This is a genomic window from Achromobacter sp. SIMBA_011 (assembly GCF_046535435.1).
In the GTDB taxonomy this organism is placed as follows: Bacteria; Pseudomonadota; Gammaproteobacteria; order Burkholderiales; family Burkholderiaceae_B; genus Achromobacter; species Achromobacter dolens.
This window is the reverse complement of sequence record NZ_JAWRWN010000001.1, coordinates 1,476,507-1,531,383: the sequence shown is the minus strand read 5'-3', so window position 1 is coordinate 1,531,383 and position 54,877 is coordinate 1,476,507. Positions and strand designations below refer to the sequence as shown.

Below are 54,877 nucleotides of genomic sequence, written 5' to 3'. Positions count from 1 at the left end.
CAGCCGCACGATGGTGGCGCGGAACGCCTTCTTCACCGCGCGCTCGGGGTCCTCGGCCTCGCCCGCCGCCACCGCGATCATCTCCACGCTCAGGTAGCTGAAGATCGAGATGACCACCGCGATCCACATGCCCCACACGCCGTTGGGGAAGAAGCCGCCGTGCGCCGTGTACTGCGCCGCGCCGTATTGCGGACTGCCCCAGACCACATAGGCGCCCAGGATGATGAACGCCACGATGGCGCTGATCTTGATGGTCGAGAACCAGTATTCGATGGTGCCGAACGCCTTCACGCTCATGGCGTTGATGAAGATCAGCGCCGCCGAGAACAGGCAGACCCATTGCCAGCCGGGCACCGACGGGAACCAGAACTTCATGTACTCGGCCACCGCGGTGACCTCGGTGCCCACCGCCAGCACCACGCACGACCAGTACGCGTAGCGCACCAGGAAGCCGGCCAGCGGGCCGATGTAGTGCTCGGCGTAGGCGCCGAACGAGCCCGAGGTGGAATGCGCCACCGTCATCTCGGCCAGGCAGCCCATCAGCAGCAGCGTGATGAGTCCGCCGATGGCGTAGCTGATGATGACGCTGGGGCCGGCGAAACCGATCGCGAACTTGCTGCCCAGGAACAGGCCGGTGCCGATGGCCCCGCCGATCGCGATCATGCTCATCTGGCCGGACGTCAGGCGGCGCTTGAGCCCCTGCTCGCGTTCGGCGATCCTGCCGAATCCTTGTTGTTGTGTCATTGTCTCCTCCGGTACTGCGCTCTCTTGCTGGATGTCGCTCGGGCCGGTGCGCGGCAGGTCAGGTCACGGCCGAGCGCTGCTTGAACTCGGGCTTGTCCCAGGCCTTGCTGTCGAGCACGTCTTTCAGGATCTCGACCGCGTCCCACACGTCGGCGTAGCCGAAGTACAGCGGCGTCAGGCCGAAGCGCAGCACCTCGGGCTCGCGGTAGTCGCCGATCAGGCCGCGCGCGATCAGCGCCTGCATGACCTCGTAGCCGTTCGGGTGGCGCAGGCTCACGTGGCTGCCGCGCTCGGCATGGTCGCGCGGCGTCACCAGCGTCAGCGGATGGCCGGCGCAGCGTTCCTCGACCAGGGCGATGAACAGGTCGCCCAGCGCCAGCGACTTCCTGCGCACCTCGGCCATGTCGGCCTCGCGCGCCACGTCCAGGCCGCATTCGACCATGGCCAGCGACACGATCGGCTGGGTGCCGCACAGGTAGCGGCGGATGCCGCCGGCCGGCTCGTAGGCGACCGTCATGTCGAACGGCCGCTGGTGGCCCCACCAGCCCGACAGCGGCTGCCAGAAATCGGGAATGTGGCGCGGCGCCACCCAGATGAAGGCCGGCGAGCCCGGGCCGCCGTTCAGGTACTTATAGGTGCAGCCCACGGCGTAATCGGCGTCGGCGCCGTTCAGGTCCACCGGCACCGCGCCGGCGGCGTGCGCCAGGTCCCAGATGACCAGCGCGCCGCGCTCGTGCGCCTGGCGCGTGACCGCGGCCATGTCGTGCATCTGCCCGCTGCGGTAGTTGACGTGCGACAGCAGCACCACAGCCACGTCCTCGTCCAGCGCCCGCGCCAGCGGCAGGTCGTCGTCGATGAGGCGCATCTCGTAGCCCTGCTGCAGCAGGTCGATCATGCCCTGGATCATGTACAGGTCGGTGGGGAAGTTGTCGCGCTCGGACAGGATCACGCGGCGCCCGGGCTGGCGCTTCTGCTGGATGCGCAGGCTGGCCGCCAGCGCCTTGAAGATGTTCAGCGAGGTGGTGTCGGTGATGACCAGTTCGCCCGCTTTCGCGCCGAGCAGGCCGGCCAGCTTGTCCCCCAGCCGCGACGGCAGTTCGAACCAGCCGGCGGTGTTCCAACTGCGGATCAGGCCGGTGCCCCATTCCTGGGTGATGACCTCGGCGGCGCGCGCGGCGGCGGCGCGCGGCATCACGCCGAGCGAATTGCCATCCATATAGAGCACGCCGGGCGGCAGGTCGAAACGCGCTTTCAGCGGCGCCAGGGGGTCCTGCCGGTCGGCGGCGACACAGCTTTCGCGGGTATGCATTCACAGCTCCTTCGGGCAATATGCTGGCTACATACTATCAGCGCGAGTAAGCCGAATACTTGCAAAACGAGGCGTGGCTTACCCTATGATTTCGCATTAAATTGCGCCATAGACCATTTTTTCGAATTGGATTGCATCATGCAATTGGACGCCATCGACCACCGCATTCTCTACCGCCTGCAGGAGAACAGCCAGCTCAGCAACCAGGACTTGGCCGAGCAGGTGGCCCTGTCGCCGTCGGCCTGCCTGCGGCGGGTGCGGGCGCTGGAGGAAGGCGGCTTCGTGCGCGGCTACCGCGCCGTGCTGGACGCCGAGCGGCTGGGGTTCGAGCTGGAAGCCATCGTGCACGTGTCCCTGGATCAGTCGCGGCCCGGCTGGCACGAGGAGTTCCTGGCCGGCATCGCCCTGTATGACGAGATCACCGAGGCCAGCATCGTCACCGGCGCCTCCAACTACATCCTGACGGTGCGCACCCGCAACCTGGCGGCCTTCTCGCAGTTCGTGGAAGACAAGCTCAGCAAGATCGCAGGCGTGCGCGACCTGTGTTCGCATATCGTCATGCGCAAAGTGAAGAACCGCGGCGGCATGCTGCCGCTGGCGGCCTGGCGCTGACGGCCCCGCGTCAGGCGTGGCGCAGGAAACCGAACACCGTGACGAAGTGGCAGGCCGATCCGCCCATGACGAACAGATGCCAGATGCCGTGGGCATGGCGCCAGCGCTTGTCGTTGGCGTAGAACACCGTGCCCACCGTGTAGAGCGCGGCCCCGGCCAGCAGCCACGCCAGCCCGGCGCCCGACAGCGCGCCGGCGATGGGCGCGGCGCACATCACGCCCAACCAGCCCATCGCCAGATAGAGCGGCAAGGCTGGCGCGGCCCCGCGCGCCCACCATAGTTCGCGGCCGATGCCGTACAGCGCCAGCAGCCAGATCGCCACCGCCATGGCGGCGCCCCAGCCCAGTTCCGGCGGCACGAACGCCAGCGGCGTGTAGGTGCCCGCGATCAGCAGGTAGATGGCGCAATGGTCGGCCTTGGCCCACAGCGCCTTGCGGCGCCCGCGCGAGCAGTGATACAGCACCGAAGATGCATAGACGGCAATCATGGATGCCGCGAACACGGCGCAGGCCACGGTCTGGCGCCACTCGACCTTCAATTCCGCGGCCCGCGCGATCAGGGCCCCGGATGCAGCCACCGCCAAGGCCAGGCCGGCCAGGTGCGTGGCTCCGTTGAAGCGCTCTCCTTCGTACATGCCATCCCTCCCGCGCAGGCGGTGCGCCGACGCTTTCCATCATGCCGGCGCGATATGACAGCTTGGGGTCAGCACGAACACGGGGTGGCAGCAAATGGCGTTCCTGCCCGCAGGCGCGCCATTACCCGGAAGAAAGCGCCGCTCAGGCGATGAAATCCACCGCCGCCGGATAGCCTTCCAGCGCGCGCGCCGCCAGGATGGCGCGCTGCACCGCGATCGCCATCGCCTCGGCCGCCATCACGCCAAGCAGCATCATGTTGGCGGGCTTGTTGGAGACGCCCGTGCCCAGCGCGAACACGGTGTCGCCGTCGAGCATGGTGTGGATCGGGTTGATGGTGCGGGCCAGGCCGTCGTGCGCGGTCTGCGCCATCTTCTGCGCCTGCGCCTTGGTCAGCTTGACGTCGGTCGCCACCAGGCCGATGGTGGTGGCCGCGCCCTCGCGCATCGAGGTCGGCAGGTCGCCGGCCAGGATCGCCGCGCGCGTGTCCAGCAGCATCTTGCCGTCGGCGGTGCGGGCGCCGGCCAGCACGTGGCCGGTGGCCGGATCGACCACGTCGCCCACCGCATTGACCGCGACGATCGCGCCCACCGTGACGCCCGCCACGGTCAGCGAGGCGCTGCCCAGGCCGCCCTTCATGGCGCGCTTGGCGCCGTACAGCTTGCCGACCGTCGCCCCGGCGCCGGCGCCGACGTTGCCCTCCTGCGGCGGCTTGGCGCTGGCCGCCTTGCAGGCCTGGTAGCCGGCCGCGGCATCGGGCCGGATCGAGGCGTCGCCCACGCCCAGGTCGAACAGGATGGCGGCCGGCACGATCGGCACGTGCGCCACGCCCACGTCGAAGCCGATCTTGCGTTCTTCCAGGTAGCGCATGACGCCGGTGGCCGCCTCCAGGCCAAAGGCGCTGCCGCCGGCCAGCATCACCGCATGCACTTTTTCCACCATGTTGACGGGATTGAGCAGATCGGTCTCGCGCGTGCCCGGCGCCGCGCCGCGCACGTCCACGCCGCCGGTCGCGCCCGCTTCGGCGATGATGACCGTGCAGCCGGTCGGCCGCCGCGTGTCGGTGTAGTGCCCGACCTTGAGGCCGGCCACGTCGGTGATGCTGCCGCCGCCGGGCACCCGGCGCAGGCCGTTGGCGCCGTGCGCCGGCATGACACTTGCGGAAGCCGCGACACCCGCCGCCGCCATCATGAACGCCCGCCTGTTCCACTGTTGTTGCACGCCTGTCTCCATCTGGATACCACCTGGATGAACCCCGGGCCGGGCGGCCCGGGGCGCGAATACCGCATATGACTTGCCGCTATATTTTTACTATTCCTTATGCTTTGTGGAAAAATAGGCGCGTTGTTAGAGTGCGGCTACACCGGAAGGCGGCGCGATCCGCGCGGCCCTTTCGCAGTGATCCCTCATCCGTGGAGCATTGCCATGAAACTCTTGCGCTCGTTGTTCATCGCCGGCCTGGTCCAGGTCGCCGCCCTGTCCGCCGCCCACGCCCAGTCGGGGCTGGACCAGATCAAGTCCGCCGGCGTGTTCAAGATCGGCACCGAAGGCACCTACGCTCCCTTCACCTTCCACGACGCCTCCGGCCAGCTTACCGGTTTTGACGTCGACATTGGGCGCGCCATCGCCCAGCGCCTGGGCGTCAAGGCCGAATTCGTCGAAGGCAAGTGGGACGGCCTGATCGCCGGGCTCGACGCCAAGCGCTACGACGCCGTCATCAACCAGGTCGGCATCACCGACGCGCGCCGCGCCAAGTACGATTTCTCCGATCCCTACATCTCGTCGGCCGCGGTGCTGATCGTGCGCGACGACAACACCACCATCAAGTCGTTCGCCGACCTGAAGGGCAAAAAGTCCGCCAACACGCTCACCAGCAACTTCGGCAAGCTGGCGCAGAGCCATGGCGCGGAAGTGGTTGCCGTGCAAGGCTTTAACGAAGCCATCGACCTTCTGACCTCGGGCCGTGTCGAGGCCACCGTCAACGACAACCTGTCGTTCCTGGACTTCAAGAAGCAGAAGCCCAACGCCAAGGTCAAGATCGCCGCCACCGACAAGGCAGCCGAGTTCAGCAACTCCGGCGTGCTGCTGCGCAAGAACAATCCCGAACTTGTCGCCGCCATCAACAAGGCGCTGGCCGATATCAAGGCCGACGGCACCTACAAGGCCATCTCGGTCAAGTACTTCGGCACGGACCTGTCGGCGCAGCAATAAGCGGCCCGCTCCATGACGCTCCCCGCCTGGCTGCACAACGTCCTGCCCGACTGGATTCTGTCCCAGGTCGACACCCTGGCGGTGCCGGCCTGGGTGCAGTTGATGGCCGACTCGTTCTGGCCCTTGCTGCACGCCGGCCTGGTGTTCACCGTCCCGCTGACATTGATGTCGTTCGCGCTGGGGCTGGCGCTGGCCTTCGTGGTGGCGCTGATCCGGCTGTTCGGGCCGGCGCCGCTGGTGGCGCTGGTGCGCTTCTACGTCTGGCTGATCCGCGGCACGCCGCTGCTGGTGCAGCTATTCGTGATCTTCTACGGCCTGCCCAGCGTCGGCGTGGTGCTCGACCCGCTGCCGGCCGCGCTGATCGGCTTCACGCTGAACGTCGGCGCCTACAACTCCGAAGTGATCCGCGGCGCCATCGAGTCGATCTCCAAGGGCCAGTGGGAAGCCGCCTATTCATTGAGCATGACGCGCGGCCAGGCGCTGCGCCGCACCGTGCTGCCGCAGGCCGCCCGGGTGGCGGTGCCGCCGCTGTCCAATTCCTTCATCGCCCTGGTCAAGGACACCTCGCTGGCCGCCGTGCTGACGGTGCCCGAGATCTTCCAGGCGGCCCAGCGCATCGCCGCCGTCACGTACGAACCGCTGATCCTGTACACCGAGGCCGCGCTGATCTACCTGGTGTTCAGCTCGGTGCTGTCCGCCGCCCAGGTGCGCCTGGAACGGCGCTTCGGCCAGCACGCGGTGTTTTCCGAGAAGAACCGATGATCCGCCTGGAAAAGATCGAAAAGTCCTTTGGCGGCAACCTGGTGCTCAAACAGGTCGACGTGGCCATCGCCGAAGGCAGCGTCACCGCCCTGATCGGCCCGTCCGGCAGCGGCAAGAGCACCCTGCTGCGCTGCGTCAACCTGCTGGAAGTGCCCGACCGCGGCACGCTCGAGATCGGCCCCGAACGGGTCGAGTTCGAGCCCGGCGAAAAGCTCTCGCGCGATCAGGTGCAGCGGGTGCGCATGCAGACCGGCATGGTGTTCCAGAACTTCCAGTTGTTCCCGCACCAGACCGTGATCGGCAACGTGATGGAAGGGCTGGTGACGGTGCAGAAATGGCCGGCCGACCGCGCCCGCGCGCGGGCCGAGGAACTGCTGCGCAAGGTCAACATGCTGGACAAGGCCGAGGCCTGGCCCGCCAATCTGTCGGGCGGCCAGCAGCAGCGCGTGGCGATCGCCCGCGCCCTGGCGCCCGCCCCCCGCGTATTGCTGTGCGACGAGCCGACCTCGGCGCTCGATCCCGGCCTGGCGGCCGAAGTGGTGGACGTGCTGCGCCAGCTCGCCGGCGAAGGCATGACCATGCTGATGGCCACCCATGACCTGCGCCTGGCCGCCAGCGTGTCGCGCGAAGCGGTGTTCCTGCTCGAGGGCAAGGTGGTCGAATCGGGCGCCTCGCGCGACCTGTTCACCCGGCCGCGCGACCCGCGCACGGCGGCATTCATCTCGACCCTGACGCAGGACGCCGGGCATCCAGCCTGAGCGCCGGCGGCAGGCCGGGGCGGCGGATCCGCTAGAATTCGGCCCCTGCGGCCCGCGCGCCTACTTGCCCGGCAGCGAGCCGGCAGGATCGACCGCCTGGCCGTCGTAGCGCAGCTCGAAATACAAGCCGACCTGCTTGCTGTCGCTATTGCCCATTTCCGCGATCTTCTGGCCCTGGCTCACCCGCTGGCCTTCCTTGACCAGCAGCTTGCTGTTGTGGGCGTAAATGCTGAGGAAGCTGGCGTTATGCTTGACGATCACGAGATGCCCGTAGCCCCGCAGGCCGCTGCCCGAATAGGCCACGGTGCCGGCGGCGGCGGCCACCACCGGCGTGCCGGCGGAATTGGAGATCACGATGCCATTGGATCCCGAACCGTCATAGCCGCGGGTGACCTTGCCCTGCGCGGGCCACACCAGCGAAATCGCCCCCGGCGGCGCGGTGCGCCGCTTGCCCGTGGCGGACGCCGGCGCGCGGCTGCCCGACGAACTGGCGCGCGGCTTGGCGGGGGTGGAGGCGGCCTGGCCGGCGGGCGGCACGACGCGCAGCATCTGTCCCACCTCGATCGAGTTGGAGTTGGACAGGTTGTTCCAGCGCACCAGGTTCGATACGCTGGTGCCTTGTTTGCGCGCGATCTGCGTGAGCGTATCGCCCGACTGCACCCGGTAGTAGCCAGGCTGGACCTTGGTCGTGCCGCAGGCCGCCAGCAGCGCCAGCACCACGGCCAGCAACGCCAGCCGGACGAGCCGGATGGCGCCGCGGGACGGCGGACGAGCCGGAAGGCCGCCGGAAACGCCGGCAAAATCGGGAACAGGCAAGAGCTGGGCGGGCAAGGAGAGCACTGAATCCTGGAACGGAGTGAAGAATGACTGCGTCCAAGGGTACCAAGATTTTCGGACGCCGGTATGCCCCCGCAACTTTCGCGGACCATGCCGGGCCGTGTATAACCCGCTGATTGCCGCGAGCTACGGCTCGCCATGCATCACAGCGTCTGCAAGGAACAATATGGGAAAGCCCCAAGCGCCGAGAAAGAACCTGTACTGCCTGCTATGGGCCATCCCGTACCTGCTGTGCGGCGTCTTCTCGCGCCTGCTCAACGACCCGGTGAGCCATGCCGTGTTCGTCTGGCTGCCGCCCGGCGTGGCGGTGGGCGCCTATCTGTTGACGCAACGCCGCAACTGGTCGCTGCTGCTGGCCGCCTTTTTCTGTGCCCAACTGGCGCTCACCAGTTTCACCCGCGGCCAACCCGCCACGGCGCTGGTGTTCGCCATCACCGCCAGCCTGTCCAGCCTGCTGGCGGCCTGGACCGTGCAGCGCCTGAGTCCGCGCGAGGGTGGAGTGGGCCTGGTCGCGGCGTTGCTGGCCGGCGCGGTGGCTGGCGCCGGCCTGTCCGCCCTGCTGGGCGGCGGCTGGCTCTGGCTGACCCAGGAAGCCCATGCGCTGGTGCGGCTGCGCACCTGGGTGGCGGCCTATCTGGCGGGCATCCTGATCCTGGCGCCCGCGCTGACGGTCTGGGCCCATTTCCGCCCGCGCCGTTCGGGTGGTCCGCGCCGGCGCGACCTGGTGCTGGGCGTCTGCGCCTACGTCGGCCTGATCGTGACGACCTTCATGACCTTCGACGGCGACATGATCAAGAACCTCCCGTACGTCGTCACCTTCGAACTGACCTACCTGCCGCTGGTGTTCGCGGTGCTGACCGCGCTGGTGTGGGGCCCGCTGGGCGGCACCCTGGCCGTCATCACGCTGACCCTGATGGCGCTCTACCAGAGCGCCCAGGGCGAAGGCCCCTTCGTCGAGGCCAACGACCACTGGCACGTGCTGCTGGCCACCCAGGTCTACCTGGTGGTCACCGCGCTGCTGATCCTGCTGGTCAACACGCTGCGCGGCGCCCGCGCGCAGGAACTCGAGAACGCCCTGCAGTGGCGCGGCCGCTTCGACCTGGCGCTGGCGGGCAGCCACCAGTTGATGTACCGCTACAACCCGTTCGACGGCTCGCTCGAGCTGGCCGGCAACCTCCAGGGCGCCTTCGGCATGCCGGCCGACGCCATTCCCAACCTGGACGCATTGCTGGCGCTGGCCCATCCCGACGACCGCGCGCGCCTGACGCTGCACTGGGCCGCGCGCCGCGCCGGCGCCCAGGACCGCACCCCGCTGCTGTTCCGCGTGGCGCACGCCGACGGCGGCTGGCGCGTGGTCAGCGACCGCGGCTCGCCGCTGGAGGATTTCGACGGCAGCGTGGCCGTCGTGGCGGGCATGTGGCGCCTGGGTGAAGTCGAGCAGGCAGATGTCAACTAGCACCGGAGCCCTGCTCATCCACGGCTTGGGCGGCACCCAGTACGACCTGGGCTCGCTGCACAAGATCCTCAAGCGTGCCGGCATCGAAACGCACACGCTGACGCTGCCCGGCCACGGCACCACGCCCGAAGACCTGCTGCCGGTGCGCGCCGAGGACTGGATCGACGCCGTCACCGCCAAGTACCGCGAGGTGGCCGAGCGCCACGACACGCTGCACGTGGTCGGCATGTGCCTGGGCGCGCTGCTGGCGGTGGAGCTGTGCAAGCGCGTGCAGCACCGCAAGGGCAAGCTGGTGAGCCTGGCCGCGCCGGTCTTCATCGACGGCTGGAGCACGCCCTGGTACCGCGGCCTGCGCAAGCTGGTCTATCGCATCCCCGGCCTGGCCGCGCGCATGCGGGTCGAAGAGGAAGAGCCCTACGGCATCAAGAACGAGCTGGTGCGCTCCATCGTCAAGGCCAAGTTCGAGCGTGGCGAGAACTTCCACTACCGCTGGGTGCCGCTGGCCTGTGTGCGCGAAGTCGACCGCCTGCGCCGCCTGGTGCAGCGCGGCCTGAATGCCATCAGTTGCCCCAGCCTGATCATCCACGCCCACGAGGACGAGCTGACCTCGGTGCGTTCGGCGCACTTCCTGAACGACGCCATTCCCGACAGCCGGCTGGTGCTGCTGGACAACAGCTACCACATGATCTGCGTCGACAACGATCGCGACCGGGTCGCCTCCGACATCCTGCAGTTCATGGACAAGCGCCCGGCGATCGCGCGCCCCGGCCGCGCCGCCGCGATGAGCGGCGACGAAGTCGAGCGCATCCTGGACGACTACCGCGAGGCGATGCTATCGGGCCAGTTCGAAACCCTGTTCCCCCTGTTCGCCGAGGACGTCGTGTGGCACAAAGAGGGCGACAGCCCCCTGAGCGGCGTCTACCAGGGCCGCGGCGGCCTGATCGACCTGTTCTCGCGCGTGATGGACTATTCGCGCAACACCTTCACGGTCGACAGCGTCGGGCCGCCGGAACCGGCCGGGCGATCGATCGCGGTGCCGCTCACATTCCAGGTGCAGGACGGCCCCATCCGCTACCGTGGCGCGTCCACCCATATCCTGCGCCTGCGCAATAACGCCATCGCCAAGGTCACCTCGCGCGCCTCCGACCCGGCCACCGAGGACGCATTGTGGCGGCGGCTGGCCGTCGCCAGCGGCCTGGAGCCCGAGGGCGACGCGATGGATCCGGAAACGCTGGCGATCGCCGCCGACGACCTGGAGGACGCATTCGAGGCGGCCGCGATGGCGCTGCGCGCGCTGCCACAGGCGCCATCCACCAGCGTCGCCATCCGGCTGTATGCCTACGAGCAACAGGCCCGGCGCGGCGATGCGCCGCCACATGACGCGCCGGACGCCAGTGTGCGCGAACAGATGGAGCTGGCCGCCTGGCGCCTGCTGGCCGGCCTGCCCGCCGACCAGGCGCGGCGCCGCTATATCGCCCTGATCCGGCGCCTCGATCCCGACACCTGAAGCCGGCCGCGGCCGCTCGGCCTACAATCGGTCCATGTCCGCCCTGACCCATCCCTCGCGAACCACCGGCGCCCTGCGCGTCCGGGGCGTGCTGTGGCTGGCGTTCCTGGCGCTGCTGCTGCGCGCCCTGGTGCCGACGGGCTACATGCCCGATGCCCGCGCGCTGCACGACGGCCGGCTCGAAGTGACCTTCTGCTCGGCCGCCGGCGACCTGTCCACCCTCAAGATCGCGCTCTCGCCCGACGGCAAGCACGGCGGCGCCGGCAACTCCGGCGCCGACACCGGCGCGCAATGCCCGTTTGGCCTGCTGGCGCACGTCACCCCGGCGCCCGCCGCGCAGACCGCGCCGCTGGCGCTCGCCATCTCTCGCGCCGCCCCCTTCCCGCCGGCAAGCGTGGCGACGCCAGTGCAACCGGCCCAAGGGCCGCCGCTGGGCTCGCGCGCCCCGCCCCTCGCCGCCTGACTCCGCCTCTCCGCGCGGCCCCGCCGCGCCCTTGCGAACCGTCAACCGACGAGGCTTTCATGCACTCCCCCCTTTCGCGCGCCCCCGTGGGCGCCGCGCCGGCGCCCGACCGCCGCCGGCGCAGACTGCTCTCGGCCCTGGCGCTGCTGCCGCTGGCCGGCTGCGGCCCAGACGCCCCCAAGCTCAACGGCATGGATCTGACCAGCATGCCCACCGGCGATTTCCAGCTCCGGGACACCGAGGGCAGGCAGCGCCAGCTCGCCGACTACCGCGGCAAGACCGTGATGCTGTTCTTCGGCTTCACCCAATGCCCGGACATCTGCCCCACCGCGCTGACCCGCGCGCTGGAGATCAAGAACCTGCTGGGCGCCGACGCCAAGAAAGTGCAGGTGCTGTTCATCACCGTCGACCCCGAGCGCGACACGCCGGAGATCCTGCAGGCCTATATGCAGGCCTTCGACCCCGCGTTCGTCGGCCTGCGTGGCGATGCCGAACAGACCCGCGCCGCCGCGCAATCATTCAAGGTGTTCTACCAGAAGGTCCCGACCGGCTCGTCCTACACCATGGACCACACCGCGCTGACCTACGTCATCGACGCCGAGGGCAAGCTGCGCGTGGCCCTGCGCCACCAGCAGAGCGCCGAGGAATGCGCCGCCGACCTGCGCACGGTGATCTGAACCGCCCCCCCGATCAAAGGAACCCCCATGAAAATGACCGCCTTCAAATCCCTCGCCGCCGCCTTCGCGCTGGGCGCCCTGACCCTGCTCCAGGCCCCCTCCCTGGCGCAGGACGCCACCCTCAAGGTGGAGGACGCCTGGGTCCGCGCCACCGTGCCCAGCCAGCACGCCACCGGCGTCTTCATGCGCCTGACCTCGTCCGTCCCGGCGCGCCTGGTCGGCGTCGAGTCCGACGCCGCCAAGCACGTCGAGGTGCACGAAATGGCGATGCAGGACAACGTCATGAAAATGCGCCAGATCCCCGCCCTCGACCTGCCCGCCGGCCAGCCGGTGGAACTCAAGCCCGGCGGCTACCACGTCATGCTGATCGACCTGGCCAGGCAGGTGTCGGCGGGCGACCCGGTGGCGCTGACGCTGCTGGTGCAAGACGCCAACGGCCAGCAGCGCCGCGTGCCGGTGACGGCCACGGCGCGTCCGCTGGCGGGCGGCGCGGCCCCGGCCGCCAAGCATGGGCACTGATTAACAGGGACCGCGTCATTGCAAGCGCATTGACACCTGTATTTCAAGCTTGAAATAGCTGTTTGCCCCGCAAGCCGCGTTTTCTGCAACGCCAGGACGGCCACCCGGTCGAATCAAGAACACCGGGTGCGCCGTTTCTCCACGCATCCGCCGCATCCCAGGAAATCGCCCCCATGCCGCACCGGGGACGACGGCGCGGCCTGCCCCCAGGCCGTTTGCTTTGATTGCCAGGAGCGTTTCATGAAGACCTTGACAGCTACTTTGTTGCTCTGCGCCGGCCTCGCCGCCTCCGCAGCCGTGCAAGCCCAACCCGCCCAGGCCGTGGCTCCCGCCGCGCAATACAAGCGCGACCTCTACGGCGACTGGCGCGTCAGCTACCCCGCCCCCGCCGCCAAGACCGCCGACCAGGTGAGCGCCGAACTCGCCCAGTCCAAGGCCAACGGCCAGTACACCTTCGGCCAGGAAGACTACCCGCCCGCCATCGCCTCCAACGGCCCGGGGGAAAGCCGCGCCCAGGTCGAACAGGAGCTCCAGACCGCCGAGATGCAAGGGCAGATGGCATCCGACCAGGAAAGCTATCCGCCGGCGCCGATGGCGCATAGCGGTGCGTCCGCCATTCAATAAAAGGGACACACCGCAATCTGCGGCCCGTCCTGATTCCTCATACAATGCCAGCACACATCCGCCGCCGGCGGCCTCGCGGGGCCCGGCGGCAGCGCGGCGCCCCACGCCGCCCCGGATGCCAGCGTTCCGCGCAGCCGGGCGCCTGATCCGCCGGCGATAGACCGGCAACCCTGTGTCTGGATATGCCCGGTAGTTCCGCCTTTTCCTTCCTGCGTACCCTCTGCAGCCTGCGCTGGCTCGCCATCGCGGGCCAGGCCGCCACCATCCTGGTGGCCAGCGCCGTACTTGGCCTGGCCCTGCCGCTGGAGCCGCTGTGGATCGGCGTGGGCGTGCTGATCGGCTTCAACGTCTACGCCAGCCTGCGGCTGCGCCACAGCCGCGACCTGTCCCACGCCACCGCTTTCGGCCACTTGCTGGTGGACATGGCGGTGCTGGCCTGGATGGTGGGCTGGAGCGGCGGCCTGAGCAATCCGTTCGGCATGATGTTCCTGATCCTCACCGCCCTGGCGGCGCTGGCGCTGCCGCGCAACTGGGCGCTGGCGGCGGCGCTGGCGGGCATCTCCGGTTATTTCGCCGCCGCCATCTTCGGCCAGCCGCTGCGCGGCGACCTCAACACCCACACCCTGCTGCTATGGGGCCTGGCCGCCAACTTCCTGATTTCCGTGGTGGTGGTGCTGGTGTTCACCACCCGCCTGGCGGCCGACCTGCGGGCGCGCGAGCGCGAACTGGCGCGGCTGCGCGAGCGCTTCACCCGCAACGAGGGCATCGTCGCCCTGGCCACCCACGCCGCCGCCATGGCGCACGAACTGAACACCCCGCTGGCCACCATGACCCTGCTGGCCGACGAGATCGCCGCCGAGGTCAAGGAGCCCGACCTCAAGCAGGACGTCGCCACGCTCAGCCAACTGCTGGCCCTGTGCCGGGAACGGATTCGCAATCTGGCGGTCCCAACCGCCGTGGACCTGGTGCGCGTGGTGGGCCAATGGCGCCTGATCCGGCCGACCATCGACCTGCGCCGGTCGGGCACGCTGCCCGCCAGCCTGCGGGTCGATCCGGCCATCGCCCACCTGCTGCAGGCCCTGCTGAACAACGCGGCCGACGCCGGCGAAGCCGCCAACGAGCCGCGCGTGGACCTGCACCTGGAATACGGTTATGGCGCCCTGCGCGGCGAAGTGCGCGACTATGGCGGCGGCTTCGACCCCGACCACACGCTGCTGCCGGCCACCAGCCTGTTCAACAGTGGCAAGCCGGGCGGCCTGGGCGTCGGCCTGGCCCTGTCGCACGCCACCGTCGAGCAGTTGGGCGGCGAAATGACCATGACCGCCGCCGATGGCGGCGGCACCCGCATCCGTTTTTATTTGCCTCTCGGCACTCCCGGGACCTGATATGTTGAATCCCACCGATCTTGGCCTGCTGATCGACGACGACGAGCTCTACGTGCGCACCCTGCAGCGCAGCCTGTCGCGCCGCGGCCTGGAAACCCGAACCGCCACCGGCATCGCCGAGGCGCTGCGCGTGGCCGAAGAGATCCGCCCCGCCTTCGCGCTGGTCGATCTGCGCCTGGGCGAGGATTCCGGGCTGACCCTGATCCGTCCCCTTCGAGCCCTGCGCGCCGACATGCGCATCCTGCTGGTCACCGGCTACGCCAGCGTGGCCACCGCGGTCGAGGCCATCAAGCGCGGCGCCGACGATTACCTGCCCAAGCCGGCCACCGCGCCGATGATCCTGCGCACGCTGGGCCTGGTGAAGCCGGAAACCGTTACCATCGAAAGCACCATGACGCCGTTGCACCGCCTAGAATGGGAGCACATCCACCAGGCCCTGCACGAGACCGGCGGCAACGTCTCGGCCGCCGCCCGCCTGCTGGGCATGCACCGGCGCTCCCTGCAGCGCAAGTTGGCCAAGAAACCGGGGCCGGAACGCGAGGTGCTGGTCGACTGATTGGCGCGGATACGACACATCGCAACAATCCTGCTTTGTGCAGGTGCGACATATCGTCGCACCCCCACCTGCCCCGCGAAGCCCTCTCCCGCCTGGGAAAACCCTTAAGCAGGGGCCTTGGGGGCAAAAGCCGGCTGGGCAATGCGACCATTCGTCGCACGCTTGACCCAGGTCAAACCGATAGGATGGACGTTGCTGCCTAGCAGCATTCCAGTCTGCTGCTCCGCAGCATTTCCCACCTTCCATCCAAGGCTGTACGTGAAACACCCCCTCCTTGCGACCCTTACGCGCATTTTTGGCGTCGGCGCGGTCATGCTGCTTGGCGGCTGCAACATGGAAATCCTCTCCCCCAAGGGAGACATTGGCGCTCAGGAAAAGACCCTGCTGTTCACGGCAACCGGTCTGATGCTCCTGGTGGTGATCCCGGTCATCATCATGATCCTGACGTTTGCCTGGAAATACCGCGCATCCAATACCAAAGCCGACTACCAGCCCAAGTGGGCCCACTCCACGGCGATCGAAGTCGTGGTCTGGACCGTGCCATGTATCATCGTGGCGATCCTCGCCGTGATCACCTGGCGCTCCACGCACGCGCTCGATCCCTACAAGCCGCTCGTCTCCGAGCACAAGCCGGTCACCATCGAGGTGGTGTCGCTGGATTGGAAGTGGCTGTTCATCTACCCCGAGTACGACATCGCCACGGTCAACGAGATCGCTTTCCCGGTCGACGTCCCGGTCAATTTCCGGATCACCTCGGCCTCGGTCATGAACTCGTTCTTCATCCCCCAGCTGGGCAGCCAGATCTACTCGATGGCCGGCATGGAGACCAAGCTGCACCTGAACGCGCGCGAACCCGGCACCTACGCCGGCATCTCGGCCAACTACAGCGGCGCCGGCTTCTCCGGCATGCGCTTCAAGGCCATCGCCACGTCGCAGGAAGGCTTCGACAACTGGGTCAAGGAAGCCAAGGCTTCCGGCACCGCGCTGACTCCGGCGGTGTACCAGGAATTGACCAAGCGCAGCGAACACAACCCGGTCGCCAAGTACGCCTCGGTGCCGCCGTCCATGTTCGACTACATCCTGGGCAGCACCATGTCCAAGATGGCCGGCGTCGACGACGCCACGTGCACCCCCACGTCGAATAATCTTGTCGCAGGATTGACTCAATAATGCTCGGGAAACTCACCCTCGAGGCCATTCCGTACCATGAACCCATCGTCATGGTCACGCTGGCCGCCGTGTGCCTGGGAGGCCTAGCGGTCTTCGGCGCCATCACCTACTTCCGCAAGTGGAAGTACCTCTGGACGGAATGGCTCACCTCCGTCGACCACAAGCGCATCGGCGTGATGTACATCATCGTCGCGCTGATCATGCTGCTGCGCGGCTTCGCCGACGCCATCATGATGCGTACCCAGTTGGCCGTCGCCTCGGCCGACTCCGCCGGCTTCCTGCCGCCGCACCACTACGACCAGATCTTCACCGCCCACGGCGTCATCATGATTTTCTTCATGGCGATGCCCTTCATCACCGGGCTGATGAACATCGTGGTGCCGCTGCAGATCGGCGCCCGCGACGTGGCCTACCCGTTCCTGAACTCGCTGAGCTTCTGGCTGTTCGGCGCCGGCGTCGCGCTGATGATGATCTCGCTGTTCGTCGGTGAATTCGCCGCGACCGGCTGGCTCGCCTATCCGCCGCTGTCCGGGCTCGACTACAGCCCAAGCGTCGGGGTGGATTACTACATCTGGGCGCTGCAGATCTCCGGGCTGGGAACAACACTCAGCGGCATCAACTTCATCGTGACCATCCTGCGCATGCGCGCGCCGGGCATGACCCTGATGAAGATGCCGATCTTCACCTGGACCTCGCTGGTCACCAACGTCCTGATCGTGGCCGCCTTCCCGGTGCTGGCCGCCACGCTGGCGCTGCTGACGATGGACCGCTACCTGGGCACGCACTTCTTCACGAACGACATGGGCGGCAACGTCATGATGTACGTGAACCTGATCTGGATCTGGGGCCACCCCGAGGTCTACATCCTGGTGCTGCCGGCCTTCGGCGTGTACTCCGAAGTGGTCGCCACGTTCGCCCGCAAGACCCTGTTCGGCTACAAGTCCATGGTCTACGCCACGGCCGCCATCGGCGTGCTGTCGTTCCTGGTCTGGCTGCACCACTTCTTCACCATGGGCGCGGGGGCCAACGTCAACGCGTTCTTCGGCATCGCCACGATGATCATCTCGATCCCGACGGGCGCGAAGATCTTCAACTGGCTGTTCACCATCTACCGCGGCCGCCTGCGCATCACCACGCCGGTGCTGTGGACGCTGGGCTTCATGCTGGTGTTCGTCATCGGCGGCATGACCGGCGTGATGCTGGCCATCCCCGGCGTGTCGTTCGTGCTGCACAACAGCCTGTTCCTGATCGCCCACTTCCACAACACCATCATCGGTGGCGTGGTGTTCGGTTGCATCGCCGGCATGACCTACTGGTTCCCCAAGGCCTTCGGCTTCAAGCTGAACGAACGCCTGGGCCGCTACTCGTTCTACTGCTGGTTCGTCGGCTTCTTCCTGGCCTTCATGCCCCTGTACATCCTGGGCTTCAAGGGCATGACGCGTCGCCTGAACCACTACGACAACCCCGAATGGCAGCCGTACCTGCTGGTCGCCCTGGCCGGCGCCGCGCTGATCATGCTGGGCATCTGGTTCCTGCTGCAGCAAGTGTTCGTGTCCGTGCGCCAGCGCAAGCAGAACCAGGACATCACCGGCGATCCCTGGGATGGCCGCACCCTGGAATGGTCGATCTCGTCGCCCGCGCCTTTCTACAACTTCGCCCACGTTCCTCACGTCGATGAACTGGACCAGTTCTGGGAAGACAAGCAGAACGGCAAGGCCTACAAGCGCCCGGCCAAGTACGAAGACATCCACATGCCGAAGAACACCGCCGCCGGCGTCTTCATCGGCGCGTTCGGCCTGGTCATGTGCTTTGCCCTGATCTGGCACATCTGGTGGCTGTCGATCGTCGGTTTCGTCGGCATGATCGGTTCGTTCATCGTCCGCGCCTATGACCGCGACGTCGACTACTGGGTCCCGGCCGCGGAAGTCGAACGCATCGAAAACGCCCACTTTGAAAAAATGCAGAAGGCCGCCTGAGCCATGATTCAAGCCGTAGCCACTCACCCCCACGCGGGTCACGACGATCACGCGCACCATGACGATGGATCCAAGACCGTTTTCGGTTTCTGGGTCTACCTCATGAGCGACTTGCTGATCTTTTCGGTGCTGTTCGCGACGTTCGCGGTGCTGGCCAACGCCACCGCGGGCGGCCCCACCGGCAAGGAACTGTTCGACCTGAAGTTCGTCCTGGTCGAAACCCTGCTGCTGCTGTTCTCGAGCTTCACCTTCGGCATGGCCAACCTGAACGTCCACGCCAACAACAAGAGCCGCGCAATCGGCTGGTTGATGGTCACGTTCCTGTTCGGCGCGGGCTTCATCGCGATGGAAGTCTATGAATTCCATCACCTGATCACCGAAGGCGCGGGCCCCGGCCGCAGCGCCTACCTGTCGGCGTTCTTCACGCTGATCGGCACGCACGGCCTGCACGTGACGTTCGGCCTGATCTGGATCGTCGTCATGATCGACATGATCCGCCGCCATGGCCTGGACTCGATCAACAAGCGTCGCCTGGCGTGCCTGAGCCTGTTCTGGCACTTCCTGGACATCGTCTGGATCTGCGTCTTCACCTTCGTCTATCTTCTGGGAGCCCTCTGATGTCGCACTCCGCTGCGGCCGCACACGGCCACGACGATCACGCCGCCGACCACGGCAGCCTGAAGTCCTACATCATCGGTTTCGTGCTCTCGCTCCTGCTCACCTTCGGCTCGTTCGGCCTGGTGATGAGCGGCGCGTTGTCCCACACCATCACCATCATCGGCGTGGTGGCGCTGTGCGTGCTCCAGTTGCTGGTGCAACTGGTGTACTTCCTGCACATGGGCGCATCGAAATCGGCCCGCGACAACCTGGCCACGTTCGTCTTCACCGTGATGATCATCGCCATCATCGTCGGGGGTTCGGCCTGGGTGCTGTACAACATGAACGTCAACATGGGCCACGCCATGTAAGACCCGTCATCCAATGACGACAGACAGGCGCCGCGAGGCGCCTGTTTTTTTGGAAGGCCGTCACGCTATCGGGACGGCTTTTTTTGCGCCCTGCCGCGGCCGCGGTCCATGGCGAAACGCGGCGCTGCCTTCTCCGGCATGGCCGCGCGGCGCCACCGCCCGCTTTCCGCGCAGCGGCCCGTCCCGCTTCCCCGCAGGGTTGATGCCGCGCAGGCCCGCCTTCTGGCGCTCGTTATATATTCAAGCTTATAGCGAAATCCCCCAATCACCGCCGCGAACCGCCCATGGATGCCATCCTGATCGCCGCCCCCACCGCCCGGGATATCGATGCCCTGGCCTGTACGCTGTTGGCGCATGCGCCGCCCGATCAGCCCGATGCGCGCTTTTTCGCCACGGTGATCGGCAAGAGCCTGGCGCACCGCGACCTGGCCCGTACCGGCCTGCCTCCCGCCGAATTGGCGGGGGTGCTGGCCAGCCTGTTTCCCGGCGCGCAGGCTGGCTCGGGCGCGGCGCTTGCCGCCCTGCGAGCGCAATGGCTCGCGTACGCGGCGCGCGGCCTGGCCAGCCCCCAATCGGATTTCACCCGCCTGCTGCGTGTGCTGCTCGACGCCTGCAGCGGACCGGCCGCGACCACGCCCTGGGTCACCAGCGTGCTGGCGCACGCCTGCCTGCGTCCGGACCACCTGTGGCGCGACTTGGGCCTGAGCGGCCGCGAGGACGTCACCGCCCTGCTGACGCGGCATTACCCGGGATTGGTGGCGCGCAACACCGGCAACCTGCGTTGGAAGAAATTCCTGGCGTACTCCGCCTTCGCGCATGCCGGGCTGCCGGCGCAGGCCGCGCCCGGGTGCGCCCATTGCGAAGACCACGGCCTCTGCTATGGCACGGGTGGGCAGCGCTAAGGCGCCGACACCCGCCGGCCCAAGGCCAGCCAGGTCAGTACCAGGTTGCCTTGACCAGGACCTGGGTGTTGTATTTGCCGGTCACCAGTCCGATCGTGGGTTCGCGCTCCAGGTGCGCGGTGTACCCCTGCGCGACCGACGTCGTATTCATCAGCGGCGCGGCGATGTTGTTCACCGACAGGGAAATAGGCATGCCCAGCCGATCGACGAACAGCGTGCCAAACTGAACGTTACTGCCGGCGGCATTGGTGATACGCAGCTTCAACCCGTTTTCCTTGCCGTCGGTATTTTTCAGGTAAATCGTTTGCAGCATGGGATCCATGCGCTCGCCGCCCTGCGGCTCGAAAGACACCGCCAGAGGCAGATGGAAAACGTCGTTTGGATTGGCGCCCGCGGGCCTGGTCAATGAACCCAGGTTGGGGCATGCCGGGTTGACACGCGTGATCACCTGGAAGGGTTTGGACTGCGGCAGCTTGCCGTTGTAGGTGACGGTGTTGAGCACCGTATCGAAGGGCACGACGCTATCCACGGCAAGATCGCCAATGCACCGCGGCACATATTGGAAACGCGTTGCGGAAGTCGTGATGAAAATCCCCGGATCGGCGACGCCCCAGGAATCGTTGATCAGCTTGAAGGCGGTGGTCGACGGCATGAATACGCGCAACGGACTGGTGATCTGCCTGTCCACGATCAGCAGCATCGTGACGGTCAGGGTCCGCTCGCCGGTATCTTGGGCATATGGGTCGCCGAATGCATACCCTTCAGCGCCGCCCGGGATCATTGGGTCGGGATTCCAGAACTTGTTGACGTCGCCGTTGATGATGAGGTCCAGCCGGACGCCAGTGTCTCGCAGCGCTTGCCTGATGATGGCGAAGTCGCCTAGCGACCGCAACTCCACCTGGCTCTGGTTGATGCCGGGTCGGTTCCGGTAGCAGCGATAGTTGAATTCGTAGACGCGGCTTCGGTAGAGCCACTCGCCGTTGATCAACTGCCTGTCCAGATCGAACGTGACCGACGGCGGAATTTCCAATCGGACCGCGTTGGCGCCTGCCGGCGAAAAGCAGCCGTTGGCAGGGTGAGCCTGGCCGTAGGCGAACGCCGGCATCAACGCGATCGCCATCAATACCCGCGCCAGCGCCCGTCTGGCCCTCTGCTGCCATTGCACGATTCTCGACTCCGCCTATCCAAAATGACCTACGGATTCTATCTGTGGCGGTCGCGGCGTCGATGCGGGCATGGTCTGACATTTCAGGCGATGCCCGCCCGTGGCCGACCCGCGGCGTCCGGGCTGTCAGAAGCGATACGTTGCCCCCACCCCCAGGCCAACGCCGCGTCCCGGCGCCGGCTCGTAGTAGCGGCCATTGCTCTCGTTGACGATGACCGACCCGGCATAGCGTCGGTCGAACAGGTTGTCGATCCGCGCGTAGGCGCTCAACGCCCACGGCCCCACCTGCTTGACGTAGCCGGTGGACAGCGCGGCCACCACATAGCCCGGAGCCACCGCGTCATTGGCGTCGTCGGCGTACAGGCGGCTCAGGTAGCGGGCCTCGATGCCGGCCTGCCAGCCCTGCGGCGGCGTCCAGGCCAGCGAGGCATAGGCCGACTGCCCGGCAATGCCGGGAATCCGGTTGCCGGCGCGGATGGCGCCGCCGCCATCGTCGCGGTAGCGGGCATCGAGCCAGGTGTAGGCCAGTTGCGCCCGCCAGTGGCCGGCAAAGCGGTTGGACCAGCCCAGTTCCACGCCGTCGCGGCGCGTGCGTCCGGCATTGCGGAAGGTGGCGCGGCCGCCCGTGCTGCCGGCCGCGACGATCTCGTCATCGGTCGATACGCGGAACACGGCCGCGGTCAGTTGGCCGCCAGCCAGATCGGTCTTGGCGCCGACCTCGACGTGGGCGCCGAGCGCTGGCGCCAGCGCGAAATTCAGGCCCGGCTGGCCGCCGGGCCGGTACGACAGCTCGTTGAGCGTCGGGGTCTCGAAGCCGCGCCCATACGAGGCGTACAGCGAGGTCCGCGGATCGGCCTGGTAGCGCACCGCGGCCACCGGCAGCGCGCGGCGATAGCGTGCGCTGCCGCTGTCATCGCCATTGCCCGGCGCGAGGTAATGATCGCGCGAGCGGAACGCCACCGTGCTGTAGCGCAGGCCGGCATCCAGCGTCCAGCGCGGCGCCGCGCGCCATGACGCCTGCAGATAGGGGTCGGCGTTGTAGACCGTGTTGGTTTCATCGCGCCGCAATGCGCCTCGCACGCCAAGCTGGCGGCTGGCGCCGTCCCCCACGTAGTTCTGGTAGCCCTGGCGGTTCTCGCGCAGGGTGTCGTACGAGAAGCCGCCGACCAGCGTCAGCGGCCGCGCCGCCGGCCCCAGTTCCGAGGTCCAGCGCAGGTCGGCCCCGCCATAGCGCCGGCGCAGGTCGATCACGCCGCCCGCCTGCGTCGGCGCCGCCTGCGCCGCGGGCGGGATGGCCTGGAACTGGGTGGTGTCGCGCTGGCCGTAGTACAGCATCAGGCGCAGCGTGTTGGCGCCGTCGACGTGGCGTTCGTAGACCAGCCCGCCCTGGGTCTGGCGCACGGTCTTGCGGGTGTCGTACTGCGCCGCCAGCTCGGCGCTACGCGGCGCGTCCTGGAACTGCGCGTACGTCAGGCCGAGCGGATCCCGGGCCGTCAGGTCGACGCTGTTGGCCACGATCGTCAGGCGACTGGCGTCGTCCAGTTGCACGCCCAGCTTGGCATTGCCCAGGTTCTTGCGCGCGGCGCTGTGGTCGCGGTAGCCGTCGGTGGTCATGCGCGACAGGTCGAGCACGTAGTCCATGTCGCCGGACGTGCCCGAGGCCTTGGCCCCATAGCGCCAGGTGCGGTCGGGGCCGGCCCAGGCCGAGGCGCCGATTTCGGCGGGCACGGCGCCGTCTTCGGTGTAGGCCAGGATCACCCCGCCGGACGAGTTGCCGTACAGCGCCGAGAACGGTCCGCGCAGCACCTCCACCCGATCGAGCGAGCCGATGTCGATATTGGAGGTCTGGCCCTGGCCATCCGGCATGGTTGCCGGGATGCCGTCCACGTACAGCCGCACGCCGCGCACGCCGAAGGTGGAACGCGCGCCAAAGCCACGGCTGGATATCTGCAGGTCCTGCGCGTAGTTCTGGCGGTTCTGGATCTGCAGGCCGGGCACGCCCGCCAGGCCTTCGGACAAGTTGATGCCCGGCTGGCCGCGCCGCATCGCCGCGCCCTCCACGATGTCGACCGAAGCCGGGGTTTCCCACGGCGGCGTGCCGATCCGCGTGCCGGTTACCGCTACGGGCGCCAGTTGCTGCGGCGTCTGCGATTGGGCGAGCGCCGTCACGGCTGGCGCCATGCCGAGCAGGCCATGCAGGAAGGAGCTGGCCAGGCCGCCGGGCCGGCGTCGTTGCTTCGCCAATCGAAAACCCCGCTGAAGGACCATGGCCCCGAGCCTCGCACAGGATGCCTTCAATGTCGATACGTCCGGGCCAGGGAACCCGCGCGGGGAATGGGTTCTAATAGCGCCATGGAAAACTCGCAAGACATCGAACGCCGGCTGCTGGACCTGGAAGTCAAGGCCAGTTTCGCCGACGACCTGCTGGAACAGTTGAACCAGATCATCGTGCGCCAGCAACAACAGATCGACCGCCTGCAACGCGAGGTGGCCGACCTGCGCCAGCAGGCGCCCGAGGGCGCGGCGCCGTTCCGCAGCCTGCGCGACGAACTGCCGCCGCACTACTGACCCCGGCCGCTCCAGGGCGCCCGGTCGCTCCCGTCTGCCCCACCACCCGCCACAACTCGCCCGGCCAGCCCGGGTCGCCTGCCGCCTGTTGCGGGCTTCGTGGCATCGCCACGACGGCCGTGCCATTCCCCCTGCTCCACGCCGCGCCCCAACGAGGGGTTGTGCCGGCTATCGTTGCCATTGATGGCGACTAATTGCTCGAAATTACTCATTCCTTCCATTTATGGAAAAATCTTTTACCGATATACGGGTTTATCCCTAGTGATATCCGGCGCACTATGGAGCCATCGGGAAACAACAACGAACTACGACGGATAGGCCGCCGATTCGCTCCCTGGCTTCTGAAATCGGAGATTCACCATGAAAAAGACCCTTGCCACCGCTTTGCTGATGTCCCTGGCCGCCCTGAGCGCCGGCGCCTCTGCCTCGCAGAACATCGAACCGAACAACGTGCCTTTCCAAGGCGTCTACGGCACGCCGTATGAAGGCCCGACCCGCGCCCAGGTGCAGGCCGAGCTGGCCGCCGCCAAGGCCGCCGGCCAGGTCTCGAACGTCGAACCCAACGACATGCCGTTCCAGGGCGTGTATGGCGCGCCCCAGTCGGGCGTGACCCGCGCCCAGGTGGAAGCCGAACTGGCCACCGCCAAGGCCGCCGGCCAGGTCTCGAACGTCGAACCCAACGACCTGCCGTTCTCGGGCGCCTACCACCGCGTCAACTGAGCACGGCCTGACGATTTACCCCTCCCCTTGTTGTACCTTGGCCGCCCCTGCCGGGCGGCCTTTTTTGCGTGTGCGCAAGCCGCGCCCCCTGGCCGCGGACGAATGGAGACAAGACGCCGACGCTTCGCGTACCATCGGACCTGACCATCAATGGGCCGCCCGCGCGGCCCTGACAACAACGAGGGAGTCCGCAATGAAAACCATCCGTCTCATCGCTTTCGCACTCGCCGCCGGCGTCACCGCCGGCCCGGTCCTGGCGGCGCCCGCCGTCATGCTGAACAATGCCCTCATCACCCAGATTTCCAAGGCCGACAAGCCGGCTTTCCACGAGGCGGTGGCGCAAGCGCTGAACAGCGCCGCCGACGGCCAGAGCGTGAACTGGTCCAGCACTCCCAAGCGCAAGGCCGCGCCGATCACGGCCAAGATCACGCCGCTGCAGACCAGCACGGCGGGCGAGCGCACCTGCCGCCTGCTGGAAGGCGATTTCGCGCGCACCAGCACCACCGAAACCTGGAAGTTCTGGTTCTGCAAGCAACCCGACGGCACCTGGAAGGCCAGCGCCAACTGAGTCATGGGGCCGGCTTTGCCGGCCCCATGAGCGCTTTCGTCGCGCCACGCCTTCGGCGGGCGCGCCCCCTCCCGTAGCCCGCCATCCCGAGCCCGATCGCCGTAAAAAAACGCCCGCGTCATCATGCGATGAGACGGGCGTTTTGCGATGCGGTCGGGCGCGACCGCGTGGCGATCAGCTTTCGACGCGGTTGGCGTCCAGCACCGTCAGGGCCGTCATGTTGATGATGCGGCGCACGGTCGAGCTGGAGGTCAGGATGTGCACCGGCGCGTTGGCGCCCAGCAGGATCGGGCCCACCGCCACGTTGCCGCCGGCCGCCGTCTTGAGCAGGTTGTAGGCGATGTTGCCGGCGTCCACGTTCGGGCACACCAGCAGGTTGGCCTCGCCCTTGAGCGTCGAGGACGGCAGGATGCGCAGGCGCAGCGCCTCGTCCAGCGCGCAGTCGCCGTGCATCTCGCCGTCGATCTCCAGTTCCGGCGCGGCTTCGCGCACCAGTTCCAGCGCGCGCCGCATCTTGGCGCCCGAGGCCGAGCTGCCCGAACCGAAGTTCGAGCGCGACAGCAGCGCCACCTTGGGCGCCAGAAACATGCGGCCCACTTCGCGGGCGGCGGCGATGGTGAATTCGGCGATCTGCTCGGCCGTCGGCTCATCGTTGACGTGCGTATCCACCAGCACCACCGTGCGCTCGTTGAGCAGCAGGATGTTCATGGCGGCGTAGACGTTGGCGCCGGGGCGGCGGCCGATCACTTCGTCGACGAAACGCAGGTGGTCGTGATAGGCGCCGACCGTGCCGCAGACCATGCCGTCGGCATCGCCCAGGTGCACCATCATCGCGCCGATCAGGGTCAGGCGGCGGCGCATTTCCACGCGCGCCATTTCCTTGGTGATGCCGCGGCGGCACATCAGTTCCCAGTAGGTGGTCCAGTACTGGTGGAAGCGCTCGTCGTATTCGGGGTTGGTGACCTCGACGTCCTCGCCCAGGCGCAGCCGCAGGCCGAACTTCTCGATGCGCGACAGCAGCACGGCGGGACGGCCCACCAGGATCGGTCGGGCGACGCCTTCGTCGACGATGACCTGCACCGCGCGCAGCACGCGTTCGTCCTCGCCCTCGGTGAAGACGATGCGCGACTTGCCGCCGTTGCGCACGATGCGCTTGGCCGCCGAGAACAGCGGCTTCATGAAGGCGCCGGAGTGGTAGACGAACTGCTGCAACTGCTCTTCGTAGGCTTCCAGGTCGGCCAGCGGGCGCGTGGCCACGCCGCCTTCCATGGCGGCCTTGGCCACCGCCGGCGCGATGCGCACGATCAGGCGCGGATCGAACGGCTTGGGAATCAGGTACTCGGGGCCGAACGAGATGTCGTAGGTGCCATAGGCGGCCGCCACCACTTCGTTCTGCTCTTCCTCGGCCAGTTCGGCGATGGCATAGACCGCCGCCTTTTCCATCTCGCGCGTGATGGTGGTGGCGCCCACATCCAGCGCGCCGCGGAAGATGTACGGGAAGCACAGCACGTTGTTGACCTGGTTCGGGTAGTCCGAACGGCCCGTCGCCATGACGACGTCGTCGCGCACGCCGTGCGCCACTTCCGGCAGGATTTCCGGCGTGGGATTGGCCAGCGCCAGGATCAGCGGGCGCGGGCCCATCTTGGCGACCATCTCGGGCTTGAGCACGCCGCCGGCCGACAGGCCCAGGAACACGTCCGCGCCCTCGATCACTTCGGCCAGCTTGCGGGCGTCGGTCTTCTGCGTGAAGCGCGCCTTGTCCGGATCCATCAGGGTGGTGCGGCCTTCGTAGACCACGCCCTCGATGTCGGTGACCCAGATGTTCTCCAGCGGCAGGCCCAGGTCCACCATCAGGTCCAGGCAGGCCAGCGCGGCCGCGCCGGCGCCGGACGTGACCACCTTGACCTTGTCGATCTGCTTGCCCACGACCTTCAGGCCGTTGATGAAGGCGGCGGAAACGGTGATGGCGGTGCCGTGCTGGTCGTCATGGAAGACGGGGATCTTCATGCGTTCGCGCAGCTTGCGCTCGACGGTGAAGCATTCCGGCGCCTTGATGTCTTCCAGGTTGATGCCGCCGAAGGTCGGCTCCAGGCCGGCGATGATCTCGACCAGCTTGTCCGGGTCGGTTTCGTTGATCTCGATGTCGAACACGTCCAGGCCGGCGAACTTCTTGAACAGCACCGCCTTGCCTTCCATCACCGGCTTGGAGGCCAGCGCGCCGATGTTGCCCAGGCCCAGCACCGCGGTGCCGTTGGAGATCACGCCGACCAGGTTGCCCCGGCCGGTGAAGCGAAACACGTTGGCCGGGTCCGCCACGATTTCTTCGCAAGCCGCCGCCACGCCGGGCGAATACGCCAGGGCCAGGTCACGCTGGTTGGTGAGCGGCTTGGACGCCACGACGGAGATCTTTCCCGGGGTGGGAAACTCGTGGTAATCCAGAGCGGCCTGGCGGTCTGCTTGCGAATTCATGGGGCGGCGCCTCCTAGTCTATGACAGGGAAAATTCTAGGGCCGCAGGCATAAGGTGTTCATTCAGATTTAATATTGTCACATCACTTTTATCTTATGCCTTGTCTATGACACCGTTTTCCCCGGACGAGGTGCTCCGGAAGCTGACCTCGCGGCTGAAGATGCGCCACCTGATGCTGCTGCTGCAGATCGAGCAGCACGGCTCGCTGACCCGCGTGGCCGAGCACATGGCCACCAGCCAGCCGGCCGTGACCAACGCGCTGGCCGAACTGGAGAGCATGTTCGACGTGCCGCTGTTCGACCGCTCGGTGCGCGGCATGACCCCCACGCCCCTGGGCGCGGTGGTGCTGGCCCGGGCCCGGGCGCTGGTGCACGACCTGGGCCACCTGGTGCAGGAAATGGAGGCGGTGGCCGCCGGCCAGGCCGCCCACCTGCATGTCGGGGTGATTCCATTCGTCTCGGGACAGGTGCTGTCGGCGGCCATCGCCCGCACCCTGCCGCAGGGGCGCGGCATCACCGCCACCATCCACGAAGGCCAGGGCCCCGCGCTGCTGCGCCAGTTGCGCGACCACACGCTCGACGTGGTGGTGGGTTGGGCCACGCCGTCGGTGGACCTGCGCCAGATCGACTTCGAGGTGCTGTACCACCAGCCGCCGCGCCTGATCGCCAGCCGCCGCCTGGCGGCGCGACTGGGCCGCGCCCGGCTGGAGTGGAACATGCTGGCCGACCTGGACTGGATCCTGGGCACGCCGGACAGCCCGATCCGCGAGCAGGTGGCCGACATTTTCCTGCGCGCCGGGCTGGCGCCGCCCACGCCCTCGGTGCAGAGCGATTCGTCCAAGCTGATCGGCGAGATGATCGTCGCCAGCGACCGCGCCGTGTCCATCCTGCCGGCCGACATCGCCGATGAACTGGTGCGCATCGCCGGGGCGGCGATCGTGCCGTATTCTTTCGACTGGACCTTGCCGCCGATTTCGCTGTTCACCCGCGCCGACGGCCTGCGCCGCAACGTCGACGCCCTGTTCGCGGCGGCGCTGCGCGAGGTCTTCAGCCGCGGCGGGCGAGCCTGATCCCGCCCCCCCACCGGAGCCATGCCATGCCCGCCAGCCAGTTCGTCATGTCGCGCAGCGTCCTCGCCGGCGTGCAGGCGGTGGCCGCGCGCAGCGGCAGGGCATTCGCGCGGCATACGCACGATCAATACGGCATCGGCGTGATGCGCCATGGCGCGCAGGCGTCGCACAGCGGCCGCGGCCGGGTCGAGGCCGGGCCGGGCCAGGTCATCACCGTCAATCCCGGCGAGGTGCACGACGGCGCGCCCATCGGCGGCGAACGCGCCTGGCAGATGCTGTACCTGGATCCCGCGGTGGTGGCGGACGCGGCCGACGCGCTGCCGGCCGCCAGCGGCTTTGAATTCGAACATCCAGTGATGGACGCGCCGGCGTTGGCGGTGGACCTGCTGGCGCTGTATGCGCTGGCCGTGGGCGGCGGCGACGCGCTGGCGCGCGACGTCTTGCTGGCGCGCGTGCTGGCGCGCGCCGGCGGCCTGGCGCGGGCCGAGCCGGCCGCTGGCGGCGCGTCCGCCGCCATCCGCCATGCGCTCGCCCTGATCGACGACGCGCCCGCCGCCGCCCTGTCGCTGGCCGACCTGGCCCGCGCCTGCGGCCTGAGCCGCTTCCAGGTGCTGCGCGGCTTCAGCCGCGCCACCGGCATGACGCCGCACGCCTACCAGGTGCAGCGCCGTCTGCTGCTGGCGCGCCGCCTTTTGCGCCACGGCATGGCGCTGGCCGATGCGGCGGCCAGCGCGGGCTTTGCCGACCAGAGCCACATGACGCGGCTGTTCACGCGCGCCTACGGCGTATCGCCCGGCCGCTACGCGCTGGCCGTCGCCGGCTGAATCCGCGCCGCGCAATTTCGTTCAAGACCGCGGCGGCCGTCAACGCCTACGCTGCGGCCTTCTCCGTCATTGCCGCAGCCTCATGAACCGTACCCTGCAAGGCTATTGCTGCCTGGCCGCCGCGATGGCGCTGGTCGGCAGCACCGTCGTCGCCAGCAAGATCATCGCCGCCGGCCTGCCGCCGTTCAGCGCCACCGCGCTGCGCTTCGCCATGGCGCTGCCCTGTTTCGCCCTGCTGTGGAAGCTGGCCGGCGCGCGCCTGCCACGCCTGGCCTGGCACGACTGGCTGCTGCTGGCGGCGCAGGCCATCGCCGGCAGCGTCGGCTACACCACGTTGCTGATCGCCGGCCTGCAACGCACGTCGGCGGTGGATGGCGGCGTGATCCTCGGCACGCTGCCGCTGGTGTCGGCCGGCATTGCCATCGCCCTGCTGGGCGAGCGGCCCGGCAAGGCCACGCTGCTGGCCATCGCGGTGGCGGCGGCTGGCGTCTGGCTGATGACGCGCAGCGGCGGGGCCCAGGATGGCGGCACCCTGGCGGGCAACGCGCTGGTGCTGGGCGCGGTGCTTTGCGAGGGCTTGTTCATCCTCCTGCATAAGCGGCTGCGGGCGCCGGTGCCGCCGCTGGCGCTGTCCACGCTGATGACCGCCATCGGCCTGGCGGTGTGCCTGCCGGCGGCCGTCGCCGAAGCGCCGTGGATGCGGCCGCTGCCCGCGGATGCGCTGCTGGCCGTGGCTTATTACGCGTTGGTCCCGACCGTGGGCGGCTTCGTGCTCTGGTACGCCGGCGCCGAGCGCGTCAGCGGCTCGGAAGCCGCGCTATTCACGGCAATCGCGCCAGTGTCAGCCGTCCTGCTGGCCGCGTTGCTGCTGGGCGAAGCGCTGTCGGCCGGCCAGTTGACCGGCATGGCCTGCGTGCTGGGCGCAGCGCTGGCGCTGGCCCGCGCGCGCTAGCCGCGGCTGAACGCCAGCGCGAATTCGTCGGAGAAGATGTCAGCCAGCGATACCCGCAAGGCGGCGGCCCGCTCCGCGCCGTAGGCGGCCTCGAAACGGCGTTGCGCGTCTTTCCACAGGCGCTTGGATTCGGCCAGTTTGTCGCGGCCAGCCTCGGTCAGCGCCACGCGACGGCTGCGGCCGTCGCGCTCGTCGCGCGCCATGTGGACGTAGCCATCGCGCTCGAGCGGCTTGAGATTGTGCGCCAGCGCGGAGCGATCCAGCACCATCGCGCGCGCCAGGTCGGTCATGGACGGCGCGCCGGCGCGCGCGATGTGCACCAGGATCGAGTGTTGCGACACTTTCAGGCCGCAGGGCGCGAGCACCGTGTCGTACAACTGCGAGACGCGCCGGGTCGCCTTGCGCAGCGCGGCGCCGTTGCAGACCAGCGGGTCCGGGGGGATGGAGGGGGAATCGACGTCGGACATGATGGCTTCGGACGGCAGGTGAAAAGGGTACGCAACGGCGGGGCGGTCCGGCTGGGCGGCCGCCGCAGGCCGCCCATAACGCTACTGCCCCGCCGGATTCCAGTCTAGCGCAATCTTGACATATATTGGCATATGCACGTAAATTTTGCGGACTTCTCCTCCGCCCCCCCCCCCGCCATGCCCGCCTCTCCCGCGCCCCGCCCCGCCAATGCCCGCCTGCAGGCCATGCTGCACGCGCCGATCGCCTCGACGCTGGCCCGGCTGGCGTGGCCCAACATCCTGATGATGCTGGCGCAGTCCGCCACCGGCCTGATCGAGACCTGGTTCCTGGCGCGGCTGGGCACCCCGGTGCTGGCCGGCGTGGCGCTGGTGGTGCCGGTGCTGATGCTGATGCAGAACATGTCGCAGGGCGCCATGGGCGGCGGCATCTCGGCCGCGGTCGCCCGTACCCTGGGCGCCGGGCGGCAGCAGGAAGCCGATCAGTTGGTGCTGCACGCGGTGGTGCTGAATGCGGCGCTGGGCCTGCTGTTCTGCGTGTTGCTGCTGGCGTTCGGACCGCGGTTGTACCGCGCCCTGGGCGCCGAGGGCGCGGCGCTGGAGGCGGCGCTGGCCTATTCCAACGTCATCTTCGGCGGCATCGTGCTGATGTGGCTGATGAACGCGTTCGCCAGCGTCATCCGCGGCACCGGCAACATGCTGGTGCCGGGCGCGGTGATCTGCGGCGGCGCGCTGCTGCTGGTGCCGCTGTCGCCGTGCCTGATCTTCGGCTGGGGGCCGTTCCCCGCGCTGGGCGTGGCCGGCGGCGGCTGGGCGCTGGTCACCTACTACGCCGTCGGCACGCTGGTGCTGGGCGGCTATTGCCTGAGCGGCCGCAACGCCGCGCGCCTGACCCGCTGCCGCCTGCACCTGGGCCTGATGCGCAACATCCTCAGCGTCGGCGCGCTGGCCACGCTCAACCCCCTGCTCACCAATGGCCTGGTGGCGCTGACGGCGGCGCTGGTGGGCGCCTATGCCGGCACCGCCGCGGTGGCCGGCTACGGCATCGCGGTGCGGCTGGAATACCTGATGATGCCGCTGGCGTTCGGCCTGGGCGCGCCGATGGTCGCGATGGTCGGCTCCAACATCGGCGCCGGCCAGCCGGAACGCGCCCTGCGCGTGGCGCTCACGGGCGGCGCGATGGCGTTTGCGCTGGCCGAGGCGCTCGGCCTGGCCGCGGCGCTGTTTCCCGAAGTGTGGCTGCGCCTGTTCGGCGCCGAGGACCACATGCTCGAGGCCGGCAGCGCCTATCTGCGCATCGTCGGTCCGGTGTACGGCTTCTTCGCGCTGGGATTCTCGATGTACTTCGCCTCGCAGGGCGCGGGCCGCCTGAAATGGCCGCTGTGGGCCGGCTTCCTGCGCCTGGCGGTGGGCGCGGGCGTCGGCGGCGCGGCGCTGCACCTGACCGGATCGCTGACGCTGTTCTTCCTGATCGCCGCGGCCGCCATGTGCCTGTATGGCCTGGTCATCCTGACCGCCGTGGCGTCCGGTTCATGGTTCGAGCGGGGACATCTGCGCAAGCCCGGGCTCGCGCAACGCTGAGCGCGCGCGGGACCGCCTCATGCCAAAACGAATCTCGCGCCGGCCCTGTCAGGCCTTGGGCGCGTCGCGCAGCGCGTACGCCACCAACTGCTGCGCATAGGCCGGCAGCTCGCCGCGCACACACAGCACCAGGTCGCGCACGGCCCAGTCGTCGACCAGCGCCACCCGCCGCACGCCGGCCGCGCGGCCGTAGCGCACCGCGGCCACCTTCGGCATGATGGCGATGCCCACGCCCTGCCCCACCATGCGGCAGACGGCGTCGAAGCTGCGCAGCCGCACGCGGTACGACAGCGCCTTGCCGCCGCGGCGCGCATGGTGCGCGATGTGCTCCTGCAACGCGCTGCCCTCCACCAGCCCCACGAACTCCTCGTCCGCCACGTCGGCCAGCAGCGCCGTCGCGTGGCCCGCCAGCCGATGGCCTGGCGGCAGCACCAGCGCCAGCGGATCATGGCGAAAGCGCAGCACCCGCAGGCCTTGCAGATCCGTGGAATCGGCCAGCACGCCGATGTCGCAGGTGCCGGCGCGCAGGGCGTCGGCGATTTCGTAGCTGAGGCGCTCTTCAAGGTCGACCGAGACGCGCGGGTGGTCCTTGAGGAATGCGCCCAGCACCTGCGGCAGGTACTCGCTGAGCGCGGTGGTGTTGCACAGCACCCGCACGTGGCCCTTGAGCCCCTGACCGTAGTGGTCCAGCTCGCCGCGCATGCGGTCCATCTGCGCCAGCACCAGCCGCGCGTGATGCGCCAGCGTGCGGCCGGCGGGCGTGGCCTGCACGCCGCGATGCTCGCGCAGCAGCAGCGGCACGCCCAGCGTCTCCTCCATGCCGCGGATGCGTTCGCTGGCGGACGCCAGCGTCATGTGCGAACGACGGGCGCCCGCCGTGATGGAGCCGGCTTCCTGCACATTGAGGAAGAGCCGCAGATCGGTCAGGTCGAAGCGCATGCGAAAAGCGTAGCACGCCAGACTCAGGCTGCTCCATAGGCAGGCTCAGCGAGATCCCGATATGGATTCACCCCCTGCCGCGCGCAGAATCTGGCTGTCGATCATCCATCAAGGGGAATATCCATGACTCCCTCCTTCGCGCGGCGCGTTGCCGCGGTCGGGCCAGCCGCGCTGCTGCTTGCCTTGGCGCTGCATTCCTCAGGCCGGGCCGAAGCCAATAACGGTCTGTCGGCCTATGCCACGCCAGCGCAGAAATACGCCCTGGCTCTGGAAGCGCAGACCCTGGGCGACTATCCCGCCATGCTGACGTGGCTGCGGGCCGCGGCGCGCGAAGGCCATGCGCCGGCGCAGCGCATGCTCGGCATCGCCCTGGTCGGCGGCCCCGCGCTGTATGGCGCCGGCCAGCCCGCCGATCTGTGCGAAGGCCGCCAGTGGCTGCTGCGCGCCGCCAGCCAGGGCGGGGCCGACGACGTCGCCTATGCCCTGTTCGGCCGGCCGCGCGACCCGCTCACCGCGCATTGCGAGGCCGCATGAACCTGCACGAACTGTCCGGCATCGCCACGCCGGCGCTGCTGACGGCGACCGCCGCCGTGTTCGTCCTGGCCGGCGTGGTCAAGGGCGTGGTGGGACTGGGCCTGCCGACCATCTCCATGGCCATGCTGGCGCTGGTGATGGCGCCGGCCCAGGCCGCCGCGCTGCTGATCGTGCCGTCGCTCATCACCAATCTCTGGCAGGCGCGGCCATGGCCGACGCTGACGCGGGTGCTGCGGCGCATCGGCGCGATGCAGCTCGGCGTGTGCGTGGGCACGATCGGCGGCGCGCTGTGGCTGGGCGCGCCGGCCGGCCACTGGGCCAGCGTCTGCCTGGGCGTCGCCCTGGTGGTCTACGCGGCCTGGGGATTGTTTGGCAAGCCGCCCGCGGTGCCGGCCCGCCACGAAGGCACGCTTGGGGTGGCGGTGGGCGTGGTCACCGGCGTCATCACCGCGGCCACCGGCGTCTTCGTGATTCCCGCCGTGCCGTATCTACAGGCGCTGAACCTGGGCAAGGACGGACTGATCCAGGCCATGGGCATTTCGTTCACGGTCTCGACCGTCGCGCTGGCGGCGGGCCTGTGGTTGACCGGCAGCTACAGCCCTGGCGCGGCCGGCGCCTCGGTGTTGATGCTGTTGCCGGCGCTGGCCGGCATGGCATTGGGACAATGGTTGCGCGACCGGCTGTCGCCGCGCGTCTTCAGGCAATGTTTCATGGTGAGCCTGGCGCTGCTGGGCGCCTACCAGGCGGCGCAGGGCCTGACCGGGTAGGCGGCCCCGCTCGCGCTCAGGCCGCCATGCGCCGCTCGTCGACGAAGCCGATCGACACGGACATCTCGCGCCAGCGCGCCAGCTCCTGCTGCACAGACTGGATCTTGCCGCGCGCTTGGTCGAAGGCGTCGCGCCCCAGGAACAGGTGCAGCGGCGCATACTGCGCGTCGGCCGCCTGGATCAGCGCGCGCGCCGCCTTGGCCGGATCGCCGGCGGCGGGATGCCCCGCCGCAGCGGCCTGTCCCGCTTCGGAATGGCCGCCGATCTCCTCCGCCCCCGCCCGCATCGCGCCGGGGTACACCAGCGACACCCGCACGCCGTGCGGCGCGGCTTCCAATGCCAGCGCCTCGGTCAGGCCGCTGACGGCGAACTTGGCGGCGCTGTAGGCGCCCCAGCCGGCGCGGCCGCCATCGAAACCGAGGATCGACGAAATATTGAAGACGTGCCCCGCGCGCTGGGCGCGCAGGCGCGGCATCACCGCGCGCACCACATTCAACACGCCGAAGACGTTGATGTCGAAACTGCCGCGCAACGCCTCGTCGGACAGCGCTTCGAGCGGCCCGGACAGCCCCCGGCCGGCGTGATTGACCACCACGTCGATGCGGCCGAACGCGGCGATGGCGCTGTCGACCGCCCGGCGCACGTTGCCTTCATCGGCCAGATTCACTTCGAGCGGCAGGAAACGGCCCTCGAGCTTGGCGCCCACCGCCTCCATCAATACATCCACGTCGTCCGCCGTCGCCGCGACGTAGCCCCCCTGATCGAGCAGCATCCTGACCAGCGCCAGACCCAGGCCGCCCGCGGCGCCTGTGACAAACCAGATTTTTTCGGTGCTCATGCGATCTCCCTCTGCTTGCAGCCACCGGCAACAGGCCGGTGACCCGCCGTCGTCCATGGATTCACACGGAAACCATGGACCCCGGGCGTGAGAGGGATATTAAGAATCGCGTGGTGGAGCGTACAGGCTCGTTCTTGCGTGAAACCTGCCTATTTCTACAGCCTTGCGTCTCAGCCCAGCGCGCTGCGGTAGTGCTCGCTGTCGAAGCGCGGCGAGGTGTCGGCGGGCGGCGCCTCGGCCGGGGCGGCGGCCGCGGGCGCGGCAGCGGCGTCGACACCGAAGAGGGAGAGTTCAGCGGTGACCAGTGCAAGCAGGAAATTTGCCATGATGATTCCTTTGATTCAGATGCCCGGACCGGCGGCGGCTGCGCCGGTCTTATAGAAGACATGGGCACCATCGTGCGGGACGCGGCGCCACGCGTCCATTTGGTTTACTCAATCAAGGCCATTGAAACAACGCAAGCCCGCGGCTCAACGCGCGAACCGGCGCCGCTGCCCGGTCTCGCGCACGGCCGCGACCAGGGCCCGCACCGCCGGCTCGGCCGAGCGTGCAAAGGCATAGAAGCGCGCGTTCGGGAGCGGCGGCATGCCGTCCTCGCGCGCCAGGGCGCGCAGGCCCTGGCGCAACTGGCTGCGCGCCACCGGCGCCACCGCGAAGCCGGCCTGCGCCGCGGCCAGGCAACCCGCCATGCTGGCGCTTTCGAACGCCGGCAGCCAGGCGCGCCGCGCCTTGCCCAACGCCGCGATCGCGGCCTCGCGGTAGACGCAGGGATCCGGAAACACCGCCAGCGGCACGCGCTCGCCCGGCTTCCACGGCTTGTCCTCGCTCCAGGCCCACACCAGTTCTTCTTCCCACAACAGTTCGCCGTCATCATGCACGCGGGCGCAGCGCTTGCCGAACACCACGTCGAGCTTGCCGCGTTCCTGCTGACGCAGCAGGTCGGTCGTGACGCCCACCTTCAACTCGATCGACGCGCCGGGGTGCGCGCGGTGGAACGCCTGCAGCACTTCGGGCAGCCAGGCGCCGGCGAAATCCTCGGACGAACCGATGCGCAACCGTCCCTTCAGGCCGGCGCCGCGCAGGCGGGCGCGGGCCTCGCGCTCGAGATCGACGATGTTGCGCGCGTAGGCGTAGAGGGTCTCGCCCGCCGCGGTCAGCTCGAAGCTGCGGGTGGTGCGTTCCAGCAGCACGGCGCCGGCCGTCGACTCCAGGCGCTTGATGTGGCCGCTGACCGCCGACGGCGTCAACGCCAGGGCATCGGCCGCCAGCGCGAACCCGCCATGGTCGACGACCTCCAGGAACGTGCGCAACAGGGTCAGGTCCAGCACCGCGCCGACCGGCGCCGCAGGGGTGTCCATGGGCGACTCCTAAATACGTGATTCATTGATAATAACCTCACATTATTCACTAATCGTGATTTCCGGCGCCGCTATCGTAGCCTTTCCCGATACCGCAAGGACGCACGACCATGACCGCCTACGCCACCCTCCGCACCCCCCGGCTGGAAATCGCCTATCTGGAATGGAATCCCGGCGGCGCGCGCGCCGCCGTACTGCTGCACGGCTGGCCCGACAGCCCCGAATGCTGGCGCCCGGTGGCGCAGCGCCTGGCGGCCGAGGGCTACCGCGTGCTGTGCCCGGCGCTGCGCGGCTTCGGCCCGACCCGCTTTCTGGACGCGGCGACGCCGCGCAGCGGCGAGCTGGCCGCGCTGGGCCGCGACGTGCTGGACTTCATCGCCGCGCTCGGCCTGCGCCGGCCGCTGCTGGTCGGCCACGACTGGGGCGCGCGCGCCGCCGCCAATGCCTGCGGCCTGCAACCCGGCGTGGCCTCGCACCTGGCGCTGCTGTCGGTCGGCTACGGCACCAACGATCCCGCGCAGGCCCTGCCGTTGCCGCAGGCGCGCAACTACTGGTACCACTGGTTCATGGCCACGCCGCGCGGCGCGGCGGCCGTGCGCGAGGAGGCTCGCGCCTTCACCCGCTATCTGTGGGACACCTGGTCGCCGCCCGGCTGGTACCAGCCGGACGAATTCGACGAAGCCGCGCGCGCCTTCGACAATCCCGACTGGCCCGCGGTGGTGCTGCACTCGTACCGCCAGCGCTGGGGCTTCGAGGCCGGCGACCCGGCCTACGCCGAGGACAGCGCGCGGCTCACGCCCGCGCCGACACTGGCGCTGCCCACGCTGGTGCTGCACGGCGGCGCGGACACCTGCAACCTGCCGGCGACGTCCGAAGGCCGCGAGCGCTATTTCACCGGAGGCTATGAGCGGCGAGTGCTGGATGGGGTCGGCCATTTTCCGCAACGCGAAGCGCCGCAGGCGGTGGCCGCCGCGCTGCTGAAATTCCACGCGGACTGGCCCGTCGCCGACTGAAGCCCGGGCGCGACGACCGGCAGGAAAACGGGGAATGGCGGATAATCGCGGTATTTCCCGCCGCCCTCGCGGCGGCTTCTTGCGGGCGTTCGCGCCCGGCAGCATTCGGAGTCAGCTATGTATCGCGGCATTGAGGCGATCGAACACTTCATGGTATCCATCGGGCTGACCTGGCAGCCCGGCCGCACCGAGAGCGCCGAACTGCGCGCCAGCTACCGCATTGGCAACACCCGTCCGCTGGGCATCGACCGTACCCTGGTGGAATTCCACTGCGACAACAAGCGTCCCAAGGTCTGGGTGCCCGAGTTCTCGCGCACCAGCTTCCACCAGTGGTTCGAAGTGCCGTTCCAGGAATTCGAATTCACGCCGGGCGGCTCGATGCTGAAGATCAAGGCCGCCGCGCGCGGCAACGCCCCGCCCTACAGCGTGGGCCTGAAGCCGCTCGCCTGAGCGGCCTGCCGCGCCCGGCGCCCGCCGGGCCGCGCTACAACGGTTTGTACATGATGGTCGTGCCATCCAGCCGGTTCGGATCGCGCGCATCGCGGGCAAATCCCGGAATTACCCCCACCGTGCGGTAACCCAGCGAGGTATACAACGGCTCGGCGTTGTCGCCGGTGCGCGTATCCAGCGTGATCAGGCTGCGGCCGGCCGCCACGGCCGCGGCCTCCGCGGCCTGCATCAGTTCACGGGCGATGCCGCGGCGGCGGAAATCGGGGTGCACCAGCAGCTTGCGGATCTCGGCGCGATGCGGCTGGTTGGGCGGCGTATCGCAGTCCAGTTGCACCGAGCCGGCCACCCGTCCTTCCCGCATGGCCACCAGCAGCACCAGGCCGCCGCTTTCCAGCGGCGGCAGCACCTTGTCGAGCCAGAACGCGCGCGCCGCCTCGGGGCCAAAGGGCAGCACGAAGCTGACGCTGGCGCCCTCCTGCACGCAGGCGTGCAGCAACTCGCCCAGGCCGGGCAGCAGGGCGTGGGCCTCATCGGCGGTAACAGAGGTCAATGCAAGGGTATCGATGGACATGGCGGACTCAGACGATGAACAACAGGTAGCGGGCGCCGCTGTGCGGCGGGGTATCGAACGCGCTGGCGCCGTAGAGCTGATAGCGCAGGCAGTCGCCCGGCCCGAGCGCATGGGCCTGGCCGTCGACGCGGATGGAGAGCTCGCCTTCCAGCATCACCAGGTGGTGTTCCAGCCCGGCGCGCGGCGACTGTTCGTATTCGATATGGGCGCCGGCCGGCAATTCGCAGGCCAGCACTTCGCCGGCCAGCTTCTGCGACGGCGGCGACACCGAGCGGCGCCGAAAGCCCGTGGCGCCATCGACCCACACAGCCTGCGCCGCGCCCGGCACCAGCGGCGCGAAGTCGTCCTCGACCATGCGCAGCAGGCGCGACATCGTCATGCCATAGGCGCCGCACAGCTTGCCGAGCACGCTGGCGGTGGGGCTGACCTCGGCGTTTTCCAGGCGCGACAGCGTGGCGCGGCTGATGCCGGCGCGCGCGGCGAGCTCGTCCAACGACCAGCCGCGCTCGGCGCGCAGGGCCTTCAGGCGGCCGGCCAGGCGTTGGTCCAGGTCGAAATCGGGAGCGGGTGAATTTTCCATATAAGAGAATTTATCTCAAATATGGAATTCAATCAATCACCGCGTGCGCGCCTGCAACCCGACGCGGCCGCCGGCAATTCGGCACAATACGGCGTATGCACACAGCCCGATTCGTTTCCATGACCGTCCTCTGCCTGGGCATCCTGACGGGCTGCAGCCTGCCGCCCCTGGAATCACGCAGCGCCTCGCAGGCGCTGGCGCCCGACGTGGCCCGCGACACGGCGCTGGGCCGCGCCATCACGCCCCTGGCGGCGCGGCATCCGGGCAAGTCCGGCATCCATCCCCTGGCGGACGCCCACGACGCCTTCGCCGCGCGCATGATGCTGGTGCGCGCCGCGCAGCGCAGCCTGGACGTGCAGTACTACATCTGGCACGACGATATGACCGGCACCATGCTGCTGGAGGCGCTGCACGCGGCGGCCGACCGAGGCGTGCGCGTGCGGCTGCTGCTGGACGACAATGGCACCTCCGGGCTGGACACGGTGCTGGCGGCGCTGGACGCGCATCCGAACATCGAGGTGCGCCTGTACAACCCGTTCGCGGTGCGTTGGCCCAAGTCCATCGGCTACCTGACCGACTTCCGCCGCCTGAACCGGCGCATGCACAACAAGTCGCTCACCGCCGACAACCAGGCCACCATCGTCGGCGGCCGCAACATCGGCGACGAATACTTCGGCGCCACCAACGGCGTGCTGTTCACCGACCTGGACGTGCTGGCCGTGGGCGCCGTGGTGCCTGACGTCTCAAACGACTTCGACCGCTATTGGGCCAGCCAGTCGGCCTATCCGGTGGCGGGGCTGCTCAAGCCCGCCGGCCCCGATGCGCTGGCCGCGCTGGAACGCAAGGCCAGCGCCGTCGAGCGCTCGCCCGAGGCCGCGGCCTATGCCGAGGCGATGCGCGAGCTGCCGTTCATCCAGCAACTGCTGCGCGGCGAACTGGCGCTGGAGTGGGCCGACACGCGCATGGTCAGCGACGACCCGCGCAAGACGCTGGGCACCGCGCCGCCCGAGGCCATGCTGCCGCACCAGTTGCACGACATCGTCGGCACGCCGACGACCGACCTGGAGCTGGTCTCCCCCTATTTCGTGCCCACCGCCAGCGGCACCGAGGCCTTTGCGCGCATGGCGCAGGGCGGGGTCAAGGTGCGGGTGCTGACCAACGCGCTCGAGGCCACCGACGTGGCCGTGGTGCATTCGGGCTACGCCTCGCGACGCCGGGACCTGCTGGCCGCCGGCGTGGAACTGTTCGAAATGAAGCGTCAGGCGGGCGAAGTCGAGCGCAACAAGAGCATGGGGCCGTTCGGCAGCTCCGGCTCGAGCCTGCACGCCAAGACCTTCGCGGTGGACGGACGCAGCGTGTTCGTCGGCTCATTCAATTTCGATCCGCGCTCGGCGCGCCTGAACACCGAGCTGGGCTTCGTGATCGACAGCCCGACCCTGGCGCGCCACATCGCCGACGCCTTCGAGCGCGACATCCCGCGCAGCGCCTATCGCGTCTGCCTGGACGACAAGGGCAGGCTCTACTGGCTGGAACAGCGCGACGGCCGCACACTCCGACACGACACCGAGCCGGGCACGACCGCCTGGCAGCGCTTTTCGGTGTGGTTCGTATCGCTGCTGCCGGTCGAGTCGCTGCTGTAGGCGGCGGCAACATACGGAGTTCGGCGCCGGCCCGATGGCGCTAGACTGGACACTATCGCTTTTCCTATGCATCGCACCGAATGAGCAAGCTGGACACCCTGGACTGGACCCGCATCGCCGCCGACCTGGACGCGCGCGGCCACGCCGTGGCCGCCGGCCTGCTCACGCCGGCGCAATGCGCGGCGCTGGCCGCCGGCTACGACGACGAACACCGCTACCGCAGCCGCATCGTCATGAGCCGCCACGGGTTCGGTCGCGGCGAATACAAGTATTTCGCCTATCCGCTGCCGCGCCTGCTGCACAACCTGCGCACCGCGCTGTACCCACGCCTGGCGACCATCGCCAACCGCTGGAACCGGCAGATGGGCATCGCGGTGGATTATCCCGCCGCTCACGCCGATTTCCTGGCCCGCTGCCACCATGCCGGCCAGCGCCGGCCGACGCCGCTGATCCTGCGCTACGGGCCGGGCGACTACAACTGCCTGCACCAGGACCTGTATGGCGAACACGTCTTCCCATTGCAGGTCGCCGTGCTGCTGTCGCGGCCAGGCCTGGACTTCACCGGCGGCGAGTTCGTCATGACCGAGACCGACAGCGGCGGGCAACGCGCCGAAGTGCTGCCGCTGCGCCAGGGCGACGCGCTGGTATTCACCGTCAACCAGCGCCCGGTGGCCGGCGCGCGCGGCTGGCGCCGCGTGGCCATGCGCCACGGCGTCAGCGCGCTGCGCGACGGCCGCCGCCACACGCTCGGCGTGATCTTCCACGACGCGACCTGACATGGGAACCAGCCTGAACCTGTTCAACGACGAGGAAACCGCGCAGACCGGCCGCGAACGCATCGGCGCGCAGTCAGTCGTGCTGCGCGGCTATGCGCTGCCGGCGGCGCGGGCGCTGCTGGCCGGCGTCGACGCGGTGCGCCGGGAAGCGCCCTTTCGCCACATGGTCACGCCCGGCGGCCTGCCCATGTCGGTGGCGCTGACCAACTGCGGCGACTTCGGTTGGACCAGCGACGCGCGCGGCTACCGCTACACCCGCGAGGATCCGCGCACGGGGCTGCCATGGCCGGCGATGCCGGAAGCCTTCGACACGCTGGCGCGCGAGGCCGCGCTGGCGGCGGGCTTTCCCGGCTTCGCGCCCGACGCCTGCCTGGTCAACCGCTACCAGCCCGGTTCGCGCCTGTCGCTGCACCAGGACAAGGACGAGCGCGACTACGACGCCCCCATCGTCTCGGTGTCGCTGGGCATGCCGGCGGTGTTCCTGTTCGGCGGCCACGAGCGCGGCGACAAGGCCGTGCACGTGCCGCTGTTCCATGGAGACGTAGTGGTGTGGGGCGGCGTCGACCGGTTGCGCTATCACGGCGTGCTGCCACTGAAGGACCGCCCGCACCCCACGCTGGGCAGCGTGCGGATCAACTTCACCATCCGCAAGGCAGGCTGAGACGGCTTGCGCCGCGCACCCGCGGAAGCAGCCGGCCGATCGAGGCTGCCGGCCGGCCGCCATGCGGGTTCCCCAGAACTGGCGGCGACCGCGCGACGGCCCTATTATCGGGCACCCTTGCGCCCTTTCTCCAGGTATTCCATGCGCCTCGCCTTAGCCCTGCTGTGTTCGCTGGCCAGCCTGTCCGCCATGGCCGCCGAGCCGCCGACACCGATCGAGAATTCGCTTGGCATGGTGTTCGTGCCATTGCCGGCGGGCGCCTTCCAGATGGGCAGCGACGAAACGCCCGAGGCGCTGGCGCGCGACTATCCGCAATACCCGAAAGAGCGCTTCGCCCAACTGTTCGACGAAGCGCCGGTGCACACGGTGCGCATCACCCGGCCCTTCCTGATGGCGCGCACGGAAGTCACCGTGGGTCAGTTCCGGCGCTTCATCGAGGCCTCGGGCTATGTGCCGGAATCGGAAGCGGACGGCACCGGCGGCTATGGCTACAACGCCGCCTACGACCCCGATGCCAGCGAACGCGGCGACGCCTTCGAGGGGCGTGACCGCCGCTATTCGTGGCGCAACCCCGGCTTCGCCCAGACCGACGCGCATCCCGTCGTCAATGTAAGCTGGAACGACGCGACCGCCATGGCGCGCTGGCTCAGCCGCGAGGAAGGCCGCGTCTACCGCCTGCCCACCGAGGCCGAATGGGAATACGCGGCCCGCGCCGGCAGCCGCGGCCGCTACCAGAATGGCGACGATCCGGCCGCGCTGCCGGACGTGGCCAACACTTTCGACGCCGACGCGGCGCCGCTGTGGCCGAAATGGCGGGCGTTCGCCGCCGCGCGGCGCGACGGCCATGCCTTCACCGCGCCGGTCGCCAGCTACGCGCCGAACGCGTTCGGGCTCCATGACATGCATGGCAATGCCTGGGAATGGGTGTCCGACTGGTATGGCGAGGACTACTATGCGCATTCGCCCCAGGATGACCCGCAGGGCCCCGCCAGCGGCAACGTCAAAGTGCGGCGCGGCGGCTCCTGGCACACCTGGGCGCTGTACGCGCGTTCGGCCTACCGCAACTGGAACACCGTGGAAACGCGCTATCCGCTCGTCGGATTCCGGCTGCTGCGCGAAGCGGATTAATGTAGACCGGTTAGCATAGCCGCAAGCACAACTTTCAAAAGAGTCCCGACATGCATTCGCTGGGCCGTCTCGTCCTGCTCGTCAACGATTACGACACCGCCATCGCCTTCTACCAGGACAAGCTGGGCATGGAGGTGTTCGTGGACATGGCCGTGGGGCAGCAGCGCTACGTGCACCTGCGCCTGCCCGAGCAACCGTCGGTGGGCGTCTGGCTGCTGCAAGCGCAGACCCAGGCCCAGCGCGACCGCGTCGGCGACCAGACCGGCGGCCAGCCGGTGGGCGTGTTCTACACCGACGACGTCGCCCGCGACCATGCCCGTTTCGCCGGGCGCGGCGTGCGCTTCACCCGGGAGCCGGTGGACGACGGCAACGCGGTGTACGCGCACTTCATCGACCTGTACGGCAACGAGTTCGTGCTGGTACAGATCCGGCCGTAGACAGCCGTGTCCGCCCGCCCCGCCTCCCGCGACTGGATCGTGCGCCGCGCGCCGGACGACCGGTTCGAGCGCATCGAGGCGTATTTCGGCGGCCGCGGCTACGGCCTGCATCGCCACGACACCTACGCCATCGGCTGCACGCTTGCGGGCGTGCAGAGCTTCCACTATCGCCGCGGCCTGCGGCACAGCCTGCCGGGCGGCGTGCTGGTGCTGCATCCCGACGAGGCGCACGACGGCCAGGCCGGCACCGACGCCGGCTTCCACTACCGCATGGCCTACGTGCAGCCCGCGCTGATCCAGCGCATCCTGGGCGGCCGGCCGCTGCCGTTCATTCGCGACGGCATTTCCAGCGACCCGCGGCTTGGTGCCGCCTGCGCCGCGCTGCTGCGCAACGACGAGGGCGACGCCGATCCGTTGCGGGAAGACGATGCGCTCTACGACCTGACGCTGGCGCTGTGCGCCGCGGCCGGGCAAGCGCCCGCCGCCCGCCTTCCCGATTACGCCGCCGGCGAACGCGCTCGTCAGTACATCCACGACACCCACGGCATGGCGATCTCGCTGGACGACCTGGAACGCGCCGCCGGCATCGACCGCTGGCGCCTGTCGCGCGATTTCCGCGCACTGTATGGCGCCAGCCCGTACCGCTATGCGCTGCTGCGCCGGCTCGACCTGGCACGGCGCCTGATCGCCGCGGGGCGGCCGCTGGCCGACGCCGCGGCCGAGGCCGGCTTCAGCGACCAGAGCCACATGACGCGGCGCCATGCCCAGGCGTTCGGCATGACGCCGGCGCAATGGCGCGGCACCCTGCGGCGCTGACGTTCGCCGCACAAACGTACAAGACGGCGGGCGCGCGCGTCGCTACGCTGGGGCCTTCCATTTTCCGCCGAGGAACCCCGCATGTCCGCCATCGCCATCAACCTGGCCCGCAAACTCTCGCTGATCCAGGAACACTGGACGCCCAAGGTCATCGCCGAGATGAACGACTACCAGTTCAAGCTGGTCAAGCTGCACGGCGAATTCGTCTGGCACGCCCATGCCGATACCGACGAGACCTTCATCGTGCTCGAAGGCCGCCTGCGCATCGAACTGCGCGACGGCCACATCGACCTGGGGCCCGGCGAGATGGCCGTGATTCCCAAGGGGGTCGAGCACAAGCCCTCTGCCGAAGACGAGGTGCACGCCATGCTGATCGAGCCGCGCGGCGTGCGCAATACCGGCGACCACGGCGGCGAGCGCAGCGCGCCCAACGACGTCTGGATCTGAGGCCGCCTCAGGGGCGGTCGCGCTCGATCACCCGCTTCTCGTTCTTGCCGGCGATGCGCGCCTCGACCCGCCGCAGCACCGCCAGCACGAACAGCGCCATCGCCGTGCTGGCCACGGCCGTGGCTTCGCGGCCCATGCCCGCGGCCACGCCGATGGCGGCGGTCATCCAGATGCTGGCGGAGGTCGTCAGGCCGCGGATCTCGCGTTCGTCGCTGAGCTTGATGATGGCGCCGGCGCCGAGAAAGCCGATGCCGGCGATGACGCCCTGCAGCACGCGGCTGAGGTCGCCGACCGCCATGCCGTTCTGCAGCGGCACCAGCACGAAGATGGCCGCGCCCAGCGCCACCAGCATGTGAGTGCGCAGGCCGGCGGCCTTGCCGCTGCGTTCGCGCTCGTACCCGAGCAGGCCACCCAGAATCACCGCCATGCCCAGCCGCAGCACGATGCGGGTGGCTTCGCCGGCATCGGGGATGTCGGCGAATTCGCTGCGCAAGGTGCTCCAGACTTCCAGCCAGATTTCCGCCATCGCCGTCTCCCGCGTCCAGGTATGCGGCGTTCAGCATAGCAGGCTGGCGCTGGCGTCGCGCCGGCCATCCGGTTTACAACGTCATCCTGGTCCGCGCTATGACGGACGCGATCGCGAGGAGCTTGGGATGGATCTGCAACTGGAAGGCAAACGCGTACTGGTGACGGGCGCGTCCAAGGGGATAGGCCTGGCTTGCGCCCTGGCGTTCGCGCGGGAAGGCGCCGAGCCGATCCTGGCGGCGCGCGACGACGCGGCGCTGCGGGCCGCGGCCGCCGCGATCGCCGCGCAGACCGGCCGGCAGGCCCGCACGCTGGCGGTCGATCTGGCGCAGCCGGGCGCGGCTGCGCGCGTGGTGGAACACACCGGCGTCGTCGACATCCTCGTCAACAACGCCGGCGCGGTGCCCGGCGGCGCGCTGGATCAGGTCGATGACGGGCGCTGGCGCGCCGGCTGGGACCTGAAGGTGCATGGCTATATCGACCTGGCACGTCACTATTACCCGTTGATGCGCACCGCCGGCAACGGCGTCATCGCCAACATCATCGGCATGGCCGGCGCGGCCCCGCGCGCCGACTACATCTGCGGCGCGGCCGCCAACGCCTCTTTGATCGCATTCACGCGCGCCCTGGGCGGCGACGGGCCGCGCCACGGCGTGCGTGTGTTCGGCGTGAATCCGTCGCGCACGCGCACCGACCGCGTGTTGACGCTGGCCAGGCAGCGCGCGCAGGCCCGCTGGGGCGATGAATCGCGCTGGCAGGAAACCCTGCACGACCTGCCCTTCGGCCGCCTGATGGAAGCCGGCGAGGTGGCCGACATGGTGGTGTTCGGCGCCTCGCCGCGCGCCGGCTACCTGAGCGGCACGGTGATCGACCTGGACGGCGGCGAGCAGTACGCCGGCCGCTGACCCGTCGGCGTCAGCGCGCCGCGGCCCAGCCGGCCAGCAGGGCCGGCAGTTGCGCCATGTCGGTGAAGACGTGGGCGACGCCGACGTCGCGCAGCGCCTCGGGACCGCTGTGGCCGTTGTCGCCGGGGCTGTAGCCGAACACCGTGGCGCCCGCCGCCACGCCGGCGGTGGCGCCGGTGACGGTGTCTTCGACCACGGCGCAGCGGCGCGGGTCCACGCCCAGCGCGCTGGCGGCGGCCAGGTAGACATCGGGATAGGGCTTGCTGCGCGGCATTTCGTGGCCGCTGAAGACGCGTTCGCTGAAGCAGTCGGCGATGCCGACCTTGGCCAGTTGCAGCTCGACCTTGCGGCGGTCGGCGCCGGAGGCCACTGCGATGCGGCCGTCCAGCGTCCGGTGCAAGGCGCGCACCGCGTCCGGCGCACCGGGGATTTCCAGCAGTTCAAGGTCGAGCGCGGCGTTGCGGCGCTCGCGGAATTGCGCGAACCAGTCGGGCGACAGCGCCACGCCGGTGCGCGCCTGGATCAGGGGCAGTTCGTCGCGCACCGCCTTGCCGGTGAAGATGCGGGTGGCCTCTTCGAAGGTGATCGCCCAGCCCAGTTCGTTGAGCATCTCGGTCAGGACGCGGGCGGTGATCGGCTCGGAATCGACCAGGACGCCATCACAGTCGAACAGCACGGCGTCAAAGGGAAAATCAGTCATTGCGGGCAGCGGGAAAGGGGTCAGGAAAGCCCACAAGCATACTGCACGGCCCATTGCCGGCCAGGGGCGCGCGCCGCGGCCGCAAGCAACGGAGTGCCGGCGGCGGCCCGAGCCGTTATGCTGTCCTTCGCCGGCGTCCCCGCCCCGCGCCGCCCTGCCCCCCGATTCCCGCCTCTCATGACGCCACCCGATACCGCCCCGCCCGCCGCCGGACGCCGGCCCCGCAAGACCGTCGCCGCACAGGAAGCCCTGCCGACGCCGGCCCTGTTCGAACGCGCCGCCCGCCACCTGGCCGCCCTCGACGCCGACTGGGCGCGCCACGTGCAGGCCATCGGCCCCTGCCTGCACGCGCCGCGGCCGGCGCGCGAGCCCTACGAGGCGCTGGTGCGCGCCATTGCCTACCAGCAGTTGCATGCGCGCGCCGGGGACGCCATCCTCGGCCGGCTGCTGGCGCTGTATCCGGGGCAGGCCTTCCCTCGGCCACGGGCGCTGCTGGACACCGACCCAGAGGCCCAGCGCGCCTGCGGCTTTTCGGCGTCCAAACTGGCCACCATCCGCGGCATCGCGCAGGCGGCGCTCGACGGCGTGATCCCGGAGCGCGACGAGGCGCTGGCGATGAGCGACGAAGCCCTGATCGAGCGCCTGGTGGCGCTGCGCGGCGTGGGCCGCTGGACCGTGGAGATGCTGTTGATCTACACGCTCGAGCGCATGGACATCCTGCCAGCGGACGACTATGGCGTGCGCGAAGGCTATCGCCGGCTGAAACGCCTGGACAAGGCGCCATCGCCCGCCCGGATGCGAACCATCGGCGAAGCCTTCAGCCCGTATCGCACGATCGCGGCGTGGTACCTGTGGCGCATGCCCGCCGCGCCGGCGGCAATGTCATGAACGCCGCCGGCCATCCGCTGGACCGCTACGACTGGACCGGCATCGTGGGCCAACTGGACGCCGAGGGCTGGGCGCCGCTGCCCGCGCTGTTCAGTCCGCCGCAGGCGCGCGCGCTGGCGCGGGCTTTCGACGACCCGGCGGCCGTCCGCATCACCGGCGAACGCGACGAGCGGCGCGCCCTGCGCCTGCCCGCGCCGCCGCCGCTGCGCGACCTGCCGTGCGCCCTGTCTGCGCGGTTGGCGCCGCTGGCGCAGTCCTGGGCGCAGCGGCTGGGCCACGACGTCCGCTATCGGCCGGACCTGGACGCCGAGCGAACCGCGCCCGACGGCGCTGCCGTCCTCACCTGCCTGCGCCTGGACGGCTACGAAGCGCTGCAACACGCGCATGACGACAGGGCGTTCCCCATCCGGCTGGTGGCGCTGCTGTCCGATCCCGCCCGCGACTTCAGCGGCGGCGAATTCGTCATGACCGAGCAGCGTCCGCGCCAGCAGTCGCGGCCCCTGGTGCTGCCGCTGGGCCTGGGCGACGCCGCCCTGATCGCCGCGGCCCATCGCCCCATTCGGGGCGCGCGCGGCGACTACCGTGCCACCCTGCGCCACGCTGTCAGCCGGGTGCGCGGCGGCGAACGCCGTGGCCTGGAATCGCCCCTGGACGGCCAAGCGTTCGCCCCCGGATAGCCCGCCCGCCGGCGCATCGAACTGCGCATCCAGATTGCATTTTGCATATTCAATATGCAAAACTAGCAGCCATGGAAAATCCCGCCCCCGCCCTGCGCCACGCCGGCTTCACGCTCGACGGCGCCGCTTATACCCACATCGACATGGCCGGCATGTACGGCCCCGACTACTACCGCCTGCCGGTGGTGCTGCGGTTGCTGCTTGAGAACGCGCTGCGCAACATGCGCGGCGCCGAGCGCGACGCCGCCGTGGCCGCCCTGTTCGCCTGGCTCGGCGACGGCACCAGCGAGGCCGAGATCGCCTTCCAGCCCGGCCGGGTGCTGATGCACGACACCACCAGCACCCCGGCGCTGGTCGACATCGCCGCCATGCGCGACGCGCTGGACGAGGCGGGGGTGGATCCGCGCGCGCTCAATCCGGTGCTGCCGGTGGACGTCTCGGTGGATCACTCGCTGGCGGTGCAGGCCTATGCGCAGCCCGACGCGGCGGCGCGCAACCTGGCCCTGGAACTGCGCCGCAACGCCGAGCGCTACCGCTTCCTGCGCTGGGCCGCCAAGGCGCTGTCGAACGTGCGCATCCATCCGCCCGGCACCGGCATCATGCACACCATCAACCTGGAACAACTGGCGACGGTGGTGTGCAACGACCATGGCGCGCTGCACCCGGACATGATGATCGGCACCGACAGCCACACACCGATGATCAACGGCATTGGCGTGCTAGGCTGGGGCGTGGGCGGCCTGGAAGCGCAGACGGTGATGTTCGGCATGCCGACCATGCTGCGCATCCCGGACGTGATAGGGGTGCGCCTGAGCGGCGCGCTTTCGGCTGGCGTCACCGCCACCGACCTGGCGCTGACCGTGACCCAGCGGCTACGCGCGATCCAGGTGTCAGGCGAGTTCGTGGAGTTCTTCGGCCCCGGCGTCGCCACGCTGTCGGCGGGCAGCCGTTGCGTGGTCGCCAACATGGCGCCCGAATACGGCGCCACCACCGGCTACTTCCCCATCGACGAGGCCACCCTCGACTACCTGCGCCAGACCGGCCGCGACGCGGCCCACGTCGCGCGCGTCGGCGCCTACGCGGCCAGCGCCGGCCTGGCGCTGGATCCGGCGGCCACGCCGCGCTACACCCGGGTCATCGAGATCGCGCTGGACCAGGTGCGAATGCACGTGGCCGGTCCCACCCGGCCGCAGGACCTGCGCCCTTACGGCGAGACCCGCGCGATCCTCGCCAGCCTGGCCTTCGCGCCCGGGGCGGCCTCGCCGCTGCCGCGCCACGCCGTCGCCATCGCCGCCATTACCAGTTGCACCAACACGTCGGACCCGCGCCTGCTGATCGCCGCCGGACTGCTGGCGCGCAAGGCGCGCCAGGCCGGGCTGACGGCGCCGGCCTGGGTCAAGACCTCGCTCGGTCCCGGCTCGCCCGCCGCCGCCGACTATCTGCAACGCGCCGGCCTGCTCGAGGACCTGGAAGCGGTGGGATTCGGCATCGTGGGCTATGGCTGCACCACCTGTATCGGCAATTCCGGACCGCTGCCGGAGGCGGTGCGCGCCGGCATGGCCGCCGGCGCCGTCCACCCCGTCGCGGTGCTGTCAGGCAACCGCAACTTCACCGGCCGCATCCACCCCGACCTCGACCTGGGCTTCCTGATGTCGCCGCCGCTGGTCATCGCCTTCGCCCTGGCCGGCGACGCCGAGCGCGATTTCAGCCGCGAGCCCGTGCAGGTGGCGCCGGACGGCCGCGCGGTGTATCTGCATGAGCTGTGGCCGCGCGAGGACGAGATCGACGCGGCGCTGGCGCAGGGCCTGCGCGCCGACGATTTCCAGCGCGCCTTCCGCATCGCCGCCGCCAATCCCGGCTGGCAGGCGCTCGAATCGCCGGACACGCCGCGCTTTCCGTGGGACCCGGCCTCGACCGCGCTGCGGCGTCCGCCGTTCGCCAGCGCCGGCGCCGCCAGCCAACTGGGCCGTTACGCCGCCTATCCACTGCTGGTGCTGGGCGACGACGTCACCACCGACCACCTGTCGCCGGCCAGCGCCATTCCGCCCGACAGCCTGATCGCCGACTTCCTGGTGGCACAGGGCGACGACCGCGATGATCTGAACGTGTTCGCCTCGCGCCGCGGCAACTGGCAGGTGATGATACGCGCCGCCTTCTACAGCAAGAGCCTGGCAAACCTGCTCAGCCCCGGCGCGCCGGTCGGCCATACGCTGCACGCGCCCAGCGGCGCCATCGAGCCGATCTGGGAAGCCGCCGAGCACTACCGCCGCGACGGCGACGCGGTGGTGCTGCTGGCCGGCGAACGCTTCGGCACAGGCTCCTCGCGCGACTGGGCCGCCAAGGGCCAGCGGCTGCTGGGCATCCGCGCGGTGCTGGCGGTCAGCTTCGAGCGCATCCACCGCTCGAACCTGATCGGCATGGGCATCCTGCCGCTGCGCCTGCCGGCGGGCGTCACGCCGCACCGCCTGGCGATCCAGCCGGGCGACCGCTTCGAGATCGATTGCCCGCCGCAGCGCCTGGCGCCGCGCCAGCCGGTCGCCGTGCGGCTGCTGCGCGCCGACGGCGGCGAACAGGCCTTGCAGGCCACCGCCGCTGTCGAAACGCAACTGGAGCTGCATCTGCTGCGGATGGGCGGCGTGATTCCGGCTATCCTCGCGGATACGCTTGGCGCCGCGAAATCGGCGCCGCCCGACACGGCCCCGCTGGGCTGAGTCCCACTTTCCATCCCCCATGAGCGCGCAGACCCACACCGCCAGCAAGATCCTGGAGCTGATCCGGCAGGACCGCCTGACCGAGGGCGCGCACCTGAGCGCGCAAAAGCTGGCCGACCGCCTGCGCCTGTCGCGCTCGCCGGTCAACGACGCGCTCGGCCTGCTGGAAGCGCACGGCATCGTGGCGCGCAAGCCCAACCGCGGCTACTTCCTGCAATTGGACCAGGAGGCATTGGCGCGCACCTGCGCGGACCTGGCGCCGCCCGCCGCCGAGGACATCGTCACGCAAAGCTATTTCCGGCTGGCCGATGAACTGCTGCGCGGCGTGCTGCCGATGCAGTGCAGCGAGGCGCTGCTGCGCGCCCGCTACGCCCTGACACAGGCGCAGACCCAGGCGCTGCTGGCCCGCATGGCGCAGGAAGGCTGGGCGCAGCGGCGCCCCGGCTATGGCTGGGAGTTCTCGTCGATGATGACCACGCCCGACAGCCTGCTGCAGTCGTACCGCCTTCGCCTGGCGCTGGAGCCGGCCGCGCTGCTCGAACCCTCCTACCGCATCGACAAGTCCGTATTGGCGCGCTGCCGCGCCGCCGAGCGCCACCTGCTCGACGGCGGCATCGACAGCGACAGCGCCGACCAGTTGCACGAGCGCGGCGTGCGCTTCCACGAGTCGCTGGTGGAGGCCTCGGGCAACCCGTTCTTCATCGACACCATCAAGCGCGTCAACCGCGTGCGGCGGCTGCTGTCGTACCGCTCGATGCAGGACCGCAGCCGCTACCGCCAGCATTGCGAGCAGCACCTGGAAATCCTCGACCTGCTCGAGCGCGAGCGCAACGAAGAGGCCTCGCAGGCGCTGGCCCGCCACCTGCGCAGCACGCTCGACAACCTGGCGCGCATCCGCGGCATCCTGGCGGCCTAGGCGGCCGGGGGATCAAGCCGCTTCGCACGGGCCGCCTGGCGGCCCGCCGCGCGCCCTCAGAAATCCATCGACGCCGACAGCATCAACGTGCGCGGCACGCCCTGCGAGATGGTGCCGTAGGACGCCACGCCCGACCAATAGGCGCGGTTGAACACGTTGACGACATTGGCGCGCAGGGTCACTTCCTTGCCGTCGATGCGCGTGACATAGCGCGCGCCCAGGTCGAACGTGGTCCACGCGGGCACCGACTGCGTGTTGGCCTGGTTGACGTATTCCTTGCCGGTGTGGATCACGCCGCCGGTCAGGGTCAGCCCGGCGACCCACGGGGTATCCCATTCCGCGCCCAGGTTGGCGGTGAGGCGCGGCACGCCCACCGGCTGGTTGCCGCGCGTGGCGGGGTTGCCGGTGCGCGTCAGCTCGGCGTCCAGGAAGGTCACGCCGCCCAGCAGGCGCAGGCCGCGCAGCGGCTCGCCCGACAGGTTCAGTTCCAGGCCGCGGTTGCGTTGCTCGCTGTCCGCCGCATACACGCCGCCCGTCAACTGGCCGCTGGGCTTGGTGATCTCGAAAGCGCTCAGGGTCAGCATGGCGCTGTCGAAATCGACCTTCACTCCCACTTCCTTCTGCTTGGACTTGTACGGCTTGAACACCTGGCCGGCGTTGGCGGCGGTGGCCGGCGCCACGTCGCCCTTGCTCAGGCCCTCGATGTAGTTGGCGTAGAACGAGACGTTCCGCCACGGCTTGAGCACCAGGCCAGCCAGCGGCGTGATCGCGCTTTCGTCGTAGCTGAGGGTGCGCGCGCCCGTGACGGCATTGAAGTTGCGCGACTCGACCCGCTGCTGGCGCGCGCCCAGCGTCAACTGGACCCGCTCGTCCAGCACGCTCAGCGTGTCGGCCAGCGCGAAGCCGCTCAGGTCCGAAGACGACACCTTGGGCACGCTGGCGGGCGCGGCGATGTCCTGCCGGGGCCGCGTCACCGGGTGATAGATGTTGGACGACAGCGGCGTGCCGTTCACGCTGGCCTGCGCGTTGCGGTCGCTGTACAACGTGCCCATGAAGGTGATGGCATGGCGCACCGGACCGGTCTCCAGCTTGGCGCGCAGGCCGGCATTGTAGGTGCTGCGATCGACCTGGAACTTGAAATGGTTGGGGGTCACCCGCGTATCGCCGGCGGCGTTGACGAGGGTTGGCGTCTGGTCGGACAGGCGGTTGATGGTGGTGCTCGAGCCGCCCGCGTCGGCGAACACCGTCAGGCGGTCGCTGATGTCGTACTCGACGCGCAACAGCGCGGATTCGCCTTCGGACTTCCACCAGCTCCACGGCTGCGTCGCATTGCGGCGGCCGTCCGGCGCGTCCGGCACGCGCAGGCCCGCCGCCACCAGGAACGGACGCGTGGGCGCGTCGATCTTCTCGTTCTGGATCAGCAGGTCGAGCGAGGCGCGCAGCTTCTCGCCCTGGTAGTCCAGCGACAGCGCGCCGATGTCGGTGCGCGAATGCAGGTTGTCCAGCGGCGTGTCGCCCTGCCGATGCAGGCCGTTGACCCGCACGCCCCAGGCGCCGTCGTCGCCGAAGCGGCGGCTCAGGTCGACGCGGCCGCCGAACTGCGACGCCCCCGCGTAATCGGCCGACACCCGCGTCAGGTCCTGCGGCAGCGAACGCTTGGGCACCATATTGATGACGCCGCCCACGCCGCTGTTGGGCGACATGCCGTACAGCAGCGCCGCCGGCCCCTTCAGCACCTCGACCCGCTCGATGTAATCGGTGAACACGTGGTAGTTCGGCGCCACGCCATAGACGCCATCGAAGGCAATTTCGCCCAGGTTGCCTTCGCCGATCGGAAAGCCGCGGATGTAGAACGAATCGGTCACGCCGCCGATCTGGCCGGTGAAGCGCACCGAGGAATCGACGTTCAGCGCGTCGGCCAGCGTCACCGCCTGGCGGTTGGCCAGCAGGTCCGAGGTGTAGTTGGCGACGCTGAACGGCGTGTCCATCACATCGCGGTTGCCCAGCAGGCCGAGCCGGCCGCCGCGCGCCACCTGGCCGCCCGTGTACGCGGCCGGCAGCGCCGAGGCATGCGCGTCCGCGCCCGTCACCACGACGTTCGGCAGCAGCGTGGTCTCACCCTGCGGCGGCAGCCTGCGCAGCGAATAGGCGC

58 protein-coding genes (2 of these 58 only partly in view) are annotated in these 54,877 nt (G+C 69.2%); 40 read left to right on the top strand and 18 right to left on the bottom strand.

Annotated elements, in window-relative coordinates:
• Both SB816_RS07110 and kynU read right to left on the bottom strand, forming a co-directional pair.
• Window positions 1-744, bottom strand: partial view of an amino acid permease gene (locus SB816_RS07110; RefSeq protein ID WP_410546697.1) — the 5' portion only. Its footprint begins 663 nt before the window's first position; 744 of the gene's 1,407 nt are visible here — the first part of the coding sequence; the start codon lies at window positions 742-744; the stop codon falls past the left edge of the window.
• 58 nt (window positions 745-802) lie between these two features.
• Window positions 803-2,053, bottom strand: a complete 1,251-nt coding sequence (gene kynU, locus SB816_RS07105) for a kynureninase (protein WP_144655390.1) — start codon at window positions 2,051-2,053, stop codon at window positions 803-805.
• A gap of 138 nt (window positions 2,054-2,191) precedes the next feature.
• Here kynU and SB816_RS07100 point away from each other — a divergent pair, with 138 nt between their 5' ends.
• On the top strand, window positions 2,192-2,665 hold the full coding sequence (locus SB816_RS07100; protein WP_006386706.1) for an Lrp/AsnC family transcriptional regulator: 474 nt from the start codon (window positions 2,192-2,194) through the stop codon (window positions 2,663-2,665).
• Window positions 2,666-2,675: 10 nt separating this feature from the next.
• Here SB816_RS07100 and trhA read toward each other — a convergent pair whose 3' ends face one another.
• Window positions 2,676-3,299, bottom strand: a complete 624-nt coding sequence (gene trhA, locus SB816_RS07095) for a PAQR family membrane homeostasis protein TrhA (protein ID WP_054500917.1) — start codon at window positions 3,297-3,299, stop codon at window positions 2,676-2,678.
• Window positions 3,300-3,441: 142 nt separating this feature from the next.
• On the bottom strand, window positions 3,442-4,530 hold the full coding sequence (locus SB816_RS07090; RefSeq protein ID WP_169536678.1) for a P1 family peptidase: 1,089 nt from the start codon (window positions 4,528-4,530) through the stop codon (window positions 3,442-3,444).
• A 192-nt stretch (window positions 4,531-4,722) separates the two neighbouring features.
• On the opposite strand from SB816_RS07090, the gene SB816_RS07085 reads away from it, so the two are divergent.
• The 3 genes from SB816_RS07085 to SB816_RS07075 all read left to right on the top strand — a co-directional run bounded on the left by SB816_RS07085 (window position 4,723) and on the right by SB816_RS07075 (window position 7,028).
• The gene (locus SB816_RS07085) at window positions 4,723-5,508 is read left to right on the top strand and encodes an amino acid ABC transporter substrate-binding protein (RefSeq protein ID WP_054500916.1); all 786 of its coding nucleotides are present in this window, start codon (window positions 4,723-4,725) and stop codon (window positions 5,506-5,508) included.
• Window positions 5,509-5,589: 81 nt separating this feature from the next.
• Window positions 5,590-6,270, top strand: coding sequence for an amino acid ABC transporter permease (locus tag SB816_RS07080; protein WP_026384606.1), 681 nt, complete (start codon window positions 5,590-5,592; stop codon window positions 6,268-6,270).
• On the top strand, window positions 6,267-7,028 hold the full coding sequence (locus SB816_RS07075) for an amino acid ABC transporter ATP-binding protein (protein ID WP_054500915.1): 762 nt from the start codon (window positions 6,267-6,269) through the stop codon (window positions 7,026-7,028). Before SB816_RS07080 ends, SB816_RS07075 begins: the two co-directional genes overlap by 4 nt.
• Before the next feature lie 60 nt (window positions 7,029-7,088).
• On the opposite strand, the gene SB816_RS07070 is transcribed toward SB816_RS07075, so the two are convergent.
• Window positions 7,089-7,859 carry a peptidoglycan DD-metalloendopeptidase family protein gene (locus tag SB816_RS07070; RefSeq protein ID WP_244976982.1) on the bottom strand — a complete coding sequence of 257 codons (771 nt, stop codon included), beginning with the start codon at window positions 7,857-7,859 and terminating at the stop codon, window positions 7,089-7,091.
• A 172-nt stretch (window positions 7,860-8,031) separates the two neighbouring features.
• Here SB816_RS07070 and SB816_RS07065 point away from each other — a divergent pair, with 172 nt between their 5' ends.
• The 13 genes from SB816_RS07065 to SB816_RS07005 all read left to right on the top strand — a co-directional run bounded on the left by SB816_RS07065 (window position 8,032) and on the right by SB816_RS07005 (window position 20,068).
• Complete coding sequence (locus SB816_RS07065; protein ID WP_410546696.1) at window positions 8,032-9,321, top strand: MASE1 domain-containing protein; 1,290 nt, start codon at window positions 8,032-8,034, stop codon at window positions 9,319-9,321.
• Window positions 9,311-10,828, top strand: coding sequence for an acyl-CoA-binding protein (locus tag SB816_RS07060; protein WP_054500913.1), 1,518 nt, complete (start codon window positions 9,311-9,313; stop codon window positions 10,826-10,828). The genes SB816_RS07065 and SB816_RS07060 overlap by 11 nt, the downstream gene beginning before the upstream one ends.
• A gap of 34 nt (window positions 10,829-10,862) precedes the next feature.
• Complete coding sequence (locus SB816_RS07055) at window positions 10,863-11,291, top strand: DUF2946 family protein (RefSeq protein WP_064524822.1); 429 nt, start codon at window positions 10,863-10,865, stop codon at window positions 11,289-11,291.
• A gap of 59 nt (window positions 11,292-11,350) precedes the next feature.
• The gene (locus SB816_RS07050; RefSeq protein WP_410546695.1) at window positions 11,351-11,968 is read left to right on the top strand and encodes an SCO family protein; all 618 of its coding nucleotides are present in this window, start codon (window positions 11,351-11,353) and stop codon (window positions 11,966-11,968) included.
• Window positions 11,969-11,995: 27 nt separating this feature from the next.
• Complete coding sequence (locus SB816_RS07045; RefSeq protein WP_410546694.1) at window positions 11,996-12,487, top strand: copper chaperone PCu(A)C; 492 nt, start codon at window positions 11,996-11,998, stop codon at window positions 12,485-12,487.
• A gap of 240 nt (window positions 12,488-12,727) precedes the next feature.
• Entirely contained in the window at window positions 12,728-13,111 is a 384-nt protein-coding gene (locus tag SB816_RS07040; protein WP_116792579.1) for a DUF4148 domain-containing protein, read from the top strand.
• A 182-nt stretch (window positions 13,112-13,293) separates the two neighbouring features.
• On the top strand, window positions 13,294-14,496 hold the full coding sequence (locus SB816_RS07035; RefSeq protein WP_049075761.1) for an ATP-binding protein: 1,203 nt from the start codon (window positions 13,294-13,296) through the stop codon (window positions 14,494-14,496).
• Between the two features lies 1 nt (window position 14,497).
• Window positions 14,498-15,052, top strand: coding sequence for a response regulator transcription factor (locus tag SB816_RS07030; RefSeq protein WP_372363313.1), 555 nt, complete (start codon window positions 14,498-14,500; stop codon window positions 15,050-15,052).
• 258 nt (window positions 15,053-15,310) lie between these two features.
• Window positions 15,311-16,222: a ubiquinol oxidase subunit II gene (cyoA, locus tag SB816_RS07025; RefSeq protein ID WP_026384598.1), complete on the top strand. Its 912-nt coding sequence runs from the start codon at window positions 15,311-15,313 to the stop codon at window positions 16,220-16,222.
• Window positions 16,222-18,198, top strand: a complete 1,977-nt coding sequence (cyoB, locus tag SB816_RS07020) for a cytochrome o ubiquinol oxidase subunit I (RefSeq protein ID WP_020926575.1) — start codon at window positions 16,222-16,224, stop codon at window positions 18,196-18,198. The genes cyoA and cyoB overlap by 1 nt, the downstream gene beginning before the upstream one ends.
• Window positions 18,199-18,201: 3 nt before the next feature.
• Window positions 18,202-18,816 carry a cytochrome o ubiquinol oxidase subunit III gene (cyoC, locus tag SB816_RS07015; protein WP_006387443.1) on the top strand — a complete coding sequence of 205 codons (615 nt, stop codon included), beginning with the start codon at window positions 18,202-18,204 and terminating at the stop codon, window positions 18,814-18,816.
• The gene (cyoD, locus tag SB816_RS07010; RefSeq protein WP_006387442.1) at window positions 18,816-19,166 is read left to right on the top strand and encodes a cytochrome o ubiquinol oxidase subunit IV; all 351 of its coding nucleotides are present in this window, start codon (window positions 18,816-18,818) and stop codon (window positions 19,164-19,166) included. The genes cyoC and cyoD overlap by 1 nt, the downstream gene beginning before the upstream one ends.
• A 284-nt stretch (window positions 19,167-19,450) precedes the next feature.
• Window positions 19,451-20,068, top strand: coding sequence for a nitrogen fixation protein NifQ (locus SB816_RS07005; RefSeq protein ID WP_410546693.1), 618 nt, complete (start codon window positions 19,451-19,453; stop codon window positions 20,066-20,068).
• A 34-nt stretch (window positions 20,069-20,102) separates the two neighbouring features.
• Here SB816_RS07005 and SB816_RS07000 read toward each other — a convergent pair whose 3' ends face one another.
• Window positions 20,103-21,233: a hypothetical protein gene (locus tag SB816_RS07000; protein WP_156330695.1), complete on the bottom strand. Its 1,131-nt coding sequence runs from the start codon at window positions 21,231-21,233 to the stop codon at window positions 20,103-20,105.
• Window positions 21,234-21,359: 126 nt separating this feature from the next.
• Window positions 21,360-23,414, bottom strand: coding sequence for a TonB-dependent receptor (locus SB816_RS06995; protein ID WP_269874445.1), 2,055 nt, complete (start codon window positions 23,412-23,414; stop codon window positions 21,360-21,362).
• 171 nt (window positions 23,415-23,585) lie between these two features.
• On the opposite strand from SB816_RS06995, the gene SB816_RS06990 reads away from it, so the two are divergent.
• The 3 genes from SB816_RS06990 (at window position 23,586) to SB816_RS06980 (ending at window position 25,089) form a co-directional block, all read left to right on the top strand.
• Window positions 23,586-23,801 (top strand): SlyX family protein, encoded by a 216-nt coding sequence (locus SB816_RS06990; RefSeq protein WP_006391018.1) that lies wholly within the window; start codon window positions 23,586-23,588, stop codon window positions 23,799-23,801.
• A 360-nt stretch (window positions 23,802-24,161) separates the two neighbouring features.
• Window positions 24,162-24,521 (top strand): DUF4148 domain-containing protein, encoded by a 360-nt coding sequence (locus SB816_RS06985; protein ID WP_054500905.1) that lies wholly within the window; start codon window positions 24,162-24,164, stop codon window positions 24,519-24,521.
• A 193-nt stretch (window positions 24,522-24,714) separates the two neighbouring features.
• The gene (locus SB816_RS06980) at window positions 24,715-25,089 is read left to right on the top strand and encodes a hypothetical protein (RefSeq protein ID WP_064524811.1); all 375 of its coding nucleotides are present in this window, start codon (window positions 24,715-24,717) and stop codon (window positions 25,087-25,089) included.
• A 174-nt stretch (window positions 25,090-25,263) separates the two neighbouring features.
• On the opposite strand, the gene SB816_RS06975 is transcribed toward SB816_RS06980, so the two are convergent.
• Window positions 25,264-27,558, bottom strand: coding sequence for an NADP-dependent malic enzyme (locus SB816_RS06975; protein ID WP_410546692.1), 2,295 nt, complete (start codon window positions 27,556-27,558; stop codon window positions 25,264-25,266).
• Between the two features lie 106 nt (window positions 27,559-27,664).
• Here SB816_RS06975 and SB816_RS06970 point away from each other — a divergent pair, with 106 nt between their 5' ends.
• From SB816_RS06970 to SB816_RS06960, 3 genes are all read left to right on the top strand, one after another.
• Entirely contained in the window at window positions 27,665-28,627 is a 963-nt protein-coding gene (locus SB816_RS06970) for a LysR substrate-binding domain-containing protein (RefSeq protein ID WP_054500902.1), read from the top strand.
• 26 nt (window positions 28,628-28,653) lie between these two features.
• Window positions 28,654-29,451: an AraC family ligand binding domain-containing protein gene (locus SB816_RS06965; protein WP_410546691.1), complete on the top strand. Its 798-nt coding sequence runs from the start codon at window positions 28,654-28,656 to the stop codon at window positions 29,449-29,451.
• 82 nt (window positions 29,452-29,533) lie between these two features.
• Complete coding sequence (locus tag SB816_RS06960; protein ID WP_410546690.1) at window positions 29,534-30,403, top strand: DMT family transporter; 870 nt, start codon at window positions 29,534-29,536, stop codon at window positions 30,401-30,403.
• Here SB816_RS06960 and SB816_RS06955 read toward each other — a convergent pair.
• On the bottom strand, window positions 30,400-30,870 hold the full coding sequence (locus SB816_RS06955) for a MarR family winged helix-turn-helix transcriptional regulator (RefSeq protein ID WP_054500899.1): 471 nt from the start codon (window positions 30,868-30,870) through the stop codon (window positions 30,400-30,402). The genes SB816_RS06960 and SB816_RS06955 overlap by 4 nt on opposite strands.
• Before the next feature lie 177 nt (window positions 30,871-31,047).
• Here SB816_RS06955 and SB816_RS06950 point away from each other — a divergent pair, with 177 nt between their 5' ends.
• A complete protein-coding gene (locus SB816_RS06950; RefSeq protein ID WP_410546689.1) occupies window positions 31,048-32,448 on the top strand; it encodes an MATE family efflux transporter in 1,401 nt (466 codons plus the stop codon).
• A 48-nt stretch (window positions 32,449-32,496) separates the two neighbouring features.
• Here the strand turns inward: SB816_RS06950 and SB816_RS06945 are convergent, their stop codons facing one another.
• A complete protein-coding gene (locus SB816_RS06945; protein WP_054500897.1) occupies window positions 32,497-33,387 on the bottom strand; it encodes a LysR substrate-binding domain-containing protein in 891 nt (296 codons plus the stop codon).
• A 123-nt stretch (window positions 33,388-33,510) separates the two neighbouring features.
• Between SB816_RS06945 and SB816_RS06940 the strand changes: the two genes are divergently transcribed.
• Window positions 33,511-33,921 (top strand): hypothetical protein, encoded by a 411-nt coding sequence (locus SB816_RS06940; RefSeq protein ID WP_064522614.1) that lies wholly within the window; start codon window positions 33,511-33,513, stop codon window positions 33,919-33,921.
• Entirely contained in the window at window positions 33,918-34,688 is a 771-nt protein-coding gene (locus SB816_RS06935) for a sulfite exporter TauE/SafE family protein (RefSeq protein WP_410546688.1), read from the top strand. Before SB816_RS06940 ends, SB816_RS06935 begins: the two co-directional genes overlap by 4 nt.
• 16 nt (window positions 34,689-34,704) lie before the next feature.
• Here the strand turns inward: SB816_RS06935 and SB816_RS06930 are convergent, their stop codons facing one another.
• From SB816_RS06930 to SB816_RS06920, 3 genes are all read right to left on the bottom strand, one after another.
• Window positions 34,705-35,526, bottom strand: coding sequence for an SDR family NAD(P)-dependent oxidoreductase (locus tag SB816_RS06930; RefSeq protein ID WP_410546687.1), 822 nt, complete (start codon window positions 35,524-35,526; stop codon window positions 34,705-34,707).
• 170 nt (window positions 35,527-35,696) lie between these two features.
• The gene (locus SB816_RS06925) at window positions 35,697-35,852 is read right to left on the bottom strand and encodes a hypothetical protein (protein WP_167517638.1); all 156 of its coding nucleotides are present in this window, start codon (window positions 35,850-35,852) and stop codon (window positions 35,697-35,699) included.
• A gap of 144 nt (window positions 35,853-35,996) precedes the next feature.
• Window positions 35,997-36,884, bottom strand: coding sequence for a LysR family transcriptional regulator (locus tag SB816_RS06920; RefSeq protein WP_144655400.1), 888 nt, complete (start codon window positions 36,882-36,884; stop codon window positions 35,997-35,999).
• A 110-nt stretch (window positions 36,885-36,994) separates the two neighbouring features.
• On the opposite strand from SB816_RS06920, the gene SB816_RS06915 reads away from it, so the two are divergent.
• Both SB816_RS06915 and SB816_RS06910 read left to right on the top strand, forming a co-directional pair.
• Window positions 36,995-37,897: an alpha/beta fold hydrolase gene (locus SB816_RS06915; RefSeq protein WP_144655401.1), complete on the top strand. Its 903-nt coding sequence runs from the start codon at window positions 36,995-36,997 to the stop codon at window positions 37,895-37,897.
• Window positions 37,898-38,014: 117 nt separating this feature from the next.
• On the top strand, window positions 38,015-38,347 hold the full coding sequence (locus SB816_RS06910; RefSeq protein ID WP_054500892.1) for a hypothetical protein: 333 nt from the start codon (window positions 38,015-38,017) through the stop codon (window positions 38,345-38,347).
• A 34-nt stretch (window positions 38,348-38,381) separates the two neighbouring features.
• Here the strand turns inward: SB816_RS06910 and SB816_RS06905 are convergent, their stop codons facing one another.
• Both SB816_RS06905 and SB816_RS06900 read right to left on the bottom strand, forming a co-directional pair.
• Window positions 38,382-38,918 (bottom strand): GNAT family N-acetyltransferase, encoded by a 537-nt coding sequence (locus tag SB816_RS06905; protein ID WP_054500891.1) that lies wholly within the window; start codon window positions 38,916-38,918, stop codon window positions 38,382-38,384.
• Window positions 38,919-38,925: 7 nt separating this feature from the next.
• Window positions 38,926-39,498 carry a helix-turn-helix domain-containing protein gene (locus SB816_RS06900; RefSeq protein WP_054500890.1) on the bottom strand — a complete coding sequence of 191 codons (573 nt, stop codon included), beginning with the start codon at window positions 39,496-39,498 and terminating at the stop codon, window positions 38,926-38,928.
• Between the two features lie 119 nt (window positions 39,499-39,617).
• On the opposite strand from SB816_RS06900, the gene SB816_RS06895 reads away from it, so the two are divergent.
• The 7 genes from SB816_RS06895 to SB816_RS06865 all read left to right on the top strand — a co-directional run bounded on the left by SB816_RS06895 (window position 39,618) and on the right by SB816_RS06865 (window position 45,403).
• Window positions 39,618-41,138, top strand: a complete 1,521-nt coding sequence (locus tag SB816_RS06895) for a phospholipase D family protein (RefSeq protein ID WP_410546686.1) — start codon at window positions 39,618-39,620, stop codon at window positions 41,136-41,138.
• 80 nt (window positions 41,139-41,218) lie between these two features.
• Complete coding sequence (locus SB816_RS06890) at window positions 41,219-41,914, top strand: 2OG-Fe(II) oxygenase (protein ID WP_054500888.1); 696 nt, start codon at window positions 41,219-41,221, stop codon at window positions 41,912-41,914.
• A 1-nt stretch (window position 41,915) separates the two neighbouring features.
• Window positions 41,916-42,575, top strand: coding sequence for a DNA oxidative demethylase AlkB (gene alkB, locus SB816_RS06885; protein ID WP_064522622.1), 660 nt, complete (start codon window positions 41,916-41,918; stop codon window positions 42,573-42,575).
• A 141-nt stretch (window positions 42,576-42,716) separates the two neighbouring features.
• Entirely contained in the window at window positions 42,717-43,703 is a 987-nt protein-coding gene (locus SB816_RS06880; RefSeq protein WP_410546685.1) for a formylglycine-generating enzyme family protein, read from the top strand.
• A gap of 50 nt (window positions 43,704-43,753) precedes the next feature.
• Window positions 43,754-44,140 carry a VOC family protein gene (locus SB816_RS06875; protein ID WP_054500885.1) on the top strand — a complete coding sequence of 129 codons (387 nt, stop codon included), beginning with the start codon at window positions 43,754-43,756 and terminating at the stop codon, window positions 44,138-44,140.
• Between the two features lie 6 nt (window positions 44,141-44,146).
• Window positions 44,147-44,956: an AraC family transcriptional regulator gene (locus SB816_RS06870; protein WP_116793256.1), complete on the top strand. Its 810-nt coding sequence runs from the start codon at window positions 44,147-44,149 to the stop codon at window positions 44,954-44,956.
• A gap of 81 nt (window positions 44,957-45,037) precedes the next feature.
• Entirely contained in the window at window positions 45,038-45,403 is a 366-nt protein-coding gene (locus SB816_RS06865; RefSeq protein WP_410546684.1) for a cupin domain-containing protein, read from the top strand.
• Between the two features lie 7 nt (window positions 45,404-45,410).
• On the opposite strand, the gene SB816_RS06860 is transcribed toward SB816_RS06865, so the two are convergent.
• Entirely contained in the window at window positions 45,411-45,929 is a 519-nt protein-coding gene (locus SB816_RS06860) for an MgtC/SapB family protein (protein ID WP_054500882.1), read from the bottom strand.
• Between the two features lie 127 nt (window positions 45,930-46,056).
• On the opposite strand from SB816_RS06860, the gene SB816_RS06855 reads away from it, so the two are divergent.
• Window positions 46,057-46,833 (top strand): short-chain dehydrogenase/reductase, encoded by a 777-nt coding sequence (locus SB816_RS06855; RefSeq protein ID WP_064522625.1) that lies wholly within the window; start codon window positions 46,057-46,059, stop codon window positions 46,831-46,833.
• Between the two features lie 10 nt (window positions 46,834-46,843).
• Here SB816_RS06855 and SB816_RS06850 read toward each other — a convergent pair whose 3' ends face one another.
• The gene (locus SB816_RS06850; RefSeq protein ID WP_144655405.1) at window positions 46,844-47,533 is read right to left on the bottom strand and encodes an HAD family hydrolase; all 690 of its coding nucleotides are present in this window, start codon (window positions 47,531-47,533) and stop codon (window positions 46,844-46,846) included.
• Between the two features lie 177 nt (window positions 47,534-47,710).
• On the opposite strand from SB816_RS06850, the gene SB816_RS06845 reads away from it, so the two are divergent.
• The 4 genes from SB816_RS06845 (at window position 47,711) to SB816_RS06830 (ending at window position 52,725) form a co-directional block, all read left to right on the top strand.
• Window positions 47,711-48,421, top strand: coding sequence for a DNA-3-methyladenine glycosylase family protein (locus SB816_RS06845; protein WP_254607564.1), 711 nt, complete (start codon window positions 47,711-47,713; stop codon window positions 48,419-48,421).
• On the top strand, window positions 48,418-49,098 hold the full coding sequence (locus SB816_RS06840; protein WP_410546683.1) for a 2OG-Fe(II) oxygenase: 681 nt from the start codon (window positions 48,418-48,420) through the stop codon (window positions 49,096-49,098). Before SB816_RS06845 ends, SB816_RS06840 begins: the two co-directional genes overlap by 4 nt.
• Before the next feature lie 71 nt (window positions 49,099-49,169).
• Entirely contained in the window at window positions 49,170-51,809 is a 2,640-nt protein-coding gene (acnA, locus tag SB816_RS06835) for an aconitate hydratase AcnA (RefSeq protein ID WP_410546682.1), read from the top strand.
• A gap of 19 nt (window positions 51,810-51,828) precedes the next feature.
• A complete protein-coding gene (locus tag SB816_RS06830; protein ID WP_064527034.1) occupies window positions 51,829-52,725 on the top strand; it encodes a GntR family transcriptional regulator in 897 nt (298 codons plus the stop codon).
• A 56-nt stretch (window positions 52,726-52,781) separates the two neighbouring features.
• Here the strand turns inward: SB816_RS06830 and SB816_RS06825 are convergent, their stop codons facing one another.
• On the bottom strand, window positions 52,782-54,877 hold the 3' portion of the coding sequence (locus SB816_RS06825) for a TonB-dependent siderophore receptor (protein ID WP_410546681.1). The gene runs 364 nt beyond the window's last position; only the last 2,096 of its 2,460 coding nucleotides appear in the window; its start codon lies off the right edge, out of view; the stop codon is at window positions 52,782-52,784.

Bases quoted from the DNA above. Each gene is read 5' to 3' on its own strand.
- SB816_RS07030 (WP_372363313.1), top strand. From the start codon at position 14,498: ATGTTGAATCCCACCGATCTTGGCCTGCTGATCGACGACGACGAGCTC.
- SB816_RS07085 (WP_054500916.1), top strand. From the start codon at position 4,723: ATGAAACTCTTGCGCTCGTTGTTCATCGCCGGCCTGGTCCAGGTCGCC.
- SB816_RS06980 (WP_064524811.1), top strand. From the start codon at position 24,715: ATGAAAACCATCCGTCTCATCGCTTTCGCACTCGCCGCCGGCGTCACC.
- SB816_RS06995 (WP_269874445.1), bottom strand. From the start codon at position 23,414: ATGGCGCCAGCCGTGACGGCGCTCGCCCAATCGCAGACGCCGCAGCAA.
- SB816_RS06985 (WP_054500905.1), top strand. From the start codon at position 24,162: ATGAAAAAGACCCTTGCCACCGCTTTGCTGATGTCCCTGGCCGCCCTG.
- SB816_RS06895 (WP_410546686.1), top strand. From the start codon at position 39,618: ATGACCGTCCTCTGCCTGGGCATCCTGACGGGCTGCAGCCTGCCGCCC.
- SB816_RS07045 (WP_410546694.1), top strand. From the start codon at position 11,996: ATGAAAATGACCGCCTTCAAATCCCTCGCCGCCGCCTTCGCGCTGGGC.
- acnA (WP_410546682.1), top strand. From the start codon at position 49,170: ATGGAAAATCCCGCCCCCGCCCTGCGCCACGCCGGCTTCACGCTCGAC.
- SB816_RS06860 (WP_054500882.1), bottom strand. From the start codon at position 45,929: ATGGCGGAAATCTGGCTGGAAGTCTGGAGCACCTTGCGCAGCGAATTC.
- SB816_RS06950 (WP_410546689.1), top strand. From the start codon at position 31,048: ATGCCCGCCTCTCCCGCGCCCCGCCCCGCCAATGCCCGCCTGCAGGCC.
- SB816_RS07065 (WP_410546696.1), top strand. From the start codon at position 8,032: ATGGGAAAGCCCCAAGCGCCGAGAAAGAACCTGTACTGCCTGCTATGG.
- SB816_RS06915 (WP_144655401.1), top strand. From the start codon at position 36,995: ATGACCGCCTACGCCACCCTCCGCACCCCCCGGCTGGAAATCGCCTAT.
- SB816_RS06960 (WP_410546690.1), top strand. From the start codon at position 29,534: ATGAACCGTACCCTGCAAGGCTATTGCTGCCTGGCCGCCGCGATGGCG.
- SB816_RS06880 (WP_410546685.1), top strand. From the start codon at position 42,717: ATGCGCCTCGCCTTAGCCCTGCTGTGTTCGCTGGCCAGCCTGTCCGCC.
- SB816_RS07075 (WP_054500915.1), top strand. From the start codon at position 6,267: ATGATCCGCCTGGAAAAGATCGAAAAGTCCTTTGGCGGCAACCTGGTG.
- SB816_RS06875 (WP_054500885.1), top strand. From the start codon at position 43,754: ATGCATTCGCTGGGCCGTCTCGTCCTGCTCGTCAACGATTACGACACC.
- SB816_RS06900 (WP_054500890.1), bottom strand. From the start codon at position 39,498: ATGGAAAATTCACCCGCTCCCGATTTCGACCTGGACCAACGCCTGGCC.
- cyoD (WP_006387442.1), top strand. From the start codon at position 18,816: ATGTCGCACTCCGCTGCGGCCGCACACGGCCACGACGATCACGCCGCC.
- SB816_RS06975 (WP_410546692.1), bottom strand. From the start codon at position 27,558: ATGAATTCGCAAGCAGACCGCCAGGCCGCTCTGGATTACCACGAGTTT.
- SB816_RS07005 (WP_410546693.1), top strand. From the start codon at position 19,451: ATGGATGCCATCCTGATCGCCGCCCCCACCGCCCGGGATATCGATGCC.
- SB816_RS06990 (WP_006391018.1), top strand. From the start codon at position 23,586: ATGGAAAACTCGCAAGACATCGAACGCCGGCTGCTGGACCTGGAAGTC.
- SB816_RS06865 (WP_410546684.1), top strand. From the start codon at position 45,038: ATGTCCGCCATCGCCATCAACCTGGCCCGCAAACTCTCGCTGATCCAG.
- SB816_RS06840 (WP_410546683.1), top strand. From the start codon at position 48,418: ATGAACGCCGCCGGCCATCCGCTGGACCGCTACGACTGGACCGGCATC.
- SB816_RS07090 (WP_169536678.1), bottom strand. From the start codon at position 4,530: ATGGAGACAGGCGTGCAACAACAGTGGAACAGGCGGGCGTTCATGATG.
- SB816_RS06905 (WP_054500891.1), bottom strand. From the start codon at position 38,918: ATGTCCATCGATACCCTTGCATTGACCTCTGTTACCGCCGATGAGGCC.
- SB816_RS06970 (WP_054500902.1), top strand. From the start codon at position 27,665: ATGACACCGTTTTCCCCGGACGAGGTGCTCCGGAAGCTGACCTCGCGG.
- SB816_RS06910 (WP_054500892.1), top strand. From the start codon at position 38,015: ATGTATCGCGGCATTGAGGCGATCGAACACTTCATGGTATCCATCGGG.
- SB816_RS06965 (WP_410546691.1), top strand. From the start codon at position 28,654: ATGCCCGCCAGCCAGTTCGTCATGTCGCGCAGCGTCCTCGCCGGCGTG.
- trhA (WP_054500917.1), bottom strand. From the start codon at position 3,299: ATGTACGAAGGAGAGCGCTTCAACGGAGCCACGCACCTGGCCGGCCTG.
- SB816_RS06925 (WP_167517638.1), bottom strand. From the start codon at position 35,852: ATGGCAAATTTCCTGCTTGCACTGGTCACCGCTGAACTCTCCCTCTTC.
- SB816_RS06955 (WP_054500899.1), bottom strand. From the start codon at position 30,870: ATGTCCGACGTCGATTCCCCCTCCATCCCCCCGGACCCGCTGGTCTGC.
- SB816_RS07040 (WP_116792579.1), top strand. From the start codon at position 12,728: ATGAAGACCTTGACAGCTACTTTGTTGCTCTGCGCCGGCCTCGCCGCC.
- SB816_RS06830 (WP_064527034.1), top strand. From the start codon at position 51,829: ATGAGCGCGCAGACCCACACCGCCAGCAAGATCCTGGAGCTGATCCGG.
- SB816_RS06930 (WP_410546687.1), bottom strand. From the start codon at position 35,526: ATGAGCACCGAAAAAATCTGGTTTGTCACAGGCGCCGCGGGCGGCCTG.
- SB816_RS06940 (WP_064522614.1), top strand. From the start codon at position 33,511: ATGACTCCCTCCTTCGCGCGGCGCGTTGCCGCGGTCGGGCCAGCCGCG.
- SB816_RS06855 (WP_064522625.1), top strand. From the start codon at position 46,057: ATGGATCTGCAACTGGAAGGCAAACGCGTACTGGTGACGGGCGCGTCC.
- SB816_RS06850 (WP_144655405.1), bottom strand. From the start codon at position 47,533: ATGACTGATTTTCCCTTTGACGCCGTGCTGTTCGACTGTGATGGCGTC.
- cyoB (WP_020926575.1), top strand. From the start codon at position 16,222: ATGCTCGGGAAACTCACCCTCGAGGCCATTCCGTACCATGAACCCATC.
- SB816_RS06945 (WP_054500897.1), bottom strand. From the start codon at position 33,387: ATGCGCTTCGACCTGACCGATCTGCGGCTCTTCCTCAATGTGCAGGAA.
- SB816_RS07100 (WP_006386706.1), top strand. From the start codon at position 2,192: ATGCAATTGGACGCCATCGACCACCGCATTCTCTACCGCCTGCAGGAG.
- SB816_RS07035 (WP_049075761.1), top strand. From the start codon at position 13,294: ATGCCCGGTAGTTCCGCCTTTTCCTTCCTGCGTACCCTCTGCAGCCTG.
- SB816_RS06920 (WP_144655400.1), bottom strand. From the start codon at position 36,884: ATGGACACCCCTGCGGCGCCGGTCGGCGCGGTGCTGGACCTGACCCTG.
- SB816_RS07050 (WP_410546695.1), top strand. From the start codon at position 11,351: ATGCACTCCCCCCTTTCGCGCGCCCCCGTGGGCGCCGCGCCGGCGCCC.
- SB816_RS06890 (WP_054500888.1), top strand. From the start codon at position 41,219: ATGAGCAAGCTGGACACCCTGGACTGGACCCGCATCGCCGCCGACCTG.
- SB816_RS07055 (WP_064524822.1), top strand. From the start codon at position 10,863: ATGTCCGCCCTGACCCATCCCTCGCGAACCACCGGCGCCCTGCGCGTC.
- SB816_RS07060 (WP_054500913.1), top strand. From the start codon at position 9,311: ATGTCAACTAGCACCGGAGCCCTGCTCATCCACGGCTTGGGCGGCACC.
- SB816_RS06845 (WP_254607564.1), top strand. From the start codon at position 47,711: ATGACGCCACCCGATACCGCCCCGCCCGCCGCCGGACGCCGGCCCCGC.
- SB816_RS06935 (WP_410546688.1), top strand. From the start codon at position 33,918: ATGAACCTGCACGAACTGTCCGGCATCGCCACGCCGGCGCTGCTGACG.
- kynU (WP_144655390.1), bottom strand. From the start codon at position 2,053: ATGCATACCCGCGAAAGCTGTGTCGCCGCCGACCGGCAGGACCCCCTG.
- cyoC (WP_006387443.1), top strand. From the start codon at position 18,202: ATGATTCAAGCCGTAGCCACTCACCCCCACGCGGGTCACGACGATCAC.
- alkB (WP_064522622.1), top strand. From the start codon at position 41,916: ATGGGAACCAGCCTGAACCTGTTCAACGACGAGGAAACCGCGCAGACC.